Below are 57,671 nucleotides of genomic sequence, written 5' to 3' on the forward strand. Positions count from 1 at the left end.
CAGGACCTGGGCCTTGACCAGATGGTCGCCCATGGGAATGCCGCCCCAGCTACTGGACTGGCCCTTCAATTGAAGATATAACCGATTGGTGTCCTGACTCACCTGGCCGATTTTCGTTTGCAGACGCCTGACTTCATCCTCGTTAAATACTAGCTTTGTTGATGCCATCTTCACCCTCCCGCCGTACAAACTACTTAATTGTAAGCTATGTTATACAAATTCACTGAATCATAGATTTACAACTCCTTGTAAAAATACGGAATTCTAAATCTCAGCAACAGGCGCTCCGGCCGAATGTATGCGAAAAACAGCATACATTTGCTAGCACCAGGGCAATCTGGCCCGAATGTATGCTGAAAACAGTATACATTTGCTAACGCACAGGCAATCGGCCCGAATGTATGCCAAAAACAGCATACATTTGCTAGCGCACAGGCGCTCGGGCCAAATGTATGCGGAAAACAACATACATTTGCTAGCATCAAGGCAATCCGGCCTGAATGTATGCGAAAAATAGCATACATTATTCAATCTCCTGATTTAATTTTGCTATTCCCAATAAGGATTCAATATTTATTCAATAAATATCCAATATTGATACACATATCCCTTTATTATCGGAATTAGGCCCTAGAAAGTTTATCAAAAAAAATATTTTCATGACATATATTGGCTGACAGTTTCGCGCTATACTCTATTGTAAGCGTTATTACTAATGTGCTAACGGAGGGGATTTCATTCGTGTATACCCGTATCATCACCTTCATGAACAACCTGAAGCTCAGGACCAAGCTCTTCCTCTCTTTCGGCAGTGTAGTCCTGATTCCGGTGCTAATTGTGGGGGTATTCCTGACCAGTGAACTGCGGAATATGGCGATGAACAATGCGCTGAAGCAGATCACAGCGAATGTCGACCGTGTGAAAAAACGGACTAGCGAGATGCTGAACGTTCCGGTGGACATCGTCTACCGCCTGTCCAATGACAGCCGTCTGGAGGAGGCCGCGAATCACCGGTACGAATCGGTCTACGATGTGGTGCAGGCCTACTGGGATTATCCCGACTTCCGGGATTTCGTCCGCCTGTACAAGGAAGTCTCCAGCATCCGGCTGTATATCGACAACCCCACGGTGCTTAACAACTGGGAATTCCTCCAGGCCGATGAAACGGTTATCCGGGAGCCCTGGTACCAGCTCGCCCTCGCCCAGAAGGGCTTGGCATTCTGGAGTTACATTCCCGACAGCCGCAACGGTCAGTATTATCTCAGCCTGATCCGTAAGGTGGATTTCCTCAAGCAGCGCACAACCGGTGTGCTGGTCGTGAATGTCAATTCGGATCAGCTAAGCAGCATCCTGAAGCAGGAGAGCTTCGAGACCTTTATCGTCGATGAGAACGATAATATTGTCGCCTCCAACCGGGCGGGCACCCTTGGCAAGTCGCTGCATGAAATCAACCTTAAACCGCTGTCCACCCTAGCCGGGCACGGGCCTGCGGATATCACGATCGGCGGCCAGTCCTTTAAAATGCTGATCGACGACTGGCATCCCGAGGGCAGCCTGAACAGCCTGCGGATTATCTCTATTTTCTCCGTAGAGAGTATTGTGAGTGAGCCCAACCGCATTATTTCCCTTGCTTCTTCCGTCATTATCTCCTCTCTAATTCTTGCAATCATCCTAATCTACTATTTCTCCCGCCTGCTGACCGGACGAATGCTGCATCTCAGCAAGCATATCTCCAAGGTCGCTTCCGGCAATCTGGAAGCAAGGCTTGTCATCGACGGCAAAGATGAGATCGGCCAGCTGGCCCGGCAGTTCAACCATATGGTCCGCAATATCAACGACCTGATGAGTGAGGTGCAGGAATCTAACCAGCAGAAGAATGCCATCCTGCTGAAGCAGAATGAGATCAAATTCAAAATGATGGCCAGCCAGATCAACCCCCATTTCCTGTTCAATGCCCTGGAATCGATCCGGATGAAGGCCCACACCCGGGGCCAGACCGATATCGCGCAGGTTGTCCGGCTGCTGGGCAAGATGATGCGCAAGAATCTGGAGGTCGGCGGAGGCCGAATCGCCCTGCAGAGTGAGCTGGAGACTGTGAATTGTTATCTGGTCATCCAGAAATTCCGTTATAATGACCGGCTGGCCTACGAGCTGTATGTAGATCCGGCAGCGAATGCTGTAAGGATTCCGCCGCTTATTATTCAGCCGCTGGTGGAGAATTGTGTCATTCACGGCCTGGAGGACCGGATGGACGGCGGAATGGTCCGGGTGGACATCCGGGTGGAGGAGTCCATGCTTAAGGTTCAGGTATCCGATAACGGAACCGGCATTTCACCGGAGCGGCTCGCAGAGCTGCGGCAGATGCTGGACAACAACGATGACTACGAGACGCACAGTATCGGAATGCGCAACATCCATTTGCGGCTGAAGCTGACCTACGGCCCGGAATGCGGCCTGGTTCTGGCCAGCCAGAACGGATACGGAACACAGATCAGCTTCGCCATCCCTTTAAGGAGTGATTCCTATGTATAATGTGTTAATTGTTGATGATGAATTGTCCATCCGCGAAGGATTGGTCACTCTGCTGGACTGGGAGAGCCTGGGCTATCGGGTGGTGGATACAGCTGCCAATGCAGTTGAAGCCCGGCATAAGGCGAAGCTGTATTCCCCGGATCTGATGATCGTGGATATCCGTATGCCCGGGAAGGACGGACTGGAGCTGATCGGCGAGCTGCGGGAGGATCATGAGGAGCTGCATATTCTCATCCTGAGCGGCTATGCCGACTTCAGCTATGCCAAGCGGGCGCTGTCTTACAATATCGATAACTATCTGCTGAAGCCGGTTGATGAGGAGGAATTGCAGCTCTATCTCACCGGCCTGTCCACCGTACTGAACGCGCGGCTGGCCCACCGCAAGAATCATGAGGCCGTTAAGGTCTGGAGCCGGGAGATGCTGGTTCAATCCCTGCTGATGGAGAGCAATCTGCATCCTGCCCCGGAGCTGATGGAGTCGGCGCTGGAGGCGGGGCTGCTCTGGGATTCCTATCAGGTCGTGCTGATCCGGCTGCTGCTCCAGGATCATGCCGATAACGGGCCTTCCAGCAGCGTCAAGTCCGGGCTGACGTCAAGCTTCGAAGACAATAGCTGGGGCATTGTCTTCGCGCTGGATTCTTATCTCGGCGTGCTGCTGCAGCCCTCTTACCAGAAGGAGCTGGTCAGCAAGCTGATGGCCCGGCAGATCCGTGATGCCGCCGCCGCAGAGGGACTGGAATGCATCATCACCGCCGGGGATATGGTGGACAGTCTGACGGAGCTGCCGGTCTCCCATCAGTCGGCGCTGGCGCGGATGAAGGATCATTTCTTCTATGATGAGCCGGGGATGATCGGACCGGATTCCCTCAAGCTGAAGCAGGGGCTGCCTGCGAACCCGCAGGATACGGAGAGCAGGCTCGCTCCCGTGATGGACCGGCTGTATTTCGCCCTGGACACCGGCAATCATAGTGTAATCTCTGCCCTCATTCAGGAAGCAGGAGACCTCATGGCTGCTGCCGGACTGTCCGAGATGGCAGTGAAATCCTATTATGTCCGGGCGGTCACTTCGATGACAGGCAAGCTCTCCGTTCATTATAAGGAGCTTAGCGCGGCGCAGAGCCGGATGGAGGAGCAGATTCAGCAGATCTACAGGCATACCTCCCTCCCTCAGCTTCAGCGCTATATCTCAGGTCTGCTGGAGGAATATGCAGGCGGGATTATCCGCGATGATATGGATGTGCTGATGAAGCGGATGACCGATCTGATCCACCGGCATTATGACGAGAATCTGAAGCTGGAGACGCTGGCGGGTGTATTCACCTACAGCAGTGCCTATCTTGGCAAGCTGTTCAAGAACACCATGGGCTGCTCCTTCAACACTTATCTGGATACGATCCGCATTGAGAAGGCCAAGGAGCTGCTGGACCAGGGCTGCAAAATCCATCAGGCGGCCAGCAAGGTCGGCTTCAGCGATGTCGATTATTTCCGCGAGAAATTCAAAAAAATAACAGGCATCTCCCCCTCCGCTTACCGGAGAAAGGAACAGGAGGATGCTTTTTCAGAAAGCGCTTACGAAAATGACTGATTCCCCCCGGTTTTTACACTTAAATCTTCGGGTGTTTCACGGCCTGGCGGCAGATTATGATAAAGCTATATCGAAGGAGGGACATAAATGAAAGCGATTACTCCGATGGTGAAGCCTAAGCCGGCAAGCTCTGCCTCCCGCTTCTGGGCGAAGTTCCGGCAGCAGAAATATCTCTATATGATGGCTGTCCCTTTTGTCCTCTGGGCCTTTGTCTTCAGCTATCTCCCTTTATGGGGGTGGATGATGGCCTTCCAGAAGTATAAGCCGGGCAAATCCTTTTTCGAGCAAAAATGGGTCGGCCTCCAGTATTTCCGGGAGCTGTTCCAGGATGAGCAATTCTTCAACGCCCTGCGCAATACCCTGGCAATGAGTATCATGGGACTGCTGGCAGGCTTTATCATTCCGATTATCTTCGCCATTCTGCTCAATGAGGTCAGGCTTCAGGTGCTGAAGCGCTTCGTTCAGACGGTATCGTATCTGCCGCACTTTGTGTCCTGGGTGGTCGCCGCCGGGATCATTACCAAGATGCTCTCCACAGACAACGGCGCAGTCAATGACCTGCTAATGGGTCTTCATATCATCAGTGAGCCGATTCAGTTCATGGCTAAGGGCAATCTGTTCTGGGGTATTGTCACCGCCTCGGATGTCTGGAAGGAGACGGGCTGGAACACGATCATCTATCTCGCCGCCATCTCGGGCATCGGACCGGAGCTCTACGAAGCAGCCAGGGTTGACGGGGCCAGCCGGCTGCAGCAGGTGCGTCATATTACGTTTCCGGGCATCCGAGGCACCATCGTCATCCTGCTGATTATGTCCATCGGCCATCTGATCAGCATCGGGTTCGAGAAGCAGTTCCTGCTCGGCAACAATCTGGTGCGCGACTATTCACAGACGCTTGACCTGTATGCGCTGAATTACGGGCTGGGGATGGGACGGTTCTCCTTCGGGACGGCGATTAATATTTTCAACTCCGTGGTCAGTGTGATTCTGCTCTTTACCGCCAACGGCATCTTCAAAAAAATAACCAAGGAAAGCATCATATAGGAGGCCCTTATGCGAATCAAAAAACTGGCCGCCGCATCCTGGTCGGACCGCATCTTCGATTTGGTTGTCTATCTGGCGATTACCGTGGTGACCGTTGCTACGCTGTACCCTTTTCTGAACGTGCTGGCGATCTCCTTCAATGACTCGACGGACAGCATCAAGGGCGGGATTACGATCTATCCCCGGGTGTTCACCTTCAAGAACTATGAGACGATCTTCGCCTTCTCGGGGCTGATTACCGGATTCAAGATTTCGGTGCTGCGGACGATTATCGGGACCCTACTCGGTCTGGTCAGTGCCTCCATGCTGGCCTTCACCCTAAGCCGGGTGGACTTCCAGAGCCGCAAGTTCGTCTCCACCTTCCTGGCGCTGACGATGTACGTATCCGGGGGCCTGATCCCCTTTTACATTCTGATTAAGGACCTGCATATGATGGGCACCTTCGGCGTGTATGTCCTGCCTGGTCTTGTGAGCGCCTTCAATGTGTTCGTGATCCGCTCCTTCATCGACGGTCTGCCATATGCCCTCCAGGAATCCGCCAAGCTGGACGGAGCCAATGACTTCACCATCTACTGGCGCGTCATTCTGCCGCTGACCAAGCCTGCGCTGGCGACCATTGCCCTGTTCCTGGCTGTCGGCCAGTGGAATGCGTGGATTGACACCTACCTGTATAACGGCTCGAAGGACTCGCTGACCACCCTGCAGTTCGAGCTGATGAAAGTCATCCAGAGCACCACCACCAATGCGGATAATTTCCGCGGGCGCAATATGACGGAGGTTATGGCCCAGATCTCCCCGGAATCGGTCAAAATGGCGATCACCATTGTCGTCACCGTTCCTATTCTGATTGTGTATCCGTTCCTGCAGCGCTATTTCGTCAAAGGCATGACGCTGGGTTCGGTCAAAAGCTAAGCGGTTCTGCTTAAGCGGTATTATCAGGCGGGTGCCTGTGAATACAATATGATTTTCACCAGACAAAGGGAGGGTTTCTATTCATGACAAGAAAGACGGCGAAACCGGTTGTGGCGCTGATGGTTCTGACCTTGCTGCTCAGTGTGCTGGCAGGCTGCGGCGGCGGCAATAACGGCAACAAGAATACGGCTGAGAATACCGGGGCCAAGGCCACGAACAGCGGCAATGCCACGGCAACAGCTGAGGCTACGGCGGCGGCCGAGGACTTAAGTCCCCTGACGCTATCCTTCTTCGCGGAAGACCCCAATCCGAACTGGAACAATATGAAGGATGAGGTCAGCACCGTTATTACGCAAAAGACCGGCGTCACCCTCGATGCCGAATTCGCTGTCGGTGATCCGCAGCAGAAAATCGCCCTGATTGCAGCAGGCGGCGAATATCCCGACATTATCTCGGCTAAAGGCGATATCGGCAAGCTGGTCGATGCCGGTGCGGTCATTGACCTGACCGATCTGATTGACAAGCATGCCCCGAACATCAAGCGGGTCCTGGGCGATAATCTGGCCCGGGCCAAGTACACGAATGAAGACCAGTCCATCTACGCCATCCCGACCTGGGCAGCGGTGGATGAGAAGAAATTCGTAGCGGGCGGCGGCTTCGAGCTCCAGCACCGGGTCGTGAAGGAAGCCGGGTACCCGGAGATTAAGACGGTCAAGGATTATGAGAACGTCATCAAGGCCTACCTGGAGAAGCACCCTACTGATGAGAACGGCAACAAGAACATCGGCGTCTCCCTGAACGCAGACGACTGGCATATGTATATCTCCGTCACCAACCCTGCGGTAGCTACGACCGGCGGCTCCGATGACGGTGAATATTACGTCGATCAGGAGACTCATGAAGCGATCTATCATTTCCGCCGTCCGGAGGAGAAGGAATACTTCCGCTGGCTGAACCACATGAACGATATCGGCCTGCTGGACAAAGAGAGCTTCGTGCAGAAATACGATCAGTACAAAGCCAAAGTGGCGACTGGACGCGTACTCGGCCTGATTGACCAGGACTGGGACTACAATGACGCGCAGCAAGCCCTGAAGACTGCGGGTAAATTCGAGCAGACATACGGACACTATCCGGTCACGTTGACCGATGAATACAAAGAAACCAGCTTCTGGCCTACCGGCTTCATGGGCGGCTACGGAATTTCGATCTCCACTACCAACCCCGATCCGGTCCGTACCATCAAGTTCCTGGATTTCCTGGCCTCCGACGAAGGGCAGATCCTGAACAACTGGGGCATTGAAGGCAAGCACTATAAAGTGGAGAACGGCAAACGCGTAGTTCCGAAGGAAGTTCAGGACCGCATCAACAACGACAATACCGCCTTCACGAAGGAAACGGGCATTGGCTTTTACTGGAACATGATGGTTCACTATGGTGACGGTGCCAAGGATTCCACAGGCAATTACTACACCAAGAACTTCCCTGAGCAGCTGGTGCTGGGCTATAGCGATGTTGAGAAGGAGACGCTGGCAGCCTACAAAGCTACGACCTGGAAGGATCTGTTCCCGAAAGAGGAAGAATTCAAGGAAAAAGCATATGGAGCCGCCTGGAACATTGCCATCCCGGGTGAGGATGAAGTCTCCATCTTGGGCAATAAAATGAAGGATATTACGTGGAAGCGCATCCCGCAGGCGATTCTGGCCAAACCGGCGGAATTCGATAAAATCTGGGATGATTACATGGCCGATCTGGAAAAAGCCGGCGTCAAGAAAATGGAAGCTGGCTATACGAAGTATGTGCAGGACCGTGTGGAGTTGTGGAGCAGCAAATAAAGCAAATTAGATAGCTTGAGCTTAAATGCACAGATCAAAGGAGTAGTCGCCACTGCGGAGATTTTGGACTTCCGGCCGCTGTTGTTTCCAGATTTCTTGATTTATGCCGCTCTACGCGGTAGAAATCCGGAAACAAAGGCGAACGCTACGCTCCTACAGCTCCAAAATCTCCTCCGTCGCTCCTTCCTTTATCTGAAGATTTAGAGTTCAACTTATATTTCATTGCAGAAGGACACCCGTGCGGGAATAGCACGGGTGTTCTTTTGCTGCGCTCTAAAGATAGTTAGCTGTGCAGCTCGTAGTAAGTCTTGTTGATCAGATCGGTGTATATGGAGGGCGGATATTCCATGGGAGCCTGAATGTCTGAATTGACCATAGCTGGCAAGCTGTCCAATTGATACGCTTAACACAGCAGAATTCAATCAAGGAGGCTGAACGCGATGTACGCGCACCACAGGCAGACACTGGAGAATCTGGCGGAGAAGCTGGAGCAGGACCCTTTGTGCCTGGCGGCAATCACCAGCGGCTCGGTGGCCAAGGGAACCGCCAGGGAGACCTCGGATGTAGATGTTCATCTGGTCTTCACCGATGAAGCCTATGCGGAATATGAGCGGAACGATAGGCTGTCCTACGTGGACCGGGAAGTCAGCACCTATGAAGGCGGATACGCCGATATCAAGGTGATTAACCGCCGGTTCCTGGAGCTTGCAGCCCGGCGCGGCAATGAGCCGACGAGGTATGCTTTTACCGGTGCAGAGGTCATATTCTCCAGAATCCCGGAGCTGGGTGAGCTGGTGGCCCGGATTCCCGTCTATCCCGAGGAGAACCGCGAGCGCAATTTGCGGGATTTCTGTGCCCAGATCTACCTGCACGGACTGTATTTCGCCAAGAAGGCTAGCAAAAAAAATGACGCCTATCTGCTCGCTCATACGGCGGGCCAACTGGTATTTTTCAGCGGACGGATGATTCTGGCGTATAACCGGCTGCTTTTTCCAAGCCACAAAGGGCTGCTGGATGCCGTTGATGCAGCGGAAGCCCAGCCAAAACATTTCCGCAAGCTGGCAACAGAGCTGCTGCAATCGCCAAGCGCAGATAAGAGTGTGCGCTTCGCTGCGAAGATGCTGGCTTTCTATAATCATGGCTTGTCCTTCGAGCAGGCCCTCGGAATCTATGTGCTGAACAACGAGCGTGCCTGGATGGAGCAGCCCCCTTCCTTACAGGACCGCTAGTTTAGCATCAGATTTAAAATAGTGGATCAGACGCAATTCCCCTTCAAATTACATCTTTTTTCCAAGCAGGCTGTGTTCTTCAGGGGCGTTTGGCTTAGCGTAACAGACTGAGGTGCGCTTATTTGGGAAGAAAGTCGCCAATGGGGCGAGTAACGGACTCCACAGGCCTTATCCTTTACACTTCAGCTCCGAAACGTCTCATAGAGAGACTATAAGGTCGCCTGAGTCCGTTACGCTGCAAAAAGTGGCGTTTTCGCGGGGATAAGATCTCTCCAGTCCGTTAGATTTTGGGTTGATAGGGTTTAACAAGCTCATCAGATCTAAACGTGTGAAAATTACTTTAACTATGCAGTTAAAATGCTTCTATACCTGGATTTTCGCCAATCCGGGCAAATTTAGTTGTACAGACTACACTTAGAAGAGGAAAATCTTCCTTTTCACGGTTTTTAATCGCACAAAATACACCTATCTCTGAATGTTCGCTTCGAACGCAACTTCATACCTCACCGCATTTATGGAATGAAATCACTTGTTTAAATCTGATGCTTCGCTAGTACAGTGTCAGATTTAAATTTATGAATTAGATCAGTAAGAGGGAACCACCTACTATTGTGTTCGGTTTTTCCGAGCGCCTAACAGCAAACAGCGACGCCCACAAAGGGAGTCGCTGTTTTTTGTTGCTGAAATTTGCTGCTGGCAATGGTCTCATTCTACTGGCATTACCGCTATAGTGGAATGCATCTCAGACACCCGGCTCCGCTGCGCCTCGGCCATAATCAGGGATTGCAGCTGCACCCGTTCCCAGGTAGCGCCCAGATTCTCGGCCTGTTGCCCGCCCATGATGTCTGCAAAAGCCTCCAGCTGGCCCACATAATAGTTCAGCGGCGCGAATTCGCATACGGTGGCACGGTTGTCCGGCAGATCATGCCGGATTTTGAGCTTGTAGAACCCTTTGACCGGCCGGAAGAAATCCGGGACGGTCAGCACCGTATGGTCGAAATACAGAGTGTGCGATGCCCGGAATGGCAGCTCAAAGGAAGTGAGACACTCGGCTCTCAGCCCGCTCCTGTATTGCAGCGCCGCCTGAAAGGTCCAGTCGCAGCCATCCGGCCCGTCAAAGGCCGACTGTGCACTAATCTCCTCCGGCTGAAGACCGGCGAGGGTCTGCACGAATTGCAGCCAATAGCAGCCCAGATCGGCAAAAGCACCTCCGCCCTTAGCCTTGACACTCCGGTAATTCCCGGCATGCCCATGCTTGGCGGGTACGGAAATTCTGGTGCTGATCCTGCGCAGCTCACCGAATTCGCCCGAGCCGGCGATGTCTTTCAGCGCCTGCTGCCAGGGGTGACAGGCAATCATCAGACCCTCGGCGAGCTTCGGGGCGGCAAGGTTGTCCTTCGCCAGCCTCAACTGCTCCGCTTCTTCTGGATGGAGACAAATCGGCTTTTCCACCAAGACATGTTTGCCCGCGTTCAAAGCCCGGACCGCCCACTGCGCATGAAGCTCATTGCTGAGCGCAATATACACCCCATCCAGCTCGTCCAGCTCCAGCAGCTCGTCCAGACTGCCTGCGACACAGGGAATCTGGTACGCCTCCGCCATGGCCTGCGCCTTCTCCAAGGTACGGTTGGCAATCGCCACGATCTTCACCTTGTCCACCATCCGTGCCGGCTCCAGCATCGCCGGAACAGCAATACTGGAGGCGCCCAGAATGCCGAGCTTATAGACCGGCTGTTCTCCTCCGCTCATACCCGGGCCAGCGCGGCATAGGTGTTCAAGTAGAGCACATTGCATTTGGAGCAGGCCGGTGACAGGCCTTCGTCCATAATCCGCCGCAGTCTGTCGTAGCGGTCCGAATTCCAAATCTCGGTCAGTGATTTCTCCTGCACATTGCCGATCGCGAGCTCCCCAAAGAACTTACAAGCACTCACCATGCCGTTCGGAGCAATATCCACCCGGGTACTGAGCGCCAGACATTTCGACGTACTGCGGGATTTCATCGGCTTGCCGGCCACAAAATCCTCAATCTCATCAAAGTCGAGACCCGGCTGGTAGCGGATTCGGGTATTCTGCCAGGTATTGCTGTTGATCCGCCGCAGGTCTTCGGTCAGCCTGCTGATATTCTCCGGCTTGATATGATACTTGAACGCGTGCCAGCTGCTCCGGTGATCCGGCGGAAGCTCGGCCAGCCACTGGAAGTGTTCATCATAGAAGCGGTCCATCGCAAAGCTGGTCTCCTCAGAGATATACCATGGGAAGCAGAGCAGGACCAGATCGACCCCTTTTTGCTCAAAAAATTCCACCAGCTCGTACAACCGGCCGATCATATTGTCATTAATCACATTGTGCACCGAGATCCGGCCGCGGAAGCGGCCTTGCTCGCGCAGCTCCAGTAAACGGCCAACGGCGTCGATGACCTTCTGGAACGAATTCTTGCCGCGCAGGAAATCATGCTCCTCCTGGAACCCCTCGATCGGGATCAGCAGCTCCAGATTATCCGAGATTGCACACAGCTCCTCTTCGAACTTAGGGATCATATAGGCATTGGTACAGATCGTAGTATCGCGGGGGTGCTCCTTAAGAAGATCCAGAATCTCCTTAGCCTTCCGGTGAAACAGCGGCTCGCCTCCCCACAAATACAAGCGGGACCGGGCTTCATCCGTCTCCTCCAGCAGCCTCTGGATTGTCTCCAGATCCATATCAAGGTTCTGCTCGGCGGCGTCCATATCATGATGATAGCCGGATTCATTCCACTGGTAACAATGCTTGCAGCGGAGATTGCAGCGGTTGGTCAGCTTCAGGGACATAATCTCCGGCATCACTGTCTTGAAGCCGGGATCATGCTTGCGTTCCCTGTGCGGGACCACCACATTCTTGATCGTACGTTTCAATGCCTCGAAGGACTGCTCGTCCAGGTTCACTCTGCTCGTAGGTTGCATTAGCTTCTCCCTTCTGCTGCGGATAACTGCTCCGCATAGCTTACCGCATAATCCGGATATTGGTCTCTTGCCGACTGGAGGTTACGGGACAGCCTGTTCAGCGCCTCGCGGTCGAATCCGCTCTCGGCCCACTCCCCGTAACGGATGCCGTAGCCCAGCTCCACCCACAGGTCGCTATTAATCTTCTCATGCGGGCCGAACGGGTCGAGCAGCACCAGCGGCGTGCCCGAAGCCAGGGAATCAATCAGGGCGCCTCCCCCGGGCTTGCTGATCACGGCGGATGCCTGCCGGATTACTCCATACATCCCCTTCTCATAGTGTTGGCAGGGCGGGAAGGAACCGGCCACATTCCCGGTCACCTCTGCAAAGGGCGGGAAGGTATACTGCCCGCTGCTGTCACGATTCCAGGTCCGCCACTGCGGGTCATTCATATAATAATGTCGTCCATGGATGGACTCTCCGATCTCCTGGGCGCTGTAAGCGGCGATATCCAGCTCATAGCCTGCCGATTCCAGGGCATCGAACTTCTCGCGGAAGGTTCCAATGCCCCAGCCGCCGCCATGTATAACCAATCTTCCGTTCCGGGAAGATGGCGGCAGTGCTTCCATGGGTCCGGCATCTATGCGGCATAGAATCTCCCGGTTCAAGGGATCATACATGCTGACTTCGCGGTAGCCCTGCGCATAACCGGGGTTCAGCTTGCGGAGATTCTTCCAGGACGGCGACAGCTCAGCATCGATGTAGAGCAGCTCGGCGTCCACTGGACAGCCGGTAATTTCACGGTAGCGGTCTATTACATGCACCCAGTGCCCGGATAATACAATGAAGCGCTGTCTCTCCTCCTGCTTCCATTGCTGCAATAATCGTTCCACGGCCCCGGCATCGAGGCTGCTGCGGATATCCGAAGGGATCTTCTGAGAGGTCAACGCTACGGCAAAACTCTGCTGGTACGCCTTGCGGCTGTTATCCGTCTGCTCCTTTTTATGCTCAGGCATGAGCGTCTCAAACACTTCAATCTCTGCCTTGATGCCAAGTCCGGCAAGCTTCCGTTCAATTAGCAGACCGGGGACATAGAAACCCAGCCCAAACCCGGAGCACAGAATAGTCACGGTGTTATTCATTGAAGGATTCCTTTCTTTATCGCAGTATAGTATAGCCGGTGCGCAGAAGCGATTCATCGAGCGTGCGGGTGAGCCTGTTCTTGCGGTCTTCACTGCGGTACGCGAGGGCTGCATACAGCTTCCCCTTCGTAGAGCCGGTTGTACGCGACGGGCGCAGCGGCTGAAGGGTGCGTGAAGTCAAGGGAATCACCCCTTCTCCAGCCTCCAGCGAAAATAGCACGCCTTCTTGCTCAAGCCGCCCCAGCAGATCTCCATAGTGAACCTCGCCCATCGCTGCCAGCGGGATCTGTATAAGACAGGTGTGCACACCTTCCTGCTTGAGCCGGCGGTCTACATTATGCTTGATCAGACTCATCGACTTGCGGGCATTGATCTCCACAAGAGGGGCAATGCTTCCGTCACGCAGCAGCATGGAATCCACGCACACATCACCGTAATAACCATCGCTGTACAGCTCACGCCCGATGCTGTGCATAGTCTCCCAATAGCCTTCCCGGTCCAGCCTTTCGAGCAGGGACGGCTCCGGGGAATGCGATTCTCCGAAAGCAAATCCATTATTAACCAGCTGCTGGACGGACAATATCGAGATCTGGCCTTCCGGATCAATATGAAATTGACAGGAGAAGTCCGTCTCCCGGTCCAGCAGGGGTTCGAGCACAAATTGAATTCTTTTGTCCTGGTTGCGGCTCGATTCCAGGTACCCGGCCATTCTGCGCAGCGTACGCTCAGAATCCACAAGCTGATTGCCCTTGCCGGATACCCCATACTCATCCTTGATTAGAAAAGCTCCCTTCTCCAGCAACGCTTGCCCGGATTGCAGCAGCTCCTCCGTGCTCCTTACGACAATAGCGATATTCGGCAGCAGCAGCCGCTCCCGCATCGCAGCAGAGTAGGTCTTGGTGTTCACTGAACGCACAATCTGTTCATCCGGGAGAACGGGCAGCAGCTTATACCGCCTGATCACCTCATGCGTACCGGGAAGCACAGCGAAGGGTTCAAGCAGCCCGCCTTCCGGTATTAAACTGTCAGGCTCCTGACCGGGGGACAGCCTGCCCAGAAGCTCGAATACATTCAGAGCATTCTCCGCTGCACCCGCTTCCTCCGCTCCCAAAGACAACGGATGCATATTGGTTCTGAAGGAATAGCCGAGCGAATGCAGATAGTCATATTGGGACTTGTCCATGCCTTGACGGGTCAGTAGAGTATCCCTGCTTCCGCAGAAGACAAACAGCAATTCATCCATGGCCTGCACGATAGCCAGTGCCTTCACATCAGGAACGGCCGGCAGGGCAGCCAGGTCTTCCTCCCGCCAGTACCGTTCCGACTCCAGACTGCCGCAGTGCACAGCGCTCTTCATCGGACGGCAAGCCCTGCAACATACTCGGAGAAGCGGTCAACCGATTTCAAATGTTCAAGATCAAAGGTATCGAAATCAACTTCAATATCGAATTCGTCTTCAACTCTCAGAATAAAGTTGATGATTTGCAGCGAATCGAGCGCGGCGTCCAGCGTCAGATCGGAAGCTCCGTTCAGCGTCTGAAGCAGAGCGGGCTCCTCCTTGATTTCAGCGATAATCTCAATAACCTTCTGCTGCATGTGTATACCCCTTTCGGTGTGCATATTATGGAATTAATAGGATGAATATATCAAAAGTGAAGATGTTAATATATGGTTGAATGCGCCAAAATATTGAGATATACTAGGATGGATTCCAAATTTCCATCATGGTGTCTATCATAAGGAAGTAGGAAACGGAGGTTTATTTATGGAGGTTTTTCCGGTATTTACCGGGGAATATCTATTCGACTCATGTTCTCCGGTACAAATGCTCCTGACACAGGAAACGGTTACTTCCGTACGTCATCAGCACGATTTTCTTGAGCTGGCCTATGTGGTGCAAGGCACAGGTCTCCATCTGGCAGGTGAGGACAAAATGCAGGTAAGGCAGGGGGATATGCTGGTGATCCCGCCGGGGGTATCCCATGTCTTCCATCCCCAGGATCTGAGCGGTACAGAGCCGCTGCTCATCTTCAATTGCATGCTCAGGCCTGAGCTTGGCAGGATTCTCAGCGAGCTGCCGGTTCCCTTCCCGGAAGAGGAGATGCTGCCGCTCCTGAAGCTGCTGGAGGTGAAGCAATGGTTCGGATACCGGGAGAAGAACAAGGAAATTCTCTTCCTGCTCCGGCGGTTGCAAGGGATGCTTAGCCTTGACCCGCTCACGGACAGGCAGCAGATATACCCGCCGCTGCTGGAGCTGGCGAAGCTCATTCTGCCCGCAGCAGCCGTTCCCTTCGCTGAGCCCCCGGGACCCCAGTATGACCCGCTGCATGATGTCATCCTATATATGATCAGTAATTATAATGAGCGGATTACGCTGAACGAGATGAGCCGGCAGATTGCGGTAAGCTCCCGCCAGTTCCAGCGGTTATTCAAGAACAAGACCGGCCGGTCCTACATCCAGATGCTCCAGGAAATCCGCATGAAATACAGCTGCATCCTGCTGATATTCACGGAGCTGGGGATACAGTCTGTGGCACTGAAGGTCGGGATTTACGATATGAAATACTTCTACCGGCTATTTCGTGAATATAGCGGGACGACTCCGGCTTGTTATCGAAACCGGTTGAATAATCACTTTGTATCGGCGAAGGAGATGATAAGCAGTGCTGCATATTGCACCTGTTAAGAGTACCTCTTATCCTACCCTGCGCAGCTGCATTGATGACTGCATCCAGTCCGTGGCGCAGTGGCAGGGCCTCGACAGCAAGTTCATGTACGGCAATGCCTGGCAGATGCTCCTGGAAGAACAGCAAGCCCCGGATCAGCCGCTGATTGAACGCATACGCCTGCCCCGGATCGATACCGGTTACCTGGCTGCATACCATGGGCTTACCTTCAAATATATGGAGCGGTCTGAACCGGCAATGGATAAGAGCTATATGCTCGACCTGCTGGAGAATCAGCTGTCCTCAGGCATGCCGGTTCTGGTCGGCTTTGATTCCTATGACTGTCCCTGGTGTGTAGCCTACCGCAGGCTGCATACGAGCCATGCCTGTCTTGCCGTAGGTCTGGACCGGGAGAAGAGCCTAATCTATCTGACGGATGCCTACTACGGAAAGGAGCTTGAGGCTGTAGATTTCGGCATCCTTGACGGGGCCTGCCATTTCTATGCCTTGTTCGGGCGGTGTGAACCTTCCCGTTCCTGCGCAGATTGGCAGCATGTCCTTCAGGACATGCTGACCAGCCCGGCTAATGCAGTACGGCCGGATCAGGTTGGCTCCCAGCTAAGGGCTTACGCCAATGCCTATCTGGAGACCGGAATAACCGCCGACGGTTCGGCGGAAGCCAGCTCCGCCTTCAAGATCTATGCCAACGCCCTGCCGATCAGCCGAATCCGGTTCAGCCTGTTCCTGCGGCTGCTGGAGCGCGAGGGCCATGCCCCTGTCCTCTCCCGGGCTGCCGAGGGATACCGCCATGCAGGCGAACAGTGGGAGCTTGTCAATCAGTTCATGATCAAGGGGATGTGCTCGGGCAACAAGCCCGAAGCGCGGGCGAAGCTTCATAAGAATATGTGTAAGATCATCAGCCGGGAGGAGCAGCTTCTGGAGGAGCTGGCCGATTTGATGATAACGGCTCAGACCAGCAGGTAAGCCCTCTACAACACACAAATAGAGCAGCGGTCCCCAAGGGAACCGCTGCTCTACACTTTTACCATAACTATCCTGTTATTCTGCTACTTGCGCACCGAGAGCACGAACCGCTCCAGCGCGCTTATATCTGTAATGCTCTGATTGCAGCCATGATTATCCAGACATACGTACTGGCCCACAAAAGCGAAATTATCTGCCGCCGCAAGCTCCGGCTTGGTCTTGACGGTCAGGAAGGCAAGCTCCTGCTGCCGGTTGCAGAACAGGCAATAGCCCTTCTTGTGCATCGGCAGCATCCGGCCTTCTATACCAATGAACTGCCCTTCATGCGGATAGACAATGAACAGCTTGTTCGTGGCGATATCGGCCCAGGCCAGATACGTAACATAGCGGAAATCAAATGACTGCAGGTCAGGCAGCTTCATCTTTTTATTCTTGGGAAACAGCTTCTGAATCTGCTTCAGCGTAATCGGCGGAAACGGCTCCAGATAAGGCTCCAGCCCGCTGGTATACTGCTGGAAGTCCTCTGCCTTCTCGAAGGTGGAGATCGCCCGCAGCATCTGCTCCTGACCCCCGGTCAGTGAAGCGAAGGCCCCCGTTATGTTGAGCTCGGCGCTGTATCTTACGGTCTCCAGGACACGGCGGTCCGCTACAGAACGCAGTGTTTTCAGCACAAAATCCGCTTGTTTCTTAATATAATTATATTGATGGTTTCTGATAAATGTTGGTTTCACAGCTCTTCAGCCCCTTATTAATATGGATTGATGCAATAAGGTGCAGAGCCTGCGATTAGAAACGATAATATCAGTATGGGCGATCAAGATTGTCCTGCCGCACCTCACGCAAAGTATCGCCCCGGATCAGGCTCTGCATGAGGACTCCCTAGCTAATGAGCAATTCGTTGCCATCCGTATAACCCCCTGTCAACTAACCTGCCCAAAGTATAGCAGGAAATGAAGGTAGGGACAATTCCAATTCTATGCCTGATCTCCAGCTTCGTGTCTTCCTCCTTTTATAGAAGAAGCGTATGAAAAGATTCCGCATCCAGCTTCAGCTTGTAATGCGTGCCGTCATTCGAGAGGTTGACCGTCCGCGGTTCCTTAAACGGATTGGCAATAACGAGGACCCGTCTGCCCTCCGGCGTCTCGAAGGCGACTGCATTGCCGGTCCATTTGCCCTTGAGGCCGATTCTGCTGGAACCGGGAGCCACGAAATGGGCGAAATGCTTCATGACATAGAACTCGGGGTTGTACACTGCCTTGACGCCGCCAGGGTCTACAGTAATCATAGAATTCTGTTCCCAGCCCCACGTACTGCGGCCCTTCGGCAGCAACGCCATATTCCAGTAGATATAAGCATTCACGCCATTGGTGAAATAATGCTGATACAGATTGAATACATATTTGGCATAGAACCAGGTGTTCTCCCCGTCCCCGCACTCGTTCTCCGTCTGCATATAGCGCAGCTCAGGATAGGCCTGTACCGTGCGCTGGATTCCGTATTTGCCCGCCCACTGGTAGCCGACCCCCTTCACATACTTATAGGCTTCAGGGTCACTTAATACCATATGCGCATAAGCATCGAACCCGCTGTCCTTCTGCTTCATCCACTCATCCCAAGGCTCCGGCGCGTTGATTGTACCCAGCCAGATCTCCGTATCCAGTCCATGCTGTTCAAAAGCCGGCCCCAGATAATCACGGATGAATTCACGGAGTTGCTCGCCCGTCCACACGCAGGATGGGAATTTCTGATCGGCCACCACCTCGTTCTGCACATGTACCTGGTGGATGGTAATGCCTTCTTCGGCATAGGCCTGGACGAACTTCACGAAGTATAGGGCATAGGCCTCCAGAATGTCCTTCTCCCAGCGCAAGGTGCCGTAATTGTAGGCGCGCGGGAATTTCATCCACGTGGGCGGACTCCAGGGGGAGGCGAATAATTTCAGCTCCGGGTTCAGCTTGAGGGCTTCGCGGATATAGGGGATCAGAAGCTTCCGGTCCCGCTCGATGGAGAAATGCTCCATGGCGTAATCGCCGTCAGTCTCATTCAGGCTGTACCATTCCAGGGCATAGTCGCTGGCCCCGATCGGCAGGCGGCAAATGCTGAACCGTTGATCCCCTTCCGGGTGAAACAGCGAATGCATCACAGCGCTTCTGTCTTCGTCCGTGAGCCGATTCAGCGCCTCGAACCCCAGCTCATTGAAGCATCCGCCGAACCCTTCGATATTCTGATGCAATTGTCCGGTGAACGCCAGATCCACTGCTTCTGCAGTGGTGGCTTCCACGGGATGGGATACCCAAGGCTCATTTTCTGTACTCGATATCCATACTTGTCCTGTTCCGTCCACGCTTCTGCCTCCTAATGTACTATATTAACTAATAATCATAACGCCCCAAGCACCAAGCGTAAGCTCTTCGCCCTGTGCCACCAGATTCCCGGACAATAGCTCCTGCGCAGCTTCGTACGGATACTTGAAGGTACGCGGCCCGGCTGAGTAATTGTAGTAGTAACGGACAGTGTGCCCCTGCCGGTTCACACCGGACTTCACGATGAGCGGGAACGACAGCTGCTGGTCCTCTCCCCATAACCCGGCCATCTGGAGTGTATCCCGCAGGATCTCTGCAAGTGCCGCAGGCCCTGTCATGCAGCCGATGTAGGTAGCTGTTCCTTCGCCGAAGGTATTTCGGGTGACCGCAGCATATTCGCCCCACTGGGGATGATCGTAGGTGGCCAGCACCTCCGCTGAACCGGGAACAATCATCTCCATCCAGGTCCGGACGGTGTGAACGCCAGCTTCGGCTCCTTCCGGGAACAGCTTGCCGGTAAGTCCTGTAACTGCATTGGGTGTGGCAAAATGGCTGTAATGAATGCCGCAGGCCTCATGAATAATACCGGGCTGTGCGGTATGACGAACCTTCACCTGTTCATCGGTGAACCCGCTCTTGAAGGAATAGACCACATGGCCGCCGCTGCGGACATAGTCATTCAATTGCTGAAGCGCTTCATCCCGGGCGGCGTATAACGCAGGAACCACAACCAGCTCATAATCGCTAAGGCGCGGGCTGCCCGGCTGGATGAAGTCGCAGGCGATGTTCATTCTGTATAATTCGTCGTACATCCAGCGGACCACATCATTATAGATCAATCCGCCGGGCAGCTTGAACCACTCGATGGCGGACAGCGCTTCATTGCTGACCATCACAGCCACCTTACTGGTCTTCTTCAGTCCGATCAGCTGGGCGCTTAACCGCTTGAAGTCCGCGCCGATGGTCTGGGCTTCCTTATACACCGGATTCGGCAGGAAGTCATGGCTGAGCAGGCCTTTCCAATAAGTCTCGAAGGAATTATGAATCGAATGCCAATGCCAGTAAGCGACCATCGAAGCGCCTGAGCCCAGATGGCTGAACGCCAGCTGCCGCAGCTGGCCGGGATACGGTGTCCACTCCGGGAACGCTTGCGCCTGGGTCTCCAGCACGAAGTAGTTATCCTGCTTCAGCGAACGGGTCATATCTCCCCCGAAGGCAATCTCGGCACCGGTAAGCTGATCCTGGGACGGGTGATAAATATCTGTACCGGCAATGTCAAAAGGCTGCGAAGCCGCAAAGTGGTCTACCGAAGGCTGAACGCCGAAGGAATGGCCCCGCCACTCGAAATCGAAGTTATGCGTGGTGACCTGCCCCGGCTGCTTGTACTCATTTACAATCCCGACCTGCCACGCCAGGAACTCATTCACCAGTCCCCGCTGGAATCTGGCGAATTCCGCCCCCAGGCTGCCGTTGATCGTCCCAACCATGGACGGGAAATCCTCCCAGCTGTCGATCCGGTTGCTCCAGTAATCGAGGCCGAACTGATGGTTGATGGCTTCCAGCGTTCCGTAGGTTTCCCTCATGTATTTGACGAATCCAAGCTGGACGTTCGGTCCGGCTGTCTCATAATGCTTGGTCTCATTATCGATCTGATAGCCGATCACCGCAGGATGCTTATGTACCACAGCCATCAGCTTGCGGATGATCCGCTCTGCATAGAACAGATACGCCGGACTGGTGATATCCATAATCTGTCTGGCGCCATATTTGCCTTCCCCGTTCACAGTGACGGCCAGCACCTCCGGGTGCTCCTTGACCATCCAGGCCGGAACCGCATAGGTAGGCGTTCCCACAATGACATGAATACCGGCCTCATGCATCGCATCCAGCACTCTCTGCACAGAACTGAAATTGAATACGCCATTCTGCGGCTCATGCGTGCTCCAGGTGGATTCCGCAATCCGGACGGTATTAATGCCCGCCTCCTTCATCATTTGGATGTCCTGCGTAAGACGGTCATAAGGCATATATTCATCATAATAAGCAACGCCGTATAACAAGTGATCCATTGTAGTCCTCCTAAGAGTTTTGATAGCATACACATCCTGAATTCTCTTCGCAAAACTAGCTTCGGAAGCATACGCTTGGAGTTTTGATAGCATACACATCCTGAATCAAGCTTAGCCTTTTACCGCTCCCGCTGTCACGCCCTTGGTAATCTGTTCGTTGAAGATGGCGTAAATGACAATGGCCGGGATCGAGGTCAGCACCATGACCGCAAATTGTGAGCCGTAATCCGAGGAATACTGGCCGGCGAAGTTCATGACCGAGAACGGCAGCGTCTTCAGTGCATCCTTGCTGAGGAAGGTCGAAGCCATAATGAACTCATTCCAGCAGTTCAGGAACGTGGTAACGATGACCGTAACCAATGCAGGCGCGGTAAGCGGTGCAATGATCTGGAAGACAATCCGGTAAATATTCGCGCCGTCTACTACAGCGGACTCTTCCATCGCCCGGGGAATACTCCGCATGAAGCCGGTCAGGATGAAGGTCCCCAGCGGTACAGACACTGCAGTGTATGGCAGGATGAGCCCGAGATAGGAATTCGTCAAGCCCAGCGCCTTGAAGATGGCGAAGTTAGGCAGCAGGGTCGCATGAATCGGAATCATAATCCCCAGCAGGATAATGGTGAAGAAGACAGAGCGCAGCTTCCACTGCATCCGGGTAAAAGCATAGCCCAGCGTCAGCGACAATATTACCGTTAACAGGATCGTCACTGAGGTTACGAAGGCGCTGTTAATGAAATAGCGCAGGAATTTGCCGTCCACCCAGGCATTGATATAGTTCTGCCACTGCGGGTCGCTCGGCCATTTCAGGACGCTGGAGGAGTAGAATTCATTGCTGCTGAGGAATGAGAAATCAACCAGCCAGATGAGCGGGAACAATTGGACCAGGGCGACGATCAGGAAGAACACCCATAGTATGGTTTTTGTGCTTTTTGTCATGGTGGTTCCTCCTTAGAATTCGGTCGCATCACTGCGGGTCAGTTTGTTGCTGAGATAAGTGGCAAGCAGGCAGACAATGATGAACAGAATCGAGATGGCATTGGCATAACCATATTGGCTTGCCGAGAATGCCTTGTTATAGAGATACACGGCCAGGAATTGGGTGGAATCGCCGGGACCGCCATTGGTGGTCAGGAATACGGTCTCCATCTGTTTCAAGGCGGTAATCATAGCCAAAGTAATCTGCACCGTAATCACCGGTGACAGCAGCGGAACGGTAATCCGCCAGTGCAATCGGAAGCCGGAGGCTCCGTCTAGTGAAGCCGCTTCGTACATATCATCGGGAATGCCTTTGAGTCCTGCATAATAGAACAGCAATCCCCAGCCGAAGCCGGCCCAGATCAGAATGAACAGCATGGAGATCAGCGCGGTGCTGCTATCCCCCAGCCAGGCATGCTTTAGCATTCCAAGCCCCAGGGAATCGAGCATTTTGTTGAAGGCGCCGAAGGTCGGGTCCAGCAGAGACAGCCACATTTTTGAAATAACGACTACAGAAATGACGCATGGGATGAAGAAAATCGTTCTGAACCACTTCTCTGCCTTACCGCCCAGGCGGTCCAGCATAATGGCAAAAAAGATGGCAACCGGATGTTGGATCAGGATAAAGCCCAAACCGAGCAATACGGCATTTCTAAGTGCCAGCCAGAAGCGCGAATCATGAAACAGCAGCTCCGTATAGTTGGCGAATCCGATGAATGCCGAGGGCGTTCCCGGAGACAGGGTGTCTCTGAACGAGTAATACGCGCTGAGCACAATCGGCACGAGGAAGGTCAGGGAGAACAGGAGAATTCCCGGAAAGACGAACAGAAAGATTGCCATTTTGTTGTTGAATACTTTTTGCATGGAACTCCAACTCCATCCTTAAGATTAGAGAGGGGCAAGAATGCTTCCCGCCCCGTCTCCTTTCACTCTCTATGTTGTTGATCGGTGTATTATTGATCTGTTACTGTGTTTCGGCAGCCTTCTGAAGATCGGCCAACAGCTGTTCAGGGCTTGATCCGCCTGCAAAGAACTTGCCGAAGGCATTCTGTGCATCATCCTTGAACTTCGGCGTTCCGGAGTCCAGGGCAATGGAGCCCGCAGTGCTGGTTGCTCCGGTCAGAACCTCTGTCAGCTGCTTCTGCAGCCCGCTCTCTTTGCCGGACAGCTCATACTTCTGTGCCGGTACAGCCGCTCCGGTATCCCATACGATCTTGGCCCACTGGTCTGCCGACATCATATAGTCGAAGAACTTCTTGGCTTCCTCAGGATGCTTCGAGCTGCTGACCAGCGAGTATCCGCCGCCGTTCCAAGCCAGAAGATCCGTGTCCTTGCCCTTTCCGCCATCGACAACCGGGAATTTCAGCACATTGACATTGTTGCGGAAGTCTTCCGGCAGCTTGTCATTGGTAGCCATACCCGCTTCCCAGGAGCCCATATACCACATTGCTGCCCGGCCTTGCGTGAACAGGTTCTGGGAAGCGCCGTAGTCCGCGGTCATGAACGATTCCTGGAACAGCTTGGTATCTCTGGCTTCTGCCAGCAGCTTGGCCGCAGCCAGGAAGTTCTCATCGCCGGTGAAATTCTTCTTCTTCGCTACCGCATCCAGCATCAGGTTCTGATCGCCGGTGATCCGCACGACCAGATCCTGGAAGAAGGCCGCGAAGCTCCACAGATCCTTACCGTTCATCGACATCGGCTCAATGCCTTTGCTGCGGAACTGCTTGCCTGCTTCCAGCAGCTCTGCGTAAGTGGTTGGCACCTTGATGCCGTTGTCATCGAACAGCTTTTTGTTATAATAGATCACTTCATAGTCACTGTTGCGGGGCAAGCCATACAGCTTGTCGTTGAAGGTGAATGATTTGTAGACCCCAGGCAGGAACTTGTAAGTATCCCCTTCGTATTCTGCCGGGTTCAGTTCTTTCACATAGCCCGCTTGTACCAGCGTATTGAGCTCTGCTCCGCCGTGAACCATCGTGAGGTCGAGTGCTTCGTTGGAAGCCATGTAGGCTTTCAGTTTATTTTTGAACGGCTCCTCGGCGAGGGTTTCGATATCGATTTTGACATTGGGATTCGCTTTGATGTAGTTGTCGATTACCATTTGCTCCGCCAGCCCCTGGCCCGATTTACGGTCGGGAAGGTTCGAGAACAGACGCAGGGTCACTTCCTTGTCCGCAGAGCCGGTTGTGCCGCCGTTCGTGCTGCTGCCTGCATTATTGTTCTTGTCGTTGTTGCCTCCGCATGCGCTAAGCACCGAGACTGCCGCAAGCGCCGTAACCAGCAGTATATTACGTGTGGATTTTGAATTCATAATCATGTAATCTCCCCCTAAATTGTTGTTGATCCTGGGTGGTCTTCTTTGTTTCTGAACACATCGTACCAGAGCACCAGAGGCGTGGTCAGTAGAGAAAAAGAGAGTAATGTTGAAAATTGTCGACTTCGTTTGTCAGCTCCCTTGTGTATACGCGGCATTACGCATAAGATAAAAAACAAAAAGGTTAGTGATCCTGTGCTGCGCTACTACTTGAATATGAACCTGCGATACAAGATAACCATTCTGATCTTCCTGCTGATTACCGGGGTAGCCTGCACGCTGGGGGCCTACTCCTATACGATCTCCAAGCAGCAGATTATCAATAAGGTCAGCAACTCCAATCAGAGTGTGCTCAAGCAAATTGACAGCAATCTCGCCCGTATGCAAAAGACGTTAGCCGACTGGGTCACGGTCTTCAGCCTCACTCCAGTTGTCCAGGACACGCTGAGGAGCAATACTCCGGATTCGGCCAAAATTGAGAACCAGCTCTATAACGGACCCACCGCGTCGATCATGAACCAGATGCTGGTGACCGGAAACTTCGACTATCTGGCTCTCTACGGCAGCTTGTCCGAGCCGCTGTTTCAGGTTGCAACCGATGACAGCAGCGGTGCGTATAGCTTGAGCAAAATTACCTCAAATGATACTTATAAACAGACAGTAGCCTTAAACGGAGCCTCCTATTGGTTCCCGCTGACAGAAGAGAACAATGTCTTCATTCAGAGCAACCGCAATGACAAGCTCGGCATGACCCGGATTATCCGCGATATTGTGAACGGGAACCGGATCGGCTTCGTGTTCGTCGGAATTAATCTGGAGACCATCCGCAGAACGTATCTGACGAATCTGTACGACAAGGATCACGGCATCCTTATTCTGAGTGAACAGGGCGCACAGCTTCTGTCAGCAGGCAAGGAGACCTATACCCCCGAAGCCGCACAGTTCGTGATGAAGCAGGCCAAGGCCGGCATTCTCTCCGGCAACACCATCGTCAGCCTGGAGGGCAAGGACACGCTGCTCAATTACAATATCAATGAGGGAGGCTGGATCACCCTCTACAGTGTTCCGCTCTCTTCGCTTACCCGGGAGCTTAATTCCATTAAATCGGCGGTGCTGGTTATGGTATTAGCCAGCCTGGTGCTGAGCATCCCCCTGCTGATGTTCTTCTCCTCCTTCCTGACCGCGCCGATCAAGACGCTGCTTCTGTCCATGCGGCGCTTCCAGAACGGGCAGTTCGAGGAGAAGGTGGAGATTAAATACTGGGATGAGATCGGCCAGCTGAGCCGGGGATATAATAATATGGTCGGCAATATCAAGGCGCTTGTAGACGATGCCTATCTGCTGAAGCTGAAGGAGCAGGAAGCGGAGCTGAAGGCGCTGCAATCCCAGATCAACCCCCATTTTCTCTACAACATGCTCGACACGATATTCTGGGAAGCGGAGGCTGCGGGACAGGACAAGATCAGCGAGATGGTGATCAACCTCTCCCGGCTGTTCCGGTTAAGCCTGAACCAGGGCAAGAGCTTCACCAGTGTAGCCAAGGAAAAAGAACTGATTGAGCTGTATCTGTCCCTGCAAAAGATGCGGTTCCAGGAATCCCTGGAATATGTAATTGATATCCCGGAAGAGCTGTACGCCTATGTCATTCTGAAGCTCAGCCTGCAGCCGTTCATTGAGAATGCGCTGATCCACGGCATTGAACGCAAGCGCGGCGGCGGACGGGTAAGCATCAGCGGACAGCGCACCGGAGAGCAGCTTAGGTTCGTGATTGAGGATAACGGGGGCGGAATGAGCAGCGAGATGCTGCAGAAGATTCTTGCCATGCCTGATGAGACAGATGTGTACACTGCCCGGGATGTCGGCGGCTATGCGGTGCAGAATGTACAGGCGCGGCTGAAGCATTTTTATAAAGGTGACTATGCCTTGAACTATACCAGTGTTCCCGGAGAGGGCACGCGTGTGGAGATCATTGTTCCGGTTATAGTCAATGACATGCAGAATTAGCTGAAGCCCCGGCGGATGAATAAAAATATTCAGAACGGAGGGACTATCCCTTGTATAACATGATTATTGTGGATGATGAGGAGCGGGCACGGGTGGGCATACGGACCCTGATTGACTGGCAGTCGCACGGCATCCATATTGTAGGCGAAGCAAGAGACGGCCTGGAGGCGCTCGACCTCCTGAGCACATGCGCGGTCGATATTATGCTAACGGATATCCGGATGCCGCAAATGGACGGACTGGAGCTGATCACCATCGTCTCCGGGAAGTATCCCCGGGTTAAATCGGTGATTATGAGCGGCTATGATGATTTCGCCTATGCCCAGCAAGCCATTAGATCGGGAGTCAGCAATTATCTGCTGAAGCCGAGCCGCAGGCAGGAGATTCTGAGCACTGTCCTGGCGATCACTGAGCAGATTCAGTCGGAGAAGCTGGAAATTACCACGCTTGAGCATCTGCGGCAAGGCTTCCGGGAGAGTCTGCCCCTGCTGAAGGAGAAGACCTTAAGCCAGCTCGTTCTCACCGAGAGTCCATCGTATCCGCGGCTGCTGGCCAATCTGAAGATGAACCAGCTGGTTTTCCCTTATCTGCTGTACGGCATCATTCTGCTGCGGATCGATAATTTCCAGCTGCTGCATGAGAAGTATATGCATGAGGATACGGAGCTGCTGAAGTACGGGCTGAAAAATATCTGCGAGGAGTCGCTGCCGGAGGCTGTCCTCTGCGTTGCCTTCGAGCATCAGGACGATATTGTGCTGATCCTGAATACGGACGAGCTGCCAGACCAGGAGGAGCTAAGCGGCTATATCCGGACCATTCAGAGTAATATCGCCCTTTTCCTGAAGTTCACGGTATCGGCCGGCATCGGAAGTATCGACAAGAATATTGAGCATTTGCGCCACTCGTTCGTGGAGGCTTGCCAGGCATTGAATACAACCAACTACACCGGTACCGGTAAAATCGTGGAATACAGCGGGGAATTCGATGCCGAGTCCTCTCAATCCTCCTATCCCCTGCATGAGGAGCAGGAGGTGCTGAAGGCGGTGCGCGGCGGTTCTCCAGGAGATATCGCCGATAAGCTGACCTTGTTCAATGTGGCTTTGCAGCCTGAGACGGTGTCCAGGGACCAGGTGATCAAGTCCGGCTTCGCCCTGTTCTTCGCCCTGTATAAATTATGTATAGAGAACAACGTCAACGTGAACAAGGTATTCGGGCAGAATCTGACCGAGCTGATCCATGTCCTGTCCCGCTCCAGTCTGGATCAGCTGTTCCAGTCTCTACTGGAGACGGCCCAGCGGGTCAGTGAGCATCTGACGTCCAAGAAGAACAGCAACAAGCTGCTCGAAGCGGCCAAGAGCTATATCGGTGAGCATTTCATGAAGGATATCAACCGCGAGATTGTCGCCAGGGAGATCTATATCACCCCCGGGTATTTAAGCCTGCTGTTCAAGCAGCAGCTTAAGATCAGCTTCATCGATTACCTGCATAAGGTCAGGATCGAGCATGCCTGCCAGCTGTTCAAAGATCCCGGAATGCGGATCGAGGATATCGCTCTGCGGTCGGGATATAATGACACGAAATATTTCTATCAGGTGTTCAAAAAGTACAAGGGGCTCACGCCCAATCAGTTCCGTAGCAATACGGAATAAATGGCTATCTCCCATACGGCCCGCCCCACTCTCTGCACCGGATGCTTCATATGCGTGCAGGGGCTGGCGGCGGTTTTTTTGAGTTGAGGTTTGTTTTGGTTGGGCTTTTTAAAGTCCTGGTCACAATTCCTCTCCGTCATCCGTTGTACTCATTGAAAGGAGGGAAGACGATTGGAGAGTGAGACCATACACCGCATTATAGACAAGGTGCTTGATGGCGCCATCGATGAGTTCGAGCACCTGCTGCTTCATTACCAAAAGCCGATTATTCTCTACTGTTATCATATGCTCGGCACCTATCCTGAAGCCGAGGACAGCGCGCAGGAGGTTTTTCTCAAAGCGTACCGTTCCTTGACCGCTTACAAATCCGATGTGCCCTTCGCAGCCTGGCTATACAAGATTGCCTATCATCAATGCATCGATGTGCTCCGCAGACGGAAGCTGAGCGGGGTACTGAGGTTCTTCTATCAGGATGAGAAGCAGTACCGGCCTGTGGATCAGCAGATTGAAGCGATGTACCCGGATGAGAAGGTGCAGCGCACCATGGCTATGCTTACAGCAGAGGAGAGGAATCTGCTGATTCTGCGCAGTGTAGAGGAGATGAGCTATCAGGATATTAGCCTGATTCTTCATCAGAGCAGTACACGGCTGCGTAAAAAATATGAACGGAGCGCCAAAAAATTCCGCAAATACTATGCCGATGCGAAAGGGGAAGATCATTATGCTCTCCTACGAAGACAAGGAATTGAAAGAAATCCTTCTTAAGACAAAGGTTGGCGAGACCGATTTGCACAGCCGTGTCATGCGGCAGCTGTATACGGAAAGAGATCGAAAGGAGAGATTTTTCATGAAGTATAAAGTCGGGATTCTGGTGATGACGGGGCTGCTGCTCACCGCAACTTCAGGGTTCGCCGCAGTCCACTATCAGAGTCTAAATAATAAGAACGGGGAGGTTACGCTCCAGGTTAAGCCGGCCGCCTCCTTCCCGACGTTGCAGGAAGAGGTTACCCAGCGGCTTGACTACACCAGACAGCTGGGAGAGCAATTGCTGGCTGAAGGCACAGCGGCTATCTTCTATGTCCTCCCCCACAACTCCGGCGGAGTAACGGATACCCGGTCGAAGCCAGTCCTGTATAGCGATTTTTCGGCGTTGCAGGCTAAGCTGGAGGGACAAGAGGTGGCGCTGGCACCGGTGATCGGAGACGGGTATACCTTTGATAATGCTTCTGTCTATTTCCAGCCGCTAAATCTGCTCCATCCTCCGGCAGCCGAGGAAGCGGCAGCAACAGCGGAGAAGCTGCGCCAGCAGGCCGAGCAATCAGGCAAGGATTATGCCATGCTCCCGGTGGAGCTGTCTGATCAGATGCTTAACCTTACCGCCTTCTACCGGAAGGGGGATCAGGAAGTCAGTGTACACATCAGCAGAACCAGCGGCCCGATGACACAGTACGTGGATGAACAGGTGGACTTTACCTCCGAGAAGTTGACCGTTTCCGGTACGGAGATGCTCTACACCCGTTATACCGGCGGCAACAGTCTGGCATGGTCAACGGAGATTCCGGGCAGCCGGGAGCTGATCCATTACGAGATCAACGACATGAGCGGCCAGTTCTTCACTAAGGAAGAGATGGTGAAGCTGGCGGAGGGATGGTTGAAATAAGGGGACTTTCGGCGGATTCGGGGCAGTAGTGCTCCTCATTGGCTCACTATGCCGCTCCCAGTCTAATTGTGTTCGGTTTTTAACATTTTAACATACAGTTTGGTCCGTTAGCCTTGAAAGGCCAGCAGCCTCTCCAAAGGAGAAGCTGCTGGCCTGCTTGTATGATGGCGCTATGAAGCTGATGCTGTGCTACTGTACTGGAATACTGACTTCTGCCCCGCCGGAGGTGAGCACCGTAATATGTTTTCCGGCAAGCTTGACCTGGAGCAGGTCATCAGGAGCCTGCTCCAGCCCCAGGCCGAGCGCCCTTGCACCGTCTGCTGGCAGCGCGGATGAAGGGTCACCGTATACCGCCGAGGCCAGCCAGTGAACTCCAGGCTCAAGCGATGCCGTCAAGGTAGGCAGCACTGTCCGGGGATGAAGCAGATTTGTGTTGGCATTCGGCGAGATTAACTGAGCCTTCGTATAGCCCTTCAGCCCTTGGATGGCGCTTGTGCCCCATGGGGTAGCTGCCGCTGCTGTCAGTCCGTCCAGTTGCTGCACAAGCTCCGTCTCCTGGCCCAGGGCGAAGCCGCCTTCTGCGGCATCCAGGGCACGGCCTGTCTCAATCCGGTGAATCCGGATATGCCAGGGCAAGCCTGCCACGACCCATGTTCTCACCTCTACATTCGTCCACGGTTGCCAGACGAAGCGCAGGACATTGTCAATAATCTCCGTCTCCAGATTCCGCCGCCGCACGCGGTACAGATTGTCCCCGCCTTCGCTGAGCGCAAGCATGGAATCATAGGCTCCCTGCGCAAGACCCCATTCGGAGCGGGGAACGCTGAATCCAAAGCCTGTGGAATAGACGAATTTCTCGTACTTGGCCGAGGTATGAGTATGCTCATTAGTGGACAGATGCCCGCTGTTGAAGGCAGCCACATGACCGGACTCCGGCTCACGGACCAGGACCAGATGGGCCGGATGCTGGACCATTACAGCCGGAAGTTCAGGCAGCGGCAACTCCGGTTCGCTCCAGAACGGATGCTCCGCGCCGAGGGCAAGCGGCAGGAAGGTCTTCAGCGCCCAGTAGGGCGAACCGGGAGCATTATAATTCTCTGCCATGACCAGATTCGGATACGTATAACCGATGGTCAGCACACCGGCTGCATCGAAGATGGGCTGGCGGAACCACCAGCGCAGATTACGCAGGATGATACCTTTGACCACTCCGGCAGGGAAGCCCTCCACCTCTGCATAAGCCAGCGCGCTCCAGAACGCCGACTGAGCGAACCGGTAGGCCAGGCTGCGGCCATAAGGAAGCGCAGCGCCGTCCCGGGCGAACCAGCCTAGGAATTCGGCGGCGAACAGCCGGGCCCGCTCTTTGAACTTCCGGGCCCGCTCCGGGTCCTCCTGCTCCATCAGCTTCGCATACAGCAGCGAATAGTAATGAATGGCGAAGGGTCCGTAATAATCGCAGTGTCCATTAACACCGTCGCTGTACCAGCCTTCCCCCAGATAGAAGGCATCCATCCTCGTCAGGTTCCTCTCCAGCTGCACCGCATCATAAGGCCTTCCTATCGTACGGAACCCGATATTCACCAGTACGTTGAAGAACAGCCAGTTGCAGTCGTAGCAGGGATGAGCATTGATCTGATTCAGCCAGTGATACAGATGCTCCTGCTCCTGCGGAGCAAGCGGGGACCAGATCTGGTCCGGGATCGCTGCGAGTGCGAAGCCGAAGGCTGCCATCTCCACCAGCCGCTGGTCGTAGTCCTGCACCTCGCCCCAATATTCTTCATGGGCCGGATCGGTGCCGTGCCGGATGCCTTCTAGCATCGTGCCCCATAGCTCACTGTTCACGCCTCCGGCAAGCAGCGGGATCAGTCCCCACAGCACCCGGGAGAAGCCCTCCATCCCGGCGGTGGCTGACGGATAGCTCGCTCCAGTAATACCAATATTCAGTCTAGCGCTTCCTCTGCTATAGAGCGGCCGGAGCGGCTCTGTCAGTTGTTCAAGCGCAGCCAGCAGATCACTTCGAGTCTTCAGCGGATTGCACGGAATCCCCAGATTGTTCGTCCGTGGATTAACCGTCCACGGATCTCCCGTCACCGGAGGCATCTTATCGTTCGTCATTGTCATACTCCTCCTACTCCCAATAGAACGAGCCTGCTCCTTTGATCCGGGCCAGCGTCTCGACATAGAAGAAATCGCCGTAGATCAGCGGCACATCGATATTCCGGTTCTCGGGATAGTTACTGGTGCCGTGAAGCAGCAGCCCCTGTTCCTCTGCATCATCCCAGGTTCCATAGTTCCGGTAGAGGGATTCGGTAATTCTCAGCGCCCCGTTCCGGTACACATGTGCCTCCGACTCCTCCACTTGCCCGGCCAGCAGCAGAAGACCGCTTGCCGCGCAGGAACCGGCAGAAGTATCGCGGATCTCCCCAACATCACCGGGAGCGCGGAAATCCCAATGCGGAACCTGATCCTCCGGCAGACGGGTCAGGAAGAAATGTGCGACCTGCTTGGCCGCATGAAGATAGCTCAGCTTACCGGTATGGTGATAGGCCAACGCCAGCCCGTAGAGCGCCCAAGCCGCGCCGCGCGACCAGGCCGATTCCGGCGCATACCCCTGCCCGCCCAGCTTCTCCACTACTTCTCCGGTCTCCGGGTTGAAGTTGACAATGTGATAGACCGAGCCGTCCGGCCGGATGAAATGCTCCAGCACCGTATCCATATGCGCTTCGGCGATATGCCGGTAACGCGGGTCTCCGGTAACTTCGGAGGCCCAGAACAGCAGGCTGGTATTCATGCTGCAGTCGATAATGGCGACGCCGCTGTTGTCCTCGCCTTCTCTCCATGGATTCCAGGCCCGGATATAGCGGCCCTTCAGATTAAAGCGGGCAGCCAGATAATTGGCAGCCTTCAGTCCGCGGACCCGTGATTCATCTCTGCCCGTCAGCTTGTAATTGGCAACACTGGTCAGCAGCCACATGAAGCCAAGGTCATGGTCCAGCTTCACATAGCCGTCCAGCACCTCATCCAGCCGCTCCTCGCAGCGTTCGGCTACCGCTTTCAGGCTCTCATCGCCGCTCCCTGCGTAGAGCTGCCAGAGCATGCCCGGCCAGAAGCCGGCAGTCCACCAGCTCGGCACTTCCAGGACATACTTGCCGCCTTGACTGGCATGCGGGAACTCCGCCCCGATGCTCACACTGTTTCTTCTCGTCTTCTCCAGCGCCTTGCTCCAGGCCTCATCTACCCAGGCCTGCCCCAATGTTCCGCTCATCTGAATCCCGCCTTTATCTGAATGATATCCCCTGCCTGCTGTCATCTATAGAAATTGAAAAGTAAAGGTCAATACGCCTTCTGCCTCAGGCCGGATGACCTGGAAGTCCAGACTATGCCACACCGTGTCCTGGCCATAATGGTTCTGGTACACATGTGCGGTAATCTCCGGCCGGACGATCTGCGGATCATAGGTTACCTGAACACCGTTCCCTTCAGCAGCTCCCGGGAGTAATACGCACCCTGGACCTGGCAGCTCCGGTCTGCGCCACGTTACGAACCGTTCCGTCCAGCTTGCCGGAGCTCCGTCATGCCGATAGGTGTCAGTCAGCTCCAGACGGGGCAGCTCCTCCTTATGCCAGACCAGCGAACGGACCAGGGATTGCAGTCCGGCTGCCGGGTACGCCCGGGCCAGCTCCAGCGTCAGCTCATCCTTCGCCGCTGCTGCCGAAGCATGCAGTACGTCAGCATGGAACTCCCGTCCGGCCCCCTGATACTGGCCGTCAATAATTGGCACGCTATGTCCCTGCGACCCGTTGCAGTCATAGCCGTAACGGCCGGTCCCGAAATAGTCCGCCGTATACTCTCCGCTGCCCAGATCGGCCGCGAAAATCTCCCCCCGGCCGCTCAGAATAAATTGGCCCAGGTCATTATGGTTATGCGGCTCGTCGTTATGGCCGCCCTTGGCGGCGAAGCCGAACTCGCCCGCAGCGCAGAAATGCCGCGATACGAGCCAAGCGGCATCAGGCAGATAGCTGCTCCCGGCCTCCCAGGACTCGTTCTCCTGCCCGGCTCTTGTCCAGATCAGATTGCGCAGCGCCGGTGCGAAGCGGCTGCAGTGATCCTCCGTGAACGGGGCGCGCAGCGCAGACGGCGGGCGCAGGACATCCGGATAGACCTCCGCCAGATAATGGGAGAGTCCCATATGCACCCGCACCCGGGGGACGGAGTCGGAGAAATTGGCGACATAGCTGCCGTCAATGAAGCATTGCTGCTGGAAGCGGGCGATCTGTGCCACCTTCTCCTGCTTGAACCAGTCCAGCCTGCCTCCGCTTCTTGAACGGAGCAAATCACTGTAATAAGTGAAATAGCCGAATCCGTAATTCCAGTAGCCCAGCCCCTCCTGGCAGGCCCCGTCTTCCCCGAAGCCCTGCAGATAATAATTCATGCTGCTCTCTGTCTTCAGGAGAATCTCCGCCAGCATATCCTTGTCCTTCACAAGGAGCAGTGCAGCTGCACCCACAGAACCTGCGCAGACCGCCGCCCAATTGTGAGTGGAGGTCTCCCAGAAATACGGGCCATGTGCTAGGAACGGCCGGAAGATTCTATGCTCCACCTCACTGCGTATCCGGGAGCGGAGCAGCAGCGGGAGACGTTCCCCGAGCAGCAGCAGGCATTCGCTTAAGGTAAAGCCTGTCTCGGAGGAGAACAGATCAATATGCCGGTTGATCTCAGCAGCATCATGCTTCTCAGGAAGATGAGCGGGAACACACCACGTGTACTCATCGCAGATCGCCCATAGAATATCTGTAAGCTGCTCCAGCGCTGCTGCGTTCTCCGGCTCCAGCAGACTAAGGAACACATACGTATTCAGCCTTCTTCTCCGTTCAAAATAAGGCCGCTCATATTCCAGTCTCGATCCCGTCTGCCGGAAAAGGGTAAACAAACTATACGGCAACAGCGGTATTGGCTGCCCTTCCAGCCGCTGTGCTTCTGCACGAATCTCACTGATACTGGCCTGCAGCACTTCAGAAGATGCCGCCTCACTCCAAAAAGCAGCCGAATCCCCCCGCGGATAATATAGGCTGCGATCTGCCGGCTTCATGTTCTCTACGATTGTCTTAAGTTCCTGTATGTTCATGCCTGAGCTTCCTCTCTTGTTCAGTCTGTCTCTATCCCTTATTCCAAAGCATGGTCCCGCATCACGTTCTCGCCGTCTGCGATTCTCTGTGCCGTCCATTTCATGTCCCCGCCCGACCAGAAGGGGTCAGCAGGAGGCAGGCCCAGCGGCAGAAAAACAGCAGCGCACAGATACAGACTGCCCGTATTAATGTAGCTCTCGGCCAGCTCCGGCTGATAGCCGTAGATCCCCGGCTGCAGCCAGCCGTTCGCATCCAGCGTACCGGGATAGCGCATAATCCGGCTAATGACAGCGGTCAAGGCGCAGCGCACCTGGGCCGGGGGCAGCGAGTCTTCCAGGAAATGCTGGAGCGCCGCCTGCGACAGCAGCTGAAATGCCCCGAACCGGTAGACAATCGAGCGCCCGAGGAACGGGTAGGTTCCATCCGGGGCGATGCTGCGCTCCAGCACGGAAGCATATCTCTGCGCCCGCTGCATGACCATGGGTCTAAGCCGGGCATACTCCCCGCTCTCCTGTTCAAAAAGGGTAACTACATCCACCAGCATCGGCTGGATCACGAAGCTGTTATAGTAATCCCAGTGAAAATCCTTCCCGTCTCCATAGACTCCGTCACCCTTGTACCAGTCCATGAACATGTGGACCGCATAACCCACCCGCATCCGGTCATACTCCGGGTCGCCCAGCAGATATAAGGCTGCTTCCACCATCGCACTGAACAGCAGCCAGTTGCTGCCGCTCGGAGCGGTCCTCCGCGTCTGCTTCAGCGCCGCAATCAGATTGCTTTTGACCCGTGTGTCCAGCCGGGCTGTAACCGCTCTCGGTGCACGCACCAGCGCATGGGCCAGAAATGCCGCATCGACCAGCGGCTGCCCTTCGGTCTTGAATTCCATATAGTCAGGCGACTGCGGATCGACCGCCGCATCCAGAGCTTCCAGCATCAGCCCGGCATAACGGGCTCTTAAGCGCTCCTCTTCACCCTCAAGCCCTTGAAGCTCCAGCCAGGGAGCCATCCCGCAGGCCAGCCTCGCAAAAGCTTCCAGATGCGCAAACTGGCTGCGCGCCCTGTGAAACTCCGTAGGGAGCTGTTCTTTCAGTCTCCGCGCGGAGAGTGCCTCCAGGACCGGACCTCCGATCTGCAGCATCGTATCCAGCCAGTATTTACGCTGTTCCCTTCCACTCATCCCTAGTTCCACCCTCTCAGGTATTCTTCTTCTCTAGTGTATTGTGGTATTATTGCAATGTCTTTGCGAATAATGATGTTTTATTGCGTATGTTGCGATCAACAAGAAAGGAGCGGCGGTGATGAAGCATTCCCGTTATTATGAATCGTTCGACGGCGATATTCTGGCCGGGATCGGCAATTCTCCGATCTCGCCGACAAGGGATTTCCATATCCATGACCACTATGAAATCTTCCTGTTCCTGGGCGGCAGCGTGAACGGCTTCGTGGACCAGTACAGCTATCCGCTGGAACGCGGCGACGTCCTGTTATTCAACAATCATGAGATTCATAAAATCATCAACCGCTCCCCCGAGCCTTATGAGCGTCTGACCATTCATTTCAAAGCACCGCTGGTCTATCCGTTCTGTACGGCGACTACGAATCTGTTGGCCTGCTTCCAGAACCGCCAGCCCGGGGAGAATAACCTGGCCCGGATGGAGGAGCCGCTGCTCTCGGAGTATACCGCCCTCTCTTCCCAGCTGATTGCAGCCTTGGAGCGTAAGCAGTACGGCAGCGAGGTACTTTCCCTTACGTATCTGATTCAGATTCTGGTGCTGGTCAACGAGCTGTACAGCCGCACCCGTGCCGCCGTGCCCAGCATCATCTCCTCCCACATTCAATCCGCGATGAGCTACATCGACAACCATCTGCATCTCAATCTATCGCTGGATCATATCGCCGGGGAGCTGAATCTGGATAAATATTATCTCAGCCATCTGTTCAAGCAACAGACCGGAGGCACCATCTACCGCTATGTCCTGCTCAAAAAAATCGCGTTATCCAAGCAACTCCTGTCCGCCGGCAACTCCGTGTCCGATACCTGTTATCTGTCCGGGTTCAATGATTATGCCAATTTCATCCGCACCTTCAAGAACATCACGGGCATCCCGCCGGGAAAATACGGCAAATAAAAAAGGCAGCGCCCTATCAGCAGCGCTGCCGTCTCATTAATGATTTTGTTGTTGCGGGATTAACCGTGACTCCAGAGAAGTTTTGGACTTCCGGCCGCTGTTGTCTGCAGATTTCTTAATTTATCCCGTTGTTAATGGTTGAAATCCGCAGACAAAGGCGGTCGCTACCGCTCCTACAGTTCCAAAATTCCCCTCCGCCACTTTTCCCTCAACTCAAATTTTAAGTTCAAACCAACTACCCGCCGCTACTTCGGCCTTCCTTATATTCGGTCGGGCTTACGCCCGTATATTCCTTGAACACCTTAGAGAAATAGTGCTGGTCGCCGAAGGACAGCCGCTCCGCCAGCTCCTTCACCTTCAGCTCCGGTCTGAGCGCGAGCAGCCGGCAGGCCTCGACGATCTTCAGCCGCATGCTGTAATGCACGAAGGTCTGCTGCGAATATTTTTTGAAGATCCGGCTGACATAGGAAGGGCTTACGTGGAACTTAAGCGCGACTTCCGTAATGGAGAGCGGGGCGTAGAGCTGATCCTGCACATATTGCTCCACTTGCCGGAACAGCTCCTCGCTGCTCTTGGTCTTCTGGAGAGCTGCGCCCATACCCTCCGGCAGCTCCTTCACACTGCCCTGCTGCTCCTGCAGATGGAGCACCAGCCGCTGCATCACCTCGGCAAGCTGATGGCGCTCCACCGGCTTCAGCAGATAGTCGAAGACCTGAAGACCCAGTGCTTTTCGCGTATATTCAAAATCACTGTAGCCGCTGATCAGCACAGCCTTCAAGCCCGGTTGGGCCTGCTTGCTCTGTTCAATCAGCGCGAGCCCGTCCAGCTTGGGCATACGGATATCCGTCAACAGAATATCAACGGGATGGGCCTTGATATATTCCAGCGCCTCCAGCCCGTTCGATGCGGTGGCGGTAATGCGGATAGGCAGCTCCATGGACTGCATCAGGGCTCCGATATTCCGCAGAATCGGCTTACTGTCCTCGGCAATGATGGCGGTATACATGGCTGTCCCTCCCCGGTTCTAGTAGAAGTCTTTACTCATGGATGCGATAATCTGGACCGTGGCGCCTTTTTCCCCGTCCGAATGGTTGTAGATGTTGAAGAACAGCCGGTTCCTGTACATCAGCTTCAGCCGGTTCACCGTATTCACAATCCCCATATTGCCGATACCTGAAGTATGATGCTGAAGCTCGTACGCCCCTGAATCCGAGCCTTCGATATTGTCCAGAATGTCCCTGATCCGGCCCGGCTCGAAGCCTTCCCCGTTATCCCGGATTTCGATGGCCCACAGGCCGTTGTATACCTTCACCCGCACCTCAATTTTCCAGGGAGGATCTGTATTCTTAAATGCATGCTCTATACAGTTCTCCACGAACGGCTGAATCACCAGCCGGGGCAGCTCGATCCGGCCCTGCGCCTCGTCCCCGTCAATCTCCCACGCCAGGTCGTCCTCGAAATTATGCTGAACCAGGGACAAATAATGCCGGGTATGCATCAGCTCCTCGGTCAATGTCACATGCTGGTAAGGGGAGGAGACTATATAGCGCAGACTGTCCGAGAGATGCTTGCACATGTCGCTCACGACCCTGTTTTTACCCTCCTGGGCGGCAATACTGATCAGATACAGCACATTATGAATAAAATGCGGGGCAATCTGGGCCTGCAAGGCCGAATTCCGCGACTTCACTTCTTCGTGCAGGGCAAGCTTCTCGCGTTCAATAGATTCCTGTAACCGTTCCAGCAGCTCCTGAAAAGCACCGTTCAATTGAATCAGTTCATTGTTGTGGGTCCGGGGGGCTGCCTTCATATTCAGGTTGCTGTAGTTCATACGCAGAATCTGGCTGCGCAGCTTGCGGATCGGAAGCAGCAGGTTTCGGATCGAGAAGTAGATGAAGATGAACGAGAACAGTATCAGCGCCGTAATCAGCAGAATGGAGATGTATTTGACTGAATTGACCGGGCCGAGCACCACATTCCTGGGGTTCACCACATAGGTGGTCCAGCCCGTCTCGGCAGACTGGTGGTACGCTACATAGTTCTGGCCGCTGCTCAGATAGATTCCGTTAGCCGGTGCCGATGCCGGTGCTGTGAATGCCGGAGCCGCCTCACCCTCCCGTAGTGCTGGGGAGCTCGAGACCAGCCGCTGCTCCTGATCCATAATGTAGACCTTGCCGCCCGCCAGGCCCGCAGCAGATCTGTTCAAGTACCGCTGGTCCAGCTGAACCGCCAGATAACCGTATACCTGACCATTCTGGTTCATAATCGCCCGCACAAAAGAGATGGCATCTGTCCCCTGGCGGTACAGCGCGTAACCGCTTGCAGTCCAGGTCGCCAGCTTGCTGCTCTCCTCCAGGAACGGCCGGAGTGAAGGCGGACTGTCGGCGTAACCAATGTAAGATGCTATCCGCTCGCCTGTCAGATCATAGATCATCATATCCTCAATGTTCAGACTCGGCCCGAGCGCCTGGAACATGATGTCCTTCAGCCTGCGGCTCCGGGTAAGCCCCTCCAGGGTAAGCTGCGAGTAATCACCTGCGGACAAGAGCGTGAACACTTCTTTGTTCGACAGAATCCGCTGGGAGAGCTGGTTCTGGTTATTGATATAGAGGTTCAGCTGATCGCTGACCTGGGCAGCGGCTGTCTTCATTTCATTCTCCGTCTTGTCCTTCAGCGGCTGAATCACCATATAATTCACATAGACCAGGAAGCAGCCCAGCACAATCAGCAGGAGCAGCATGAAGGTCAGGAAAAACTTCGTCTGCAGGCTGGCCTGAATCCGGCCTCCGCGCAATCTCTGAGCAATAGTCGCCAAGTCTAGCCCTCCCTGAAGCTTATGATGCTCTACTTTACAACGTAACCGGCAAATCTACAAGCGGCCCGCAAGTTCAGAATATTACACAGAAAGTGTCAAGTACAAACATGTACCTTATACAGTCCGCATTCTATAATGAGCAATGTAAACGGATTCAAAGACAACAGACAATTCTCATTACGGGGGCGATCACATGAACGGCACAATGAAAAAAATCGCAACAGGCGTACTGGCTGGTGTACTCACCTTATCTCTGGCGGCATGCGGCAATGGAAACTCAGACTCCGGCAATGCTTCAGCAACAGACAGCGGGGGAACAGGCAACAGCGGCGGCAGCAGCGGCAAAAAGGTAACCATAGAGCTGGCTATCTCCAAAAGCTCGCAGGATTCTGCGTTCGTGGCCCAGGATGTGCTGGATGAATTCGAACAGAAAACCAATATCAAAGTGAATCTGCAGCTGCTTCCGGCAGAGCAGACCGCCACCGTACTACAGACCAAGCTGGCGGTTGACGAGGTGCCTGACCTGATTCAATATAATCTCGCCAGTGCCACGACGGATCTTAATCTGGAGCGTAACTTCGAGATTCTCGACAATGAGCCTTGGGTGAGCCGGCTGCTGAACAAGGATGTTCTCTCCGCTTACGATCATGTCTACAGCTTCCATTACAGCCAGGATACAGGCATGCAGGGAGTGGTCTACAACAAGGATATCTTCAAGGAGCTGGGGCTGAGCATTCCGAAGAACTACGAGGAATTCCTGGCCGTCTGCGAGAAGATCAAGGCCAGCGGCATTACGCCGGTGTTCATGCCGTTCAAGGATAACTGGGCCGCGAATATCTGGCCGGCTGCCGCTTTTGCCGACTGGGCCGCGAAGAATGAACCGTCCCTGTTCGAGGACATCAATGCCGGCCGCAAAAAGTGGTCCGATGTGCCCGAATTCGCCACCTTCCTGGAGCAGCAGTACGAGGTCTACAAGAAAGGCTACACCAACACGGACATTCTCAGCGACAGCTACGATATGGCCGTGGGCAAATTCCTGAACAAGGAAACCGCGATGATGTTCATGGGCGACTGGCTGATTGTGAACGTGGCCGAGAAGGATCCGAATGTGCATCTGGGCCTGTTCGCCATCCCGTCTTCTGAAGATGCGAATCTCGGTGCCAGCCCGCTGGGCGGCCAGCTGTTCATTCCGAAGAAAGCCAAGCATATGGATGAAGCGAAGAAATTCCTGGAGTTCCTTGCCACCAAAGAAGTCGCACAGAAAATGGTGGACAGCCAGGGCTCCGTATCCAACTTCAGCGATGTCACTACACCGAAGCTCCCTGACTACAAGCAGGAGATTGTCGACCAATATATTACGCCTAAAAAGACTACGCTGACCACCGATGCCTATATGATCGTGGACCGCAGCGAGCTGTACCGTCTGCTTCAGGATGAATTTGCCGGCGGTCTGGATGCCAAGGGCGTACTCAAGGCCTGGGACGAGAAATTCAGCCAGCTGATGAAGGACAAAGGCGTGGAAGGCTTTTAAACCAAGTATCCAATCGGATCAACCATACAGCAGGCAGAATGAAGTCCGTTCCGGGCTTTATTCTGTCCTGGGCTATTATAGGAGTGTGAAGAGATGAACGTATCCAAGAAGCTGTACTCGTATTACCTGATCTGGCCTGCACTGTTAATCTATTCTATCTTCTTTGTGCTGCCTGCGCTGATCGGACTCTTCTATTCCTTCACGGACTGGAGGCTGGACCGGGAAGCGATCAAATTCATCGGCTGGGATAACTTTGAACGTATCTTCACGGATAGAACGCTATTGCTTGCGATGAAAAATACGGCGATCTTCGCGATCGTTACCGTGATTGGCAAGAACCTGCTCGGGATCGCGCTGGCGGTCGGCTTGAACATGAAGCTAAAATCCAAAAATCTGCTGCGGGCTATTTTCTATTCTCCGTCGATTCTTAGCGTTTTGGTTATTAGCATTGTGTTCACGCCCATGCTGCGCTCCGACGGAACGATTAACCGCATCTTCGAAGCTGTGGGGCTGCCTTCGCTGAGCCAGGCCTGGCTGACCAATCCGGCTATTGTCATCTGGACCGTGGCATTTGTGTCCATCTGGCAGCATACCGGCTTCCAGATGGCGATCTATCTGGCCGGGCTCCAGTCGATCTCCAAGGAATATTATGAAGCCGCTACCATCGACGGCGCCGGTTCCTGGCGCAGCTTCCGCAGCATCACGGTTCCGCTGCTGCTCCCTGCGATCAACATCAATCTGATGCTTACCCTGATCGGCGGCCTCAAGGTATTCTCCGAGGTGTTCGTGCTCACCGGCGGGGGACCGGGCAATGCCTCCCAGGTAGTCGGCACCATTATCCTCCGCTCCTTCGGTGAAGGAAGCTGGGGGCTGGGAACAGCCGTCAACACCCTGCTGTTCGCTGCGGTCACTGTCATTGCCATTCCCCTGCTGATCTTCATGCGGCGTAAGGAGGTATCGGAATAATGGGCTTTTCACGTAAAATGGCCTGGCGCAACTATGTGGTGGAGGGGCTGCTGATCCTGGCCTCCCTGCTGATTATCCTGCCGCTGCTGCTTATGCTGTTTGGCAGCTTCATGACTAGCTCCGAGGTGCTGAAGTTCTCACTGCGGCTCCCGGAGGAATGGAAATTCTCCAACTATACGACCGTCTTCCGCGAAGGCGGTCTGGGACGGGCGTTCCTGAACGGGATGCTGATTACCGGCGTCTCGTCCATCCTGAACATCTTCACCTCGTCCGCGGCCTCCTTCATTCTCGTACGCCGCGAGACCAAGTGGTCGAATGTCCTGTACATGTTCTTCTTCATGGGCCTGATTGCGCCGATGTCCACGATCACCACGATCCGGGTCGTACAGTGGATGGGCTTCTACGGCAGCATCACCAGCGTCATCCTGATCTATGCATCGCTCAATACGGCGTTCAGCGTATTCCTGTACAGCGGATTCATCCGCTCCATTCCGAAGGCGCTGGACGAGGTGGCTTTTCTGGAGGGGGCGAATACGTTCGATGTCTTCTTCAAGATCGTCACCCCGCTGATTGTCCCGGTCAACGCCACCGTAGCGATTATGGTGTTCATGTCTGTCTGGAACGACATTACCATTCCGCTCTATTTCCTGACCGACAGCTCGGACTGGACGATGCCGCTGTCGGTATACAATTTCTACGGTAAATACAGCCGGGACTGGAATCTGATCTTCGCGGATCTGGTGCTGACCTCCCTCCCCGTGCTGATCCTGTATATCTTCTGCCAGAAATACATTGTTAGCGGACTTACGGCGGGAGCGGTGAAGGGGTAACCCCTGCCCTTTTTGTGGCTTTGTTGGACAAATGGATTATTCGGGCCGGAGATTCCGGACATACCCTACAGCAGACAACCTGATGCGGCATCCGGGAGATCCGGCGCGCCTGCCCATCCGGTTGTCCGTCCGCCGGGCCCGGTGAGTCCATGAGCCAGAAGCACATGAAAGGGGTTTTTAATTATGAATACGAAAATAGCAAACCACAGAAGAAGTCTAGCATCAAATATTAATCCTTACGTGTTTGCGAGTTATGAACTTTCCTATTATTTTGGCTACGTCGCTGTCATTGATCCTGTATACAATAAGGTCACCAAACGGATTCCGGTGGGCCTTAACCCTGGTCCTATGTGCTTGAATCCAAGTGAGGATAAGCTTTATGTAGTAAATACGGGCAATGATTCGGTCACTATCATTGATGCATATAACTTTAACGTTATCAAAACCCTTCACATTGGCTCTTCGTCCACCTCTAGCGCTCCTGTTGCCATCTTCGCTGCTGCTAACGTGAACAAAGTCTATGTAGCCCATTCGGGTGACAGGGCCGTTACAATTATTGACTCCGTCACAGATACGGTTATTAAGCAAGTGGATTTGCCTAGCGGAAGCGGCTACCCTTTTGCCTTTGCCGGTAAGGTGAACAGTCTCTTTGTCTTTGTTGCATGTAAGTCTAAAGATAATGATAAAGGCAAGGTTGTCGCCATTTCCGTTGACGATGATACCCTCCATCCCGTTGGGGATGATACTCCGCTTGAATTTGACGGGACCCACAACCCCTTGACCGTGTACCCAGGCGGAGTGGAGCTGGTCACACTTGGGCCGACGGGCATGTTGACTCATTTTGAACCACTTACAATGGGTCCGTCCAAAACTTCAAGTATGCTGGACAATACGGTATCCGGGATCTATCTGGATAACAATATGTTATTTTGCACCTCGCGAGAAGATAGAGCCTATCTGAAAAAATTCAACAACCTGTTCATGGACCAGCAAGGAAACATCACCCATGATCAATTCACAGAAATCCCCAGTTACAAAGGCCAGGATAAAATCCGTGTTTCAAGTGATCAAAGTACTATTTGCATCACCATTCAACCCACCACTTTCCCGACAGGCGGTCTGCAAATTTACGATGTAAACGCTGCTAGCTCACGGTTTGTTCCGCTCCCTTATGTCGGTGACTTAGCACTTTACGATTTCATCATTGCCTATGTAGGACAACTGACTTCGATTCAACCGATTGCTTTGGGAGATCCAAGTAATCCCATTCCTGCTATTCCGATTGGCATAAACTCCACAGATCGCGTTAACGTCAAGAACATTATTTCCGGTTATAGCAATCAGTCCTTGTAATGCACATTTAATATAAAAATCGAGCTCTCTTCAAGTCGAAACGGACTTGAGGACAGCTCTTTTTTGAAGCATATGAAAGGGGATTTCATAATGAATACGAATACGGCAAACCGCAGAAGCAAACGATCATCAGGTAATCCTTACGTGTTTGTGAGTTATGATACCAGCTATAATGCGGGCTATGTTGCTGTCGTTGATTCTAGACAGAATGAGCTCATCCAACGCATTCCGGTAGGCATAAAGCCCGGGCCTATGTGCTTGAATTACCAGGAGGATAAGCTTTACGTAGTGAATATCGATCAGGATTTTATCACTATCATTGATGCGTATACCTTTGAAATTATTAAAACTGTTCACATTGGAGGTCCCTCTGCCAAAAGCGCGCCTGTTGCTATCTTCGCTGCTGCTAAAGTGAACAAAGTCTATGTAGCCCATTCGGGTGACAGGGCCGTTACAATTATTGACTCCGTCACGGATAAGGTTATTAAACAAGTGGATTTGCCTAGCGGAAGTGGCTACCCTTTTGCCTTTGCGGGTCACCCAAATAGCAATTATGTCTTTGTTGCATGCAGGGCTAAAGATAATGATAACGGTAATGTTGTCGCCATTTCCTATCTGGATGATAGTGCTTATCCAGTTGGAGATGGAATCGAGCTTACCTTTGACGGCAGCCGCAATCCTCTGACCGTTCATCCCGATGGGCACACGCAGGTTACGTTTGGACCTGCGGGTATGCTTACCTATTTTGACAATGAATTCATTGGAAGCTCCAGCACATCAAGTCTGCTGGACAACACAATATCCGGAGTCTACACAGACGACAAAAGATTATTCTGCACCTTACGCGAAGACAAAAACTATCTGAAAATTATCAGTAATCTGGCCATTAATAAAAATGGAATCGTCACCTATAAGAGTTTTGCGGATTTCTCCAGCTACAAAGGTCAGGATAAAATTCGTCTTTCACGGACGCAAGCCTACATTGGCATTACCGTTCAACCTACTGATTCTCCAAGGGGTGGCGTGCAAATTATTGACTTAAATGAAGGCTTTTCCCATTTAGTTGAGCTTGATTATGTCGGTGATTTAGCGTTCCTCGATGATTCCACGGCCTATGTAGGAGAAGTGACCTCGATAACTCCGATTGATCTGGCGACGGCCACAGCCCTGCCTGGTATATTTCTTGGCACAAACTTCATGGATCTCTTCACTGTCAAGAATATTGTTATTGGTTATAGCAATCAATCCTAATAACATGATCTTGAATATACGCAGAGCAGCGGTTCTCCGGATATTGGAGAACCGCTGCTCTGTTCTGACTTAAATTGTTAGTTGAAGTTACATATGCCCCAGCAGGTTAGCGAGGACCTGCGCACTCTCGGCACGGGTCATGGTGGCTTGCGGCGCGAATTGCTGATTGCCGCGTCCCGTGATCAGACCTGCCTGCTCAGCGGCAACGGCTGCCTGCTTCGCCCAGTCCTGAATCCGGGAGTAGTCACTGAATGAGCTGGCAGCCGATTCACCGCTGCTCTTGCTCCCCTTCAAGTGTTCGTACGCCCGGACAATCATGACCGCCATCTCCTCACGGGTAATGCGCTCATTCGGAGCGAAGGCCTCCTTGCTGCGTCCAAACACGATACCCGCTTCATTCACTGCCGCAACAGCTTCGGCATACCAGAGTCCCGGGTCCACGTCAGCAAATGCCGAGGGGCTTGCCGCCTTAAGACCAAGCGCACGAGTAATCATCGCGGCGAATTGCGCTCTGGTGACCTCTCCCTGCGGCTGGAACTCGGTGCCTGAGATGCCTTCGATAATATGCTTTGCAGCCATAGACTTGATAACACCGCTGGCCCAGCTAGTGCTACTGACATCTGCGAATGTCTTGTCATATTCCAGCACAGTATACTGGCTGAAATGGTTGACAGCGGCAGTCATCTTACCGTCTGTCAGCGTGCCGCCCATGTATTCAAGGGCACCGCTGGCAGTTATAGCGTAGACGCCGAGCAGATCACGGTTAGCCTTAGGATCTACTGTGAAGGTCAGCGTCAGCGGCTTGGCAAACGCTGTCACCGGTACGGAGCTGCCGTCCGCAGTAACAACCTCCATACTGAAGCGGATCACATCGCTTGCCGCCGTTAGCCGGACAGACCCGTTGACCGCCGGGTTATTCATCAGCTGCTCCGCAGCAGCTCTTGCCGTCTTCACGGCCGTAATCTTAATCCTTGCCAGCTCCGGTTGCCCTCCGGCTCCGGCAAGCTTCTCCCGGATGTCCTTCAGCGCTGCCGGAGTCAGGTCAACAGCAACAGTGTTCCAGGCAAGACGCAAGGTGTTCTCTCCGGTAATTCCAGGCAACCCTGCCGGAAGCAGCACGGATTCAGTGACATCTGTAAGCGGAACCGTTATTGCTCCGCCAGCCGGTGCCGGGAAATCAGCCGCTGTAAGAAGCTTCTCTGTCTGCGGTGAAGGTGACGGCACTGCAGATGGCGCCAGCGAAGGCGTTGCAGCCGGTGCCGAAGTCCATACCGGCGCGTCGGTCGGCACCGGAGCCGGAGACGGCGCCGGGGTTGGTGTGACTTCCGGCGGAAATTCCTCTTCTTGTACAGTGAGCGTTCTTGTCACTTCTACTGCTGCATTGCCCGCTGAATCAGTCACATTATAATGATAGATATAGCTGCCTGGAGCTGAAGTATCCAGCACCGGCACGGTCTCCCCATTCTGCGTAATCGTCGCAACGATCCGCTCTGTAATATCACCATCACGGTCATCTGCCGCTGTAGCTCCGGCATCCGTATAGCTTGCCCCCTTCTTCACTTGAACGGATGCTTCACCAAGCAAGGTAATCACCGGCTTCGTTACATCCGGGTCCAGCGCAACTACGACCCGTCTGGTCACCTCAGCCGCCGCATTGCCTGCACTATCACTGACATTATAATGGAAGGTATAAGTATCTTCCCTGGAGGTGTCCAGTTCAGTCAAGCCGTAGACTTCGCTGGTCACCGTTGTCGTAATACGGTTACTGATATCTCCGTCCTGGTCATCATAGGCCGTAGCTCCGGCATCGGTATATTCCGCACCTACCGGCAGATTGACGGCCGCTTCGCCCATCAGAGTAATCACCGGCTGTACCGTATCCGGTACGGGCAAAGTGATCTTACCGCTGGCTGAGCTGTCTGCTCTCGCATCCCCCTTACTCATTGTTACCGAGAACGTGAAGCTGCCCTCTGTATCCTCAGTGGCTGCCTGGAAGGCAGACAAGGTAACGTCGCCGAGGGTTACCCCGGTATCGCTTAAGCCCGACAATCCGCTTATCGTCTGTTGCAGCCAGACACGGACAGCTTCTTCACTATTTGCTTGCGCCATCTTGACGCTGTAGCCTGCGGCTTCAATCAGGCTCTTCGCCTTCTGGACAGCCTGCTCATTGTCTACGCTATCCTTGTCTCTGGCTACGGCCAGATAGCTGAGCAGCGCTGCCTGACTGAACGTATTGTTCACTGAATATTTCACCGTACCGCTGACCGGCAGCGTGAAATCATGTTGAACCAGCACTCCGCCCAGACCAGCAACCAGTCCGGTCTTAACGGTTTCGGTTACAGTTTGCCCTTCAGCATCAGGATAGCTGAGGGTAATATCCATCGTCCGGCTGGCATTGTTCCACCAGTCGAGATGGTAGGAAGTAACCGTATATTTACCTGCACTCAGAGGCAGGTTGTAGACCAGCGGCGTATTCTTCGTATTCGAGCTATACACTCCGGTCTGGGCTTTATTGGTGGTGACTACATCACCGCCCAGCCCTTTGACACTATAGTTAGCGCCCGTATTCGTATGTCCCCATACCGTATCCCCTGTGGACAGTTGATCCGCCTTGTCATTCATCAGGCTGCCGCCAGTGAGATTCCTTATTGCTGTATAAGGCGGAGTGTCGCCATCCCCGGCGAGGCCCATGTCCAGGAAGTACACAAGCCCCTCAGGAACCACTTCCACGTAAGCAATGGTCTTCAGACTTCCATAGGTGCCCGTGACCGCTACCCGTTCATACGGAGTATCGAAGCTGACCACATCGAGACTCCACTTCACTGCCACCTGTATTTTAGAGCCGTCTGCGAGCGTGGCCTCTACCTTAGCTGGAAGCTCGGGCTGCTTCCCTTCATAGGTAGCCCTATCAGGAATGGACGCAAGCTCTCTCACATCTCCGAGTAGCAGCAGATTTAGAGCGGAAGACAGACGTTCCGCCAGCTGCGATGCCCCTTCCTGGTCCAACCGGTAGAGAACCGGATCATTCAGCGCTGCCTTGGCGGTATCCAGTGCATTCGTGAACATCTTCCAGTCCTTCTCCGGGTAACTGTCTTCCCTGCTGACCGCAAGCGCAGCATCCACCGCCTGCTGAAGCCCCGCTGTATACGGTCTGCCTGCGCCTTCCCCGCCAATGACCGCTACGGAATCCACAGCGAGGGTTCCGCTCAGCACCTTGATCTGAACGGTATGCTCACCGTATTTCAGTCCGCGGAGTGTGAAGGTCTGGTACAGCTCCTTCGCTGCATTAGCAGCACCCGAGACTACCAGAATCTCGCCGTCCACCACAGCTTCCAGCTTCGCTGAGCCGTCATTCGGCCCCAGAATATCAAGGCCCGTGCCGGTAAAAGTATACTTCAGCACCGCACCGGCCCCTTGGCTGGTTGAGAGGGAACGCTGATAGACATACATGCCTTTTCCATTCTCATGGGCCCAATTGCCTTCATAGACCAGCTTCGTCCCCGGGACTTCTGCCAGATCCGTCATCTCCAGATTATCCAGCTGCTCGGCATAGTAAGGGGTATATCCGTCTACTTTCTCCACCTTCAGATTATCGAAGCGGGTATGATAGAAGCCGCTGGCGAGCTGCACACGCCCGGAGAGCTTCGGATTCGGATCAGTATAGGTTGTAAGCTCAACCTGATCCAGATATGCAGTGACGGTACCACCGGCCACCTGAATGGCAATGTTATGCCACGCGTCATGGGCCGTATTGAAATCAGCAATCTTCACCCCGCCTGAGCCGGTAGCTGCGTTACCGCTGGCCACAACGATCCCGCTGGACAGCAGCTGCCAGCCTCCGTCGAACCAGAACTTAAGCGCATAAGGGGTGCCGTTAATCGTCTGCGGCCCGCCCTGGTATCTGGCTCCAATCGCTGCATAATTATTGCCGCCATAAGTACTATTCTGTTCAAAAGACACATCGGCACTCGCCTTATAATTGGTCCAGCGGTAATCCCCGATGACAGTGACCGGGTCGCCTCCGTTCCAGGCACCGCCTACTCCTGTGGTCGTCTGGTCCAGCTGCTGCCGCAGCACATAGTTGTTCGTGCCGTCGACCCGATAGCCCTCGAAGGCGCCGTTAAGGTCCTGCGTATAACGCGGCATAACGCTATACGGGCCGCCGCGCGAGCTGACATAGCTCTGTTCGCCGGTAATCTGTCCGCCCTCTCCGATCACCGGAACGCTCCGGTCTCCATAATTGAAATCATCACCGTACAGGATCTGATCCTCCGTATTCTGCACAGACCCGGTAGCATCGGTATCCAGCACGGTACGTTCACCCTCCACCGGGAGCGGTGTGCTGAACCCTTCCTTATTACGGTTATCCAGTGTGGTTACAGTTACAATCGAGAACGGCTTAACACGAATGGTATACACGCCGCTGCCGTCTGCCTGAACATCTCCAAGATCCTTCATATAGTTGCTGTTAAAAGCCTGATCTGTCTCCGCCGCACGCGTCTCCCACATCTCCAGAGATGGATTACCGGTATAGGCCATGTTGACGGCCTTAAGCTTGTAGATCTTCTCAGTCTCGCTGTCATTGATGATCACCGTCGAGAAATCCTGTTTGTCTGGTGACGCCAGGGTCATATAGCTCGGAGTCCCGTTGCGCCCGCTTACCGGGTTGGTGCCGGTTGATCCGGTGTAGCTGGCCTGGGGAACAGCCCGCCAGATTCCTGCCGTATTGTCTTCGTTCTCCCAGCCGGTCTTAGCGAACCCGTTAAAATGCTTCAGGACAAGCAGTCCCGCATCATAATGAATGAAGCCCGACCACGGGTCGCGTGCGCTGAGCAGCTCCTTGAAGGAATATTGTCCTCCTTCATAGAACGATCCAATCGCCGGCTGATAGATGAAATGCGTCCGGCGCGAATTCACGAAGCCCTTGATAATGGTATTGCCCATCTCCAGCGGTCCGCCGGTGCCGCCGATCCCCGTCCCGGGCACTGACGGGTCCTTCATATTATTATGGGGACGGAAAGCCGAGTTACTGAAGGTGGCCTGGGCTTCACTATTCCAGATCTCCTTGTCGAATTCGTCCGCCAGCCGTTTGAAATTGCCTTTGCTGTCGTCATCGGTGTTGTAATGATACCCGGCAGCAGCTACCGCTTCGCGCAGCGACAAGTCATTCACCAGTGCATCGCCGAAGGAGCCGATGCCGACTTCATCGGAAATCACAAGCTTGATGCTGTGGTACAGCTCCTTCTCCTGCTCGTCCTTGAAGTCTGCCGTGTCTGATTTGACCCTCTCGCCGTACTCCTTCGTCCAGGCCAGATCCGGCGCGTGCTCATTGATATGAGGATTCACATAATCTACCATATAGCCGTATTCGCGGTAGGCGGCCAGAATGGTCTTCTTATACCAGCTATAGATTTTGTCGTTATTGTCAGCCCAAGCCGGAGCATTCCAGCGCAGGAAGCTTACCTTGACCGCCGGATTGACGGCCTTGGCATCCGCCGCAAGCTGGAAGCCGGGATGCCGGGTTACATTGGCCTCCTCATCCTCCGTGCGCATCGTCGAAGGGTCGGGACCGGTCGAGTTATTGCGGTCATTGCCCATCTCAATCTTGACATGGTCGATCAAGGGGCGGTCGCCGCCGAACAGGATCTTCAGCATTTGCGCATACGCCTCCGGCTGCTCGGACTTATAGTCCATCAGCAGCGCGCTGGTGCTGTTGCCGCTGAGTACGCCGAAGCCCTTGAAGGTCAGCCCGTTCACATTCCCATCCTTGATGTCCTTACCGTCCAGCTGAATTCGGACCGTAGAAGCAGCGGTCTCGCGGGCGTTGTCTAACTTCTGCTTAATCGCGCCCTTGGCAACAGCGAACCAGCTAAGGATCGGCTTCTCCCCGCTGACATAGGCATAGGTTAGTGTCATCGGACTGCTGGTGTCAATATCTCCGGGAACGGTAAATTCACCGGAAATGAACTTCGTCTTGTTCGTGTTAAACGGTGTAAAAGAGATCGTCTGCACCATTCCGGCCGTATTCACATATTCCAGCCGGGGCTGAATGGCCCGGTCGCGAGTGCCGTACCAGTCATTGAAGCCGCTGCTAAGGGTATATACTCCAGATTGAAGCGCTTTCAATTTATAGACGATATCCTTGCCGGAAGGATCTGCCCGCAGGCCTACCTTCCACACGGAAGGCTCCACCGCAGGATCGGCTCCCGCAACATCAATGGAATTCTTGACCTTGTTGCCGTTATCATCAAATCCCCATTCGGTCGTGCCGCTGACATACTTCTGATCCGGCAGTGTATTCATCAGGCTGCTGCCGGATAACAGCTTGACGGCTTCGTAAAGGGGGGATGCTGCTGGAGGATGATTTAAGGAATCGCCCCCTCTGCCGCTGTCCACGAAGTAGACGAGCGGACTGTCCGCCGGCGGAATGACCTCCACACTGGCTGCGACCGGGCTGCCATTGGCCGAGCCGGTAACGCTTACGGTGTCATAGGGCACATCGAAGGTGTCTTCCCCGATATTCCAGTTCACCGGCGCATCCTGTCCTCCAATACGTAAGCTGGCTGGCAGCGTGGTCCCTGCTGCTGACTTCGCTCCCATGTAGGCCGCTGCATAGACCGGATCAGCGGCAGCCGCAGAGGCCGCAGGCACCCCTAGTGCAGGGAACATTCCGGCTACGAGTGCAGTTGATAATAACACGGAGAATAGCCTTTTCTTAACGCGGTTCTTTCTGTTCACTATCTCATCTCCTCGTGTATAAAAATACCTGGCAGACTGCAAAAAGCTGCAACTGCCAGGCTGAATCTTTACTAACTGCTAGTCCCGGATAGGACTATTGACTACATAGATTGCACTTTAAAATATACTAAAGGGAAAAGTGGCGGAGGAGAATTTTGGAACTGTAGGAGCGATAGCGTCCGCCTTTGTCACCGGATTTCTACCGCAATTAGCGGTTAAATTCAAGAAATCTGGGGACAACAGTGGCCGGAGGGCCAAACATTCTCTGGAGTCACGGCTATCCCGTAGGAGAAAATATATAAGTGCAACCTTTGTAGTTTAAATCCAACGCTCCACTACCCCTTAATCCCCGAAGCCGCAACGCCCTGCACAAAGTACTTCTGAAGCGCCAGGAACACAATCACTACCGGAATGATCGACACCACACTGGCCGCCATAATCAAGCCATACTCCGCAGAATACTGTGAGATGAACATCCGCAGACCGATCTGAATGGTCTTGAGCTTCGTATCGGTCAGATAGATCATCGGCCCCAGGAAGTCATTCCAGGTGGCGACGAAGGTGAAGATGGTCAGTGTGGAGAGTGCAGGCTTGGACAGCGGAAGCATGATTCTCGCCCAAATTCCGTATTCGCTCAATCCGTCAATCCGGGCCGCTTCACATAATTCATCAGGTACGCCCTGATAGAATTGACGCATCATGAACACGCCGAAGGCCGAGAAGGCTTGCAGCAGAATGATTGCCAGGTGGGTATTGTTCAGTCCCATATAGCGCATCAGAATGAACTGCGGTACCATGTAAGCCTGCCAAGGGATCGCAATCGTGGCGATATAGCCCAGGAAGATTACATTCTTACCTCTAAAATGCAGCTTGGAGAAGGCATACGCCGCGAAGCTTGAAGTCAGCAGCTGCAGAATCGTAACAATAATCGATAATTTCGCAGTATTGTAGATGAATCGTCCGAGCGGAATCCGGGTCCAGATATCCTGGAAATTCTCCCAGCGCGGGTTAGACGGAATCCACTGCATGGGGAAGGAGAAAACATCCTTGTTCAGCTTGAGCGATGACGACAGCATCCAGATATACGGAACCAGCATTGCCAGTACAGTCAGAATTAACAGAGCATATACAAGCACCATTAAGCTGATTTTAAGTCCTTTACTTTTACCAACCATATCTTATAGATCCCCCTATTGTCCGTATTTCTTCTCGCCGCGGAACTGGACGATGGTGATGCCGAGTACCAGCAGAAAGAGTACAATCGCCATGGCACTGGCATATCCGTAATCCAGCGAGCGGAACGCCGTGTTGTAAATCTGATAGACCATGACTCTTGTCGCATTATTGAGCTGGTTATCAGCGCCGGCGAACAGGTTGATGAAGATATCGTAGACCTTGAACGAGTTGATGACCAGAATCATCAGGACAAAGAAGGTGGTTGGTGCCAGCTGCGGCACAGTTACGTTGCGGAATCTTCTCCACGGGCCTGCCCCGTCCAGTTCAGCCGCCTCATATAGCTCCGGGTTAATGCCCTGGAGACCGGCCAGATAGATGACCATGTAATAACCCATATTTTTCCACACTGTGAAAAGCACTACCGTAAACATCGCCCACTGCTTATCCGCCGCCCAGCGGGGCAGGTCCTCCAGCGGAATGCCGGTAATCGTATGCAGAATGTTGTTGATCGGCCCCATGGTCGGGCTGAAGATGAAGTTCCATACCGCAGCAACCGCTACCAGCGAAGCCACGTAAGGGAAGAAGAAGACCGTTCTCATGAAATTACGGCCCATAATCTTCTGATTGAGCAGAATCGCCAATGCCAGCGCCACGATCATGGTCAGCGGCACAACTCCGACAGTGTAGACAATGGTGTTCCACAAGGCTTTGTGGAAGGTGGTATCCTTGATCAGCCGGGAGAAATTGTCCAGCCCGATGAACTTCATCGGATTGGCCCCATCCCATTTCACAAAGGCCAGAATAAAGGCAAAAATCATAGGTACCAGGGTGAACAGGGCAAATCCGATAAAGTTCGGCGCAATAAAGCTGTAAGCGACCAGATTATCCCGGAGGCCGCGTGACAACCGGCTTTTTGGGCTCTTATTTGTACGCAATAGGGTTTCGTTCTGCATTCGTTCTCCTCCAAACCTTATATAACATCCCTGTAAAGTGGGAATTTATTCGATGCCAGTTAATGTGAGTGCTGTGATGTCCTCTATTTATATGGAAGGCGGGCCTCCACCCGCCCTCACTCAGGACGCTAATGTAACAAGTTCATCTTAATTGTTCAACAGTTGGCCGACTCGGTCATTCATATCCTTCAAGCCTTCATCAATTGTAGCGTTCTTGGTCATGATGTTGTCATGGGCTTCATTCAGAATGACCTCGATGTCTGCACTCTTCTCGTGAATCGGCATTTCCAGGTAAGTCTGAACGGTATTCAGTGCAGCCTTGCTGTTCTCATCTGCCGGGAAGCCGTCGATGGAGGTAATGGAATTGATAACTTCGTCATTCTTGATCGCCGGAATCGTACCGGTCGAAGCAATAACCTTGGCGCCTTCCGCACCGGTTACGAAGTTCATGAAATCAAGGGCTGCTTCCTTATGCTTGGATTTCTGGTTAACGGCCAGGGAAGTGATCGTGCCCAGAGTCGTTCCGGCTTCAACGCCGTCCGGATGAGGGTATTTCACGATGCCCCATTCCTTCGACTGGGATTCGCCGCTCTTCACCTTCTCAATCTGGGTGGCAATGAACCAGCTGCCCATGTTCATCATGGCTACGGAGTTGTTGTAGAATACGCCGGAGTAATGCGTGCTGGAGGTCTTCAGTGTAGCGTAATCCATCACGATTCCGTCTTCCTGCTCCTTCAGAATCCGCTCATAGGTAGGCTTCAGGAAGTCATAGTTGCCGCCGACCACAGTGTTCTTGCCGTCCAGGATGCCGAACAGTTGAACCGCGCTGCGCCAGGTGTGGTAATGGGCACCGTATACTTTTTCCGAACCGCTGCCGGAGGTCATCTTGCGGGCCAGCTCATCATATTGGTCGAAGGTCATATCATTGGTCGGATAATCCACGCCAGCTTTGTCGAACAAGGCCTTGTTGTAGTAGATCAGCCAGAAGTCACTGCGGAACGGAAGCGCATACACCTCGCCGTTCACTTCAATCTGCTCAACCGTACCGCCGTATACCGAAGGATCAATAGATTTGTCGCCCATATAGGCCTTCAGCGGCTCCAGGTGATTCTGCTTCACAAGGTTCGAATAGCCCGGAATGTCCTTGATCGTCAGGACGTCCAGATCCGCCCCGCCCGAGAGCTGTGTGCTGAGCATGGTCATATAGTCGGTGGAGCCAAGATCGACATATTCGATGGTTACGTTCGGATGAGCAGCCTTATAGGCATCGATCAGCGGTTTGTAGTAGGCAGTCGCTTCCCAGTCCCACAGCGCCCATTTCAGTGTTACCGGCTCCTGGCTCGGTTCGGAGGAAGCGGTTGCAGCGTTGCCCGAAGCAGGTGCGGCCGTGGCAGCAGCGTCTTTCGTATTGTTATTGCCGGAGCATCCGGCCAGCAGGCTCACGGAGAGCGCGGCGCTTAGGGTCATGCCGTAGAATCTTTTTAAGTTCATGTAAGTATCCCCTTTATCCTCTTATGGTCTATCAGTGACCGGCACATTTGCTTATCCGGCCTTAGTTCACAGTGTAAGCCTTTTCAGACCCCATTGGGATGCAAAATCAAACACAGTTCCTTCACTATTTAGTGCTTTTCTCCGCACAGCCTGCCCCAAACCTGTAATTTCTTATCCGAAACCTGTAAAATCCTCAGCTTCTCCCCCCGGCTCTATATTGAAACGCAGGAATATGCTATGGTAGTTGAAAACGCTTTATATAGGTTCAGCTATTTATGAAGGAGTGTTCACAACGGTACGTAAATCTACTATTAAAAGCCGCATTATTCTGCTCATGACCGTCTTTGCGCTGCTGATTGCCTCGCTGCTGTCCTGGTTCAGCTACGAACTGATTACGTATTATCAGCGCAAAACGACGATTCAGGCGACGGAATTCAATCTTCAGCTCGTCTCCCATATTATTGAACAGGATCTGATTGACCTGACTACGCTGGCGATGACCAGCAGCACCAATTCGTCCACGAACACCCTGCTCACCGAATATTTCGGTTCGGCGGAGGCCAGCCCCAAGCAGGCGCTGAATGTCTTCAATGCGATGCAGGATGATGTGCGGATCAACCGTTCCTATAGCTATGTACGCCGCCTGATTGCCACAGATAACAGCGGAAAGTTCCTGCAGGTGGAGAACTTCGGCACCTCCATTCCGCTTACGATCCATAATATCGGCCAAGTTACCGGTCTTACGAATGATGCCGAAGAGCAGTGGAACCGGGTCATTAAGGACCCGCTCTCCAATTCCTACGGAATTCCCTTCGTGTTCCCGATCTATGGCCGGGGGGCCACCCGGGTGGGGACCGTCTACCTGCTCGCGAATACCTCCGTCATTACGGACAAGCTGAAAGGCTATGCCCTGCCGGAGCACTCCCGGCTGCTCCTCACGCTCGGCGATCATCATTATCAGCTTAACGGAGATCAGGTCAAAGCCATTGAAGAGCCGTATGAGCCGGTAGCCTATACCAGTGACAAGCCTGTCGGCCCGGACACCGAGCTGTCCATGGTGAAATTGCAGGATGAGCGGGAACGCCATATCGTGGTATCGTATCCGGTACGCAGCGGTGTCATGCTCTCGCAGACCTTATCGAACGACCAGTTCGCGCCCCGGAGCAATATATGGATTCTGGTCCTGCTCGGCGTCTGTCTGCTCGTGCTTGTCTTAAGCGCGATCATTACGCTGTATTTGACCCGCACGATCAGCCTCCCGGTGGAGAAGCTGAAGAAGCGCATGGACAAAATCGCCCAGGGCAACTTCCTGCTGGATTCGGGTATTGAATGGAACAGCGAGCTGGGCGATGTCGGCCGGGGCATTAACCGCCTGTCCCGGGATATCGTGGCCCTTATGGACAGCCGGCTCGCGGACGAGAAACAGAAGCAGGAGCTGGAATACCGGATGCTCCAGAATCAGATTAATCCGCATTTTCTGTACAATAC

Annotated in this window: 41 protein-coding genes (2 of these 41 only partly in view); 19 read left to right on the top strand and 22 right to left on the bottom strand. The window is 53.7% G+C overall.

Annotation, left to right across the window (positions count from 1 at the left end; translation table 11 throughout):
- Nucleotides 1-168, bottom strand: the start of a protein-coding gene (locus MHH28_RS12435; RefSeq protein WP_405115288.1) for a hypothetical protein. The gene continues 1,821 nt to the left of window position 1, outside the view; the window shows 168 of its 1,989 coding nt (coding positions 1-168); it begins with the start codon at nucleotides 166-168; the stop codon falls past the left edge of the window.
- Nucleotides 169-741: 573 nt separating this feature from the next.
- On the opposite strand from MHH28_RS12435, the gene MHH28_RS12440 reads away from it, so the two are divergent.
- The 6 genes from MHH28_RS12440 (at nucleotide 742) to MHH28_RS12465 (ending at nucleotide 9,137) form a co-directional block, all read left to right on the top strand.
- Nucleotides 742-2,532: a sensor histidine kinase gene (locus tag MHH28_RS12440; protein ID WP_405115290.1), complete on the top strand. Its 1,791-nt coding sequence runs from the start codon at nucleotides 742-744 to the stop codon at nucleotides 2,530-2,532.
- Nucleotides 2,525-4,117, top strand: coding sequence for a response regulator (locus MHH28_RS12445; RefSeq protein ID WP_405115292.1), 1,593 nt, complete (start codon nucleotides 2,525-2,527; stop codon nucleotides 4,115-4,117). The genes MHH28_RS12440 and MHH28_RS12445 overlap by 8 nt, the downstream gene beginning before the upstream one ends.
- An 87-nt stretch (nucleotides 4,118-4,204) precedes the next feature.
- On the top strand, nucleotides 4,205-5,161 hold the full coding sequence (locus MHH28_RS12450; protein ID WP_405115294.1) for an ABC transporter permease: 957 nt from the start codon (nucleotides 4,205-4,207) through the stop codon (nucleotides 5,159-5,161).
- A gap of 9 nt (nucleotides 5,162-5,170) precedes the next feature.
- The gene (locus MHH28_RS12455; protein WP_405115296.1) at nucleotides 5,171-6,073 is read left to right on the top strand and encodes a carbohydrate ABC transporter permease; all 903 of its coding nucleotides are present in this window, start codon (nucleotides 5,171-5,173) and stop codon (nucleotides 6,071-6,073) included.
- Between the two features lie 83 nt (nucleotides 6,074-6,156).
- Nucleotides 6,157-7,908 carry an ABC transporter substrate-binding protein gene (locus MHH28_RS12460; protein ID WP_405115298.1) on the top strand — a complete coding sequence of 584 codons (1,752 nt, stop codon included), beginning with the start codon at nucleotides 6,157-6,159 and terminating at the stop codon, nucleotides 7,906-7,908.
- Nucleotides 7,909-8,348: 440 nt separating this feature from the next.
- Nucleotides 8,349-9,137 carry a nucleotidyltransferase domain-containing protein gene (locus tag MHH28_RS12465; RefSeq protein WP_405115300.1) on the top strand — a complete coding sequence of 263 codons (789 nt, stop codon included), beginning with the start codon at nucleotides 8,349-8,351 and terminating at the stop codon, nucleotides 9,135-9,137.
- A 705-nt stretch (nucleotides 9,138-9,842) separates the two neighbouring features.
- Here the strand turns inward: MHH28_RS12465 and MHH28_RS12470 are convergent.
- The 5 genes from MHH28_RS12470 to MHH28_RS12490 are packed head-to-tail and all read right to left on the bottom strand — an operon-like array spanning nucleotide 9,843 to nucleotide 14,793.
- A complete protein-coding gene (locus MHH28_RS12470; protein WP_405115302.1) occupies nucleotides 9,843-10,886 on the bottom strand; it encodes a Gfo/Idh/MocA family protein in 1,044 nt (347 codons plus the stop codon).
- Nucleotides 10,883-12,076 (bottom strand): radical SAM protein, encoded by a 1,194-nt coding sequence (locus MHH28_RS12475; protein ID WP_405115304.1) that lies wholly within the window; start codon nucleotides 12,074-12,076, stop codon nucleotides 10,883-10,885. The genes MHH28_RS12470 and MHH28_RS12475 overlap by 4 nt, the downstream gene beginning before the upstream one ends.
- Complete coding sequence (locus MHH28_RS12480; protein ID WP_405115306.1) at nucleotides 12,076-13,197, bottom strand: UDP-glucuronosyltransferase; 1,122 nt, start codon at nucleotides 13,195-13,197, stop codon at nucleotides 12,076-12,078. Before MHH28_RS12480 ends, MHH28_RS12475 begins: the two co-directional genes overlap by 1 nt.
- A 16-nt stretch (nucleotides 13,198-13,213) precedes the next feature.
- On the bottom strand, nucleotides 13,214-14,554 hold the full coding sequence (locus tag MHH28_RS12485) for a hypothetical protein (RefSeq protein WP_405115308.1): 1,341 nt from the start codon (nucleotides 14,552-14,554) through the stop codon (nucleotides 13,214-13,216).
- Nucleotides 14,551-14,793, bottom strand: a complete 243-nt coding sequence (locus MHH28_RS12490) for a phosphopantetheine-binding protein (RefSeq protein ID WP_405115310.1) — start codon at nucleotides 14,791-14,793, stop codon at nucleotides 14,551-14,553. The genes MHH28_RS12485 and MHH28_RS12490 overlap by 4 nt, the downstream gene beginning before the upstream one ends.
- Before the next feature lie 169 nt (nucleotides 14,794-14,962).
- Here MHH28_RS12490 and MHH28_RS12495 point away from each other — a divergent pair, with 169 nt between their 5' ends.
- Both MHH28_RS12495 and MHH28_RS12500 read left to right on the top strand, forming a co-directional pair.
- Entirely contained in the window at nucleotides 14,963-15,883 is a 921-nt protein-coding gene (locus MHH28_RS12495; protein WP_405115312.1) for a helix-turn-helix domain-containing protein, read from the top strand.
- Complete coding sequence (locus tag MHH28_RS12500; RefSeq protein WP_405115314.1) at nucleotides 15,861-16,847, top strand: hypothetical protein; 987 nt, start codon at nucleotides 15,861-15,863, stop codon at nucleotides 16,845-16,847. Before MHH28_RS12495 ends, MHH28_RS12500 begins: the two co-directional genes overlap by 23 nt.
- A gap of 83 nt (nucleotides 16,848-16,930) precedes the next feature.
- Here MHH28_RS12500 and MHH28_RS12505 read toward each other — a convergent pair whose 3' ends face one another.
- From MHH28_RS12505 to MHH28_RS12530, 6 genes are all read right to left on the bottom strand, one after another.
- The gene (locus tag MHH28_RS12505; protein ID WP_405115316.1) at nucleotides 16,931-17,578 is read right to left on the bottom strand and encodes a FusB/FusC family EF-G-binding protein; all 648 of its coding nucleotides are present in this window, start codon (nucleotides 17,576-17,578) and stop codon (nucleotides 16,931-16,933) included.
- 278 nt (nucleotides 17,579-17,856) lie between these two features.
- Nucleotides 17,857-19,128 carry a glycoside hydrolase family 30 protein gene (locus MHH28_RS12510; RefSeq protein WP_405117041.1) on the bottom strand — a complete coding sequence of 424 codons (1,272 nt, stop codon included), beginning with the start codon at nucleotides 19,126-19,128 and terminating at the stop codon, nucleotides 17,857-17,859.
- Between the two features lie 87 nt (nucleotides 19,129-19,215).
- On the bottom strand, nucleotides 19,216-21,219 hold the full coding sequence (locus MHH28_RS12515) for a beta-galactosidase (protein ID WP_405115318.1): 2,004 nt from the start codon (nucleotides 21,217-21,219) through the stop codon (nucleotides 19,216-19,218).
- A gap of 111 nt (nucleotides 21,220-21,330) precedes the next feature.
- Nucleotides 21,331-22,155, bottom strand: a complete 825-nt coding sequence (locus tag MHH28_RS12520) for a carbohydrate ABC transporter permease (protein ID WP_036731633.1) — start codon at nucleotides 22,153-22,155, stop codon at nucleotides 21,331-21,333.
- A 12-nt stretch (nucleotides 22,156-22,167) separates the two neighbouring features.
- Nucleotides 22,168-23,058 (bottom strand): carbohydrate ABC transporter permease, encoded by an 891-nt coding sequence (locus tag MHH28_RS12525; RefSeq protein ID WP_405115320.1) that lies wholly within the window; start codon nucleotides 23,056-23,058, stop codon nucleotides 22,168-22,170.
- A gap of 100 nt (nucleotides 23,059-23,158) precedes the next feature.
- Entirely contained in the window at nucleotides 23,159-24,511 is a 1,353-nt protein-coding gene (locus MHH28_RS12530; protein WP_405115322.1) for an ABC transporter substrate-binding protein, read from the bottom strand.
- A gap of 213 nt (nucleotides 24,512-24,724) precedes the next feature.
- Between MHH28_RS12530 and MHH28_RS12535 the strand changes: the two genes are divergently transcribed.
- The 4 genes from MHH28_RS12535 (at nucleotide 24,725) to MHH28_RS12550 (ending at nucleotide 29,821) form a co-directional block, all read left to right on the top strand.
- Nucleotides 24,725-26,512, top strand: coding sequence for a sensor histidine kinase (locus tag MHH28_RS12535; RefSeq protein WP_405115324.1), 1,788 nt, complete (start codon nucleotides 24,725-24,727; stop codon nucleotides 26,510-26,512).
- 59 nt (nucleotides 26,513-26,571) lie between these two features.
- Complete coding sequence (locus MHH28_RS12540; protein ID WP_405117044.1) at nucleotides 26,572-28,161, top strand: response regulator; 1,590 nt, start codon at nucleotides 26,572-26,574, stop codon at nucleotides 28,159-28,161.
- Between the two features lie 171 nt (nucleotides 28,162-28,332).
- On the top strand, nucleotides 28,333-28,926 hold the full coding sequence (locus tag MHH28_RS12545) for an RNA polymerase sigma factor (RefSeq protein WP_405115327.1): 594 nt from the start codon (nucleotides 28,333-28,335) through the stop codon (nucleotides 28,924-28,926).
- Between the two features lie 82 nt (nucleotides 28,927-29,008).
- Entirely contained in the window at nucleotides 29,009-29,821 is an 813-nt protein-coding gene (locus MHH28_RS12550; RefSeq protein ID WP_405115329.1) for a hypothetical protein, read from the top strand.
- Nucleotides 29,822-30,010: 189 nt separating this feature from the next.
- Here MHH28_RS12550 and MHH28_RS12555 read toward each other — a convergent pair whose 3' ends face one another.
- The 4 genes from MHH28_RS12555 to MHH28_RS12570 are packed head-to-tail and all read right to left on the bottom strand — an operon-like array spanning nucleotide 30,011 to nucleotide 36,127.
- The gene (locus MHH28_RS12555) at nucleotides 30,011-31,936 is read right to left on the bottom strand and encodes a DUF2264 domain-containing protein (RefSeq protein WP_405115331.1); all 1,926 of its coding nucleotides are present in this window, start codon (nucleotides 31,934-31,936) and stop codon (nucleotides 30,011-30,013) included.
- A gap of 13 nt (nucleotides 31,937-31,949) precedes the next feature.
- Nucleotides 31,950-33,086, bottom strand: coding sequence for a glycosyl hydrolase (locus MHH28_RS12560; protein WP_405115333.1), 1,137 nt, complete (start codon nucleotides 33,084-33,086; stop codon nucleotides 31,950-31,952).
- A 45-nt stretch (nucleotides 33,087-33,131) separates the two neighbouring features.
- Nucleotides 33,132-34,946, bottom strand: coding sequence for a hypothetical protein (locus MHH28_RS12565; RefSeq protein WP_405115335.1), 1,815 nt, complete (start codon nucleotides 34,944-34,946; stop codon nucleotides 33,132-33,134).
- Nucleotides 34,947-34,984: 38 nt separating this feature from the next.
- Entirely contained in the window at nucleotides 34,985-36,127 is a 1,143-nt protein-coding gene (locus tag MHH28_RS12570; protein WP_405115337.1) for a DUF2264 domain-containing protein, read from the bottom strand.
- A 121-nt stretch (nucleotides 36,128-36,248) separates the two neighbouring features.
- Between MHH28_RS12570 and MHH28_RS12575 the strand changes: the two genes are divergently transcribed.
- Nucleotides 36,249-37,079, top strand: a complete 831-nt coding sequence (locus tag MHH28_RS12575; RefSeq protein ID WP_405115339.1) for a helix-turn-helix domain-containing protein — start codon at nucleotides 36,249-36,251, stop codon at nucleotides 37,077-37,079.
- A gap of 235 nt (nucleotides 37,080-37,314) precedes the next feature.
- Here the strand turns inward: MHH28_RS12575 and MHH28_RS12580 are convergent, their stop codons facing one another.
- Entirely contained in the window at nucleotides 37,315-38,085 is a 771-nt protein-coding gene (locus tag MHH28_RS12580; protein ID WP_405115342.1) for a response regulator, read from the bottom strand.
- Nucleotides 38,086-38,103: 18 nt separating this feature from the next.
- Nucleotides 38,104-39,894, bottom strand: coding sequence for a sensor histidine kinase (locus tag MHH28_RS12585; RefSeq protein ID WP_405115344.1), 1,791 nt, complete (start codon nucleotides 39,892-39,894; stop codon nucleotides 38,104-38,106).
- A 193-nt stretch (nucleotides 39,895-40,087) separates the two neighbouring features.
- On the opposite strand from MHH28_RS12585, the gene MHH28_RS12590 reads away from it, so the two are divergent.
- The 5 genes from MHH28_RS12590 (at nucleotide 40,088) to MHH28_RS12610 (ending at nucleotide 45,825) form a co-directional block, all read left to right on the top strand.
- Nucleotides 40,088-41,425, top strand: a complete 1,338-nt coding sequence (locus tag MHH28_RS12590) for an ABC transporter substrate-binding protein (RefSeq protein WP_405115346.1) — start codon at nucleotides 40,088-40,090, stop codon at nucleotides 41,423-41,425.
- A gap of 93 nt (nucleotides 41,426-41,518) precedes the next feature.
- Entirely contained in the window at nucleotides 41,519-42,391 is an 873-nt protein-coding gene (locus MHH28_RS12595) for a carbohydrate ABC transporter permease (RefSeq protein WP_405115348.1), read from the top strand.
- Nucleotides 42,391-43,221, top strand: coding sequence for a carbohydrate ABC transporter permease (locus MHH28_RS12600; protein ID WP_405115350.1), 831 nt, complete (start codon nucleotides 42,391-42,393; stop codon nucleotides 43,219-43,221). The genes MHH28_RS12595 and MHH28_RS12600 overlap by 1 nt, the downstream gene beginning before the upstream one ends.
- Nucleotides 43,222-43,404: 183 nt before the next feature.
- Nucleotides 43,405-44,574, top strand: a complete 1,170-nt coding sequence (locus MHH28_RS12605; RefSeq protein WP_405115352.1) for a YncE family protein — start codon at nucleotides 43,405-43,407, stop codon at nucleotides 44,572-44,574.
- A gap of 90 nt (nucleotides 44,575-44,664) precedes the next feature.
- Entirely contained in the window at nucleotides 44,665-45,825 is a 1,161-nt protein-coding gene (locus MHH28_RS12610) for a YncE family protein (RefSeq protein ID WP_405115354.1), read from the top strand.
- 87 nt (nucleotides 45,826-45,912) lie between these two features.
- Here the strand turns inward: MHH28_RS12610 and MHH28_RS12615 are convergent, their stop codons facing one another.
- The 4 genes from MHH28_RS12615 to MHH28_RS12630 form a co-directional block, all read right to left on the bottom strand.
- Nucleotides 45,913-52,563 carry an S-layer homology domain-containing protein gene (locus MHH28_RS12615; RefSeq protein WP_405115356.1) on the bottom strand — a complete coding sequence of 2,217 codons (6,651 nt, stop codon included), beginning with the start codon at nucleotides 52,561-52,563 and terminating at the stop codon, nucleotides 45,913-45,915.
- Between the two features lie 335 nt (nucleotides 52,564-52,898).
- Nucleotides 52,899-53,738, bottom strand: coding sequence for a carbohydrate ABC transporter permease (locus MHH28_RS12620; protein ID WP_405115358.1), 840 nt, complete (start codon nucleotides 53,736-53,738; stop codon nucleotides 52,899-52,901).
- Nucleotides 53,739-53,753: 15 nt separating this feature from the next.
- Nucleotides 53,754-54,692 (bottom strand): carbohydrate ABC transporter permease, encoded by a 939-nt coding sequence (locus tag MHH28_RS12625; protein ID WP_405115360.1) that lies wholly within the window; start codon nucleotides 54,690-54,692, stop codon nucleotides 53,754-53,756.
- A 147-nt stretch (nucleotides 54,693-54,839) separates the two neighbouring features.
- Complete coding sequence (locus MHH28_RS12630; protein WP_405115362.1) at nucleotides 54,840-56,183, bottom strand: ABC transporter substrate-binding protein; 1,344 nt, start codon at nucleotides 56,181-56,183, stop codon at nucleotides 54,840-54,842.
- A 283-nt stretch (nucleotides 56,184-56,466) separates the two neighbouring features.
- On the opposite strand from MHH28_RS12630, the gene MHH28_RS12635 reads away from it, so the two are divergent.
- On the top strand, nucleotides 56,467-57,671 hold the 5' portion of the coding sequence (locus MHH28_RS12635; RefSeq protein ID WP_405115365.1) for a sensor histidine kinase. The gene runs 574 nt beyond the window's last position; 1,205 of the gene's 1,779 nt are visible here — the first part of the coding sequence; the start codon lies at nucleotides 56,467-56,469; its stop codon lies off the right edge, out of view.

Source organism: Paenibacillus sp. FSL K6-1217, assembly GCF_045040735.1.
In the GTDB taxonomy this organism is placed as follows: Bacteria; Bacillota; Bacilli; order Paenibacillales; family Paenibacillaceae; genus Paenibacillus_AQ.

Coding starts and splice junctions, on each gene's coding strand:
- MHH28_RS12575 (WP_405115339.1), top strand. CDS start 36,249: ATGAAGCATTCCCGTTATTATGAATCGTTCGACGGCGATATTCTGGCC.
- MHH28_RS12470 (WP_405115302.1), bottom strand. CDS start 10,886: ATGAGCGGAGGAGAACAGCCGGTCTATAAGCTCGGCATTCTGGGCGCC.
- MHH28_RS12445 (WP_405115292.1), top strand. CDS start 2,525: ATGTATAATGTGTTAATTGTTGATGATGAATTGTCCATCCGCGAAGGA.
- MHH28_RS12480 (WP_405115306.1), bottom strand. CDS start 13,197: ATGAATAACACCGTGACTATTCTGTGCTCCGGGTTTGGGCTGGGTTTC.
- MHH28_RS12605 (WP_405115352.1), top strand. CDS start 43,405: ATGAATACGAAAATAGCAAACCACAGAAGAAGTCTAGCATCAAATATT.
- MHH28_RS12535 (WP_405115324.1), top strand. CDS start 24,725: ATGAACCTGCGATACAAGATAACCATTCTGATCTTCCTGCTGATTACC.
- MHH28_RS12490 (WP_405115310.1), bottom strand. CDS start 14,793: ATGCAGCAGAAGGTTATTGAGATTATCGCTGAAATCAAGGAGGAGCCC.
- MHH28_RS12610 (WP_405115354.1), top strand. CDS start 44,665: ATGAATACGAATACGGCAAACCGCAGAAGCAAACGATCATCAGGTAAT.
- MHH28_RS12540 (WP_405117044.1), top strand. CDS start 26,572: ATGATTATTGTGGATGATGAGGAGCGGGCACGGGTGGGCATACGGACC.
- MHH28_RS12460 (WP_405115298.1), top strand. CDS start 6,157: ATGACAAGAAAGACGGCGAAACCGGTTGTGGCGCTGATGGTTCTGACC.
- MHH28_RS12625 (WP_405115360.1), bottom strand. CDS start 54,692: ATGCAGAACGAAACCCTATTGCGTACAAATAAGAGCCCAAAAAGCCGG.
- MHH28_RS12485 (WP_405115308.1), bottom strand. CDS start 14,554: ATGAAGAGCGCTGTGCACTGCGGCAGTCTGGAGTCGGAACGGTACTGG.
- MHH28_RS12520 (WP_036731633.1), bottom strand. CDS start 22,155: ATGACAAAAAGCACAAAAACCATACTATGGGTGTTCTTCCTGATCGTC.
- MHH28_RS12630 (WP_405115362.1), bottom strand. CDS start 56,183: ATGAACTTAAAAAGATTCTACGGCATGACCCTAAGCGCCGCGCTCTCC.
- MHH28_RS12525 (WP_405115320.1), bottom strand. CDS start 23,058: ATGCAAAAAGTATTCAACAACAAAATGGCAATCTTTCTGTTCGTCTTT.
- MHH28_RS12450 (WP_405115294.1), top strand. CDS start 4,205: ATGAAAGCGATTACTCCGATGGTGAAGCCTAAGCCGGCAAGCTCTGCC.
- MHH28_RS12465 (WP_405115300.1), top strand. CDS start 8,349: ATGTACGCGCACCACAGGCAGACACTGGAGAATCTGGCGGAGAAGCTG.
- MHH28_RS12565 (WP_405115335.1), bottom strand. CDS start 34,946: ATGAACATACAGGAACTTAAGACAATCGTAGAGAACATGAAGCCGGCA.
- MHH28_RS12515 (WP_405115318.1), bottom strand. CDS start 21,219: ATGGATCACTTGTTATACGGCGTTGCTTATTATGATGAATATATGCCT.
- MHH28_RS12580 (WP_405115342.1), bottom strand. CDS start 38,085: ATGTATACCGCCATCATTGCCGAGGACAGTAAGCCGATTCTGCGGAAT.
- MHH28_RS12560 (WP_405115333.1), bottom strand. CDS start 33,086: ATGAGCGGAACATTGGGGCAGGCCTGGGTAGATGAGGCCTGGAGCAAG.
- MHH28_RS12595 (WP_405115348.1), top strand. CDS start 41,519: ATGAACGTATCCAAGAAGCTGTACTCGTATTACCTGATCTGGCCTGCA.
- MHH28_RS12495 (WP_405115312.1), top strand. CDS start 14,963: ATGGAGGTTTTTCCGGTATTTACCGGGGAATATCTATTCGACTCATGT.
- MHH28_RS12455 (WP_405115296.1), top strand. CDS start 5,171: ATGCGAATCAAAAAACTGGCCGCCGCATCCTGGTCGGACCGCATCTTC.
- MHH28_RS12555 (WP_405115331.1), bottom strand. CDS start 31,936: ATGACGAACGATAAGATGCCTCCGGTGACGGGAGATCCGTGGACGGTT.
- MHH28_RS12550 (WP_405115329.1), top strand. CDS start 29,009: ATGAAGTATAAAGTCGGGATTCTGGTGATGACGGGGCTGCTGCTCACC.
- MHH28_RS12620 (WP_405115358.1), bottom strand. CDS start 53,738: ATGGTTGGTAAAAGTAAAGGACTTAAAATCAGCTTAATGGTGCTTGTA.
- MHH28_RS12590 (WP_405115346.1), top strand. CDS start 40,088: ATGAACGGCACAATGAAAAAAATCGCAACAGGCGTACTGGCTGGTGTA.
- MHH28_RS12530 (WP_405115322.1), bottom strand. CDS start 24,511: ATGATTATGAATTCAAAATCCACACGTAATATACTGCTGGTTACGGCG.
- MHH28_RS12475 (WP_405115304.1), bottom strand. CDS start 12,076: ATGCAACCTACGAGCAGAGTGAACCTGGACGAGCAGTCCTTCGAGGCA.
- MHH28_RS12570 (WP_405115337.1), bottom strand. CDS start 36,127: ATGAGTGGAAGGGAACAGCGTAAATACTGGCTGGATACGATGCTGCAG.
- MHH28_RS12600 (WP_405115350.1), top strand. CDS start 42,391: ATGGGCTTTTCACGTAAAATGGCCTGGCGCAACTATGTGGTGGAGGGG.